Below are 56599 nucleotides of genomic sequence, written 5' to 3'. Positions count from 1 at the left end.
GGCGAGGACCCGCATGGCGCCCTTGAGGTCGTGGAACACCTTGGGGCGGCCGGCGTCGGCCAGCCAGGCCGCGAAGGCGTTCTCGTCGGCCTCGTCCAGCTCGGACGGGTCGAACCAGGCCGCCGCTCCCCCGGCGGCGGCGAGGGCGACCTCCGCGACGGAGCCGGCGCCCAGCGCCCAGGTGTCGACGGTGGCGACGCCCAGGGTGCCGGTGCCGTGCTCGGCGAGCCAGGGGGCCAGCTCGCCGGTGCCGAGGACGGTGCCGTCGATCTCGACGCCGTCGGCGGAGAGCGGGGTGGCCTCGGCCTCCTCGGTGCCGGGGTCGACGGCGAAGAGCCGCTCGCGCAGCGACGGGTTGCGGATCTCCAGGGTGTCCAGGACCATCGCGACGGCCTTGCGGTCGTACGGGGCGCGCTCCAGCTCGGTGACCGCCCTGGGCAGCTCGACCTGACGCTCCAGCTCGGTGAGGACGCGGTTGAGCTTGACCGATTCCAGGTGGTCGCGGAGGTTCTGCCCGGCCTTGCCCTTGACCTCGTCGGCCCGCTCCACCAGCTCCGCGAACGAGCCGAACTGGTTGATCCACTTGGCGGCCGTCTTCTCGCCGACGCCGGGGATGCCGGGGAGGTTGTCGGACGGGTCGCCGCGCAGAGCCGCGAAGTCGGGGTACTGGGCGGGCGTCAGGCCGTACTTCTCCAGGACCTTCTCCGGGGTGAACCGGGTGAGCTCCGACACGCCCTTCGTGGGGTAGAGCACCGTGGTGTGCTCGCTGACCAGCTGGAAGGAGTCGCGGTCGCCGGTGACGATCAGCACGTCGAAGCCCTCGGCCTCGGCCTGGGTGGCGAGGGTGGCGATGACGTCGTCCGCCTCGAACCCCTCGACGGCGAACCGCGGCGCGTGCATCGCGTCGAGCAGCTCGCCGATCAGCTCCACCTGTCCTTTGAACTCGTCCGGGGTCTTGGAGCGGTTCGCCTTGTACTCCGTGAACCGCTCGGAGCGCCAGGTCTTGCGCGACACGTCGAAGGCCACCGCGAAGTGCGTGGGCGCCTCGTCGCGCAGGGTGTTCGCCAGCATCGACGCGAAGCCGTAGATCGCGTTCGTCGGCTGGCCGGTCGCGGTGGTGAAGTTCTCCGCGGGCAGCGCGAAGAACGCGCGGTAGGCCAGCGAGTGCCCGTCCATGAGCATCAGCCGGGGACGCGTGCCGCCGGAGGTCTTGTCGGTCTGCTTCGATGCTGTCTCTGCCACGTCCCCGATCCTGCCACGCCCCACCGACAGTCCGGACCGGGCGCCTCGCCCCGGCACGCGGCCCCGGGGCCGGCGGCGGGCGGGGAGGGCGCGTGGCGCCGCCGCCGTCGGCCCGCCCGGCGGCGCTGTCGGTGGGCCGTGGGAGGATCCTCGGCGTACTTGTCACGCGCAGTCGAAGGGGAGCGTGCGATGGCGACGAAGCCGCCCAAGGGTGATCCGGTTCAGGACGCGCCGCAGGTCGGGGAGCCGAAGCACGCCGCGGCGGGGCTGCCGGCCATCGGGCACACGCTGCGGATCGCCCAGCGGCAGATGGGTGTGCGGCGCACCGCGCTGACCCTGCTGCGGGTGAACCAGAAGGACGGCTTCGACTGTCCGGGCTGCGCCTGGCCGGAGCCGGAGCACCGGCACGCGGCGGAGTTCTGCGAGAACGGCGCCAAGGCGGTGGCCGAGGAGGCCACCCTGCGCCGGGTCACGCCCGAGTTCTTCGCGGCGCACCCGGTCGCGGACCTCGCGGGCCGCAGCGGCTACTGGCTGGGCCAGCAGGGCCGGCTCACCCACCCGATGTACCTGCCGGAGGGCGGCACGCACTACGAGCCGGTCGGCTGGGACCGGGCCTTCGACATCATCGCCGAGGAGATCGCCGCCCTCGGCTCCCCGGACGAGGCCGTCTTCTACACCTCGGGCCGCACCAGCAACGAGGCCGCGTTCCTGTACCAGCTCTTCGCGCGCGAGCTGGGCACGAACAACCTGCCGGACTGCTCGAACATGTGCCACGAGTCGTCGGGGTCCGCGCTGAACGAGACCATCGGCATCGGCAAGGGCAGCGTCCTGCTGGAGGACCTCCACCGGGCGGACCTGATCATCGTCGCGGGCCAGAACCCGGGCACGAACCATCCGCGGATGCTGTCCGCGCTGGAGGAGGCCAAGGCCAACGGGGCGCGGATCATCACCGTCAACCCGCTGCCCGAGGCGGGCCTGGAGCGCTTCCGGAACCCGCAGACCCCGCGGGGGCTGCTCAAGGGCGCCGCGCTCACCGACCTGTTCCTCCAGATCCGCATCGGCGGCGACCAGGCGCTCTTCCGGCTCCTGAACAAGCTGGTCCTGGAGACGGACGGCGCGGTGGACGAGGAGTTCGTGCGGGAACACACGCACGGGTTCGAGGAGTTCGCCGAGGCCGCGCGCGCCGCGGACTGGGACGAGACGCTCGCGGCGACCGGTCTGACGCGCGCGGAGATCGAGCGGGCGCTGGGCATGGTGCTCGCCTCCCGGCGGACCATCGTGTGCTGGGCCATGGGCCTGACCCAGCACAAGCACGCCGTCCCCACCATCCGCGAGGTGGTGAACTTCCTGCTGCTGCGCGGCAACATCGGCCGCCCGGGCGCGGGGGTGTGCCCGGTGCGCGGGCACAGCAACGTCCAGGGCGACCGCACCATGGGCATCTTCGAGCGGCCCGCCCCGGCCTTCCTGGACGCCCTGGAGAAGGAGTTCGGGTTCGCGCCGCCGCGCGAGCACGGTCTGGACGTCGTACGGGCGATCCGCGCGCTGCGCGACGGTGAGGCGAAGGTCTTCTTCGCGATGGGCGGCAACTTCGTCTCCGCCTCCCCGGACACGGAGGTCACCGAGGCCGCGATGCGGCGGGCGCGGCTGACCGTGCACGTGTCCACGAAGCTGAACCGTTCGCACGTGGTCACCGGCGCGCGGGCGCTGATCCTGCCCACCCTGGGCCGCACCGAGCGTGATGTGCGCGAGAGCGGTGAGCAGTTCGTGACCGTCGAGGACTCGATGGGCATGGTGCACGCCTCGCGCGGGCGGCTGCGGCCCGCGAGCCCGCAGCTGCGCTCCGAGCCGGCCATCGTGTGCGGTCTGGCGCGGCGGGTGCTCGGCGCGCGCAGCGTCGTGCCGTGGGAGGAGTTCGAGCGGGACTACGCGGCGATCCGGGACCGGATCGCGCGGGTGGTCCCCGGTTTCGAGGACTTCAACGCGCGCGTGGCGCGCCCCGGCGGCTTCGCGCTGCCGCACGCCCCGCGCGACGAGCGCCGCTTCCCGACCGCCACGGGCAGGGCGAACTTCACGGCGGCGCCGGTGGAGTTCCCCGCGCTGCCCGAGGGCCGGCTGCTGTTGCAGACGCTGCGCTCGCACGACCAGTACAACACCACGATCTACGGGCTGGACGACCGGTACCGCGGCATCAAGGGCGGGCGCCGGGTGGTGCTGGTGCATCCCGAGGACGCGCGGGCGCTCGGGGTCGCCGAGGGGGCGTACGTCGACCTGGTGAGCGAGTGGCGGGACGGGGTGGAGCGGCGGGCGCCCGGGTTCCGGGTGGTGTTCTATCCGACGGCGCGCGGGTGCGCGGCGGCGTACTACCCCGAGACGAACGTGCTGGTGCCGCTGGACGCGACCGCCGACACCAGCAACACCCCGGCCAGCAAGTCCGTCGTGGTACGCCTCGAAGGCCGCGCCGGGGACGCGGGCGGCCGTCTGGAACAATCGACGGCCGACTGAGCGTTTGCTCAGCACGCGACAGGTGGATGACGAACGGAGCCGGCCGATGGGTGAGCAGCAGCGAGTGAAGTTCCCGCAGGAGATCCTCGACGAGTACGCGGCGCTCGGGGTCGACCTGCCGGCCCTGTTCTCGGCCGGTCACCTCGGTACGCGGATGGGCGTGCAGATCCTGGAGGCGTCGGCGGACCGGGTCGTCGGGACGATGCCCGTGGAGGGCAACACCCAGCCCTACGGCCTGCTGCACGGCGGGGCCTCCGCGGTGCTGGCGGAGACCCTGGGCTCGGTCGGCTCGATGCTGCACGGCGGCAGCTCGAAGATCGCGGTCGGGGTGGACCTGAACTGCACGCACCACCGGGGGGTCCGCTCGGGCCTGGTGACGGGTGTGGCCACCCCGGTGCACCGGGGCCGGTCCACGGCGACGTACGAGATCGTGATCAGCGACGAGGAGGACCGGCGGGTCTGCACCGCCCGGCTGACCTGTCTGCTGCGGGACGCGCGGCAGGGCGACGCGGCGCCCGCGCGGGCCGACGGGAGCTGAGGCCCGGCCCCGCCGGGGCGTTGCCCCGCGCCGTCCTTCCCCCTTAGCTTCGGCGCATGGGACGGCGACGCGGCCCCCGGCCGGGGGTGAGGTTCCTGGTGTGCGGGCTGCTGGCGGCGGTGTCGCTGTGCGCGACGGGCTGCGACGGCCCCGCCGGTCCGGCGCGCCCGCACCCGGGCACCGCCACGGGCACCGCGGGTGCCGCGCGATCCGCGGTCTCCGACACCGAGTTGTGCGTCCGGATCGTCGTGTACTGGTCGCGCAGGGTGCTCGACGACGACACCTATGGTGACTACCAGTCGATGGGACTGTCGCACGGGCAGTACCGGATCGTGCGGGACGTCGTGGACGCGGCCCGCACCACCATGCGGCGCCAAGGGGCGGCCGCGGCGCGTGAGTTGATCGACCGTCGAAGCCGCCGGGCGTGCACCCTGCGCCACCGTCACGGTCCCCCGCGCGAAGGACCCTGGGCATAGGCGGCGCCGGTCCGCCGGAGCCCGCCGGGCCCGCGCCGCCGCGGCCGTGCGGCGCGCCCGCCGGCCCGGCGCGACACCACCCCGAACTGCCGTGCCGCGCACGGGTGGTGGACGCGACACACTCGGCCGGGCGGCGCGGGCCCGATGTCCGTGGATCACCGTGCCCATAGGCGTGACGAAATGCGGAGAAGTCCCCTGGAAAACGGGACTCCCTTTCCCGGGCGTAACTCTGCGTAATGCGTGCGTAATGCAGGTATCGAGTCCCGCCCCGGGCGGCCGTTTCGCACAGTACCTCTTCCACGCCAGGAAGTCGCCCGCGGCAACAGAGCCCGGTAATCAGCAAAACGACCGAGACACCTGGGATGATCATGGCGCGTCCTGCGGGTTCTCAGAATGCGGACAGCGCGAATCCACCTGAATTCGTCCGTTCCCCCCGCGTCGCACCGCTCTGCAATACGTCGTGTCATAACAAGAGCGTCACAGCCTTGGCCAGACACTCCTCCACGTTCCCTACACAGCCCTAGAGTCACGGCCAGTCACCGCGCCATCGGAATCTCTCTCCAGCGCGGCGTGCGACTCGGCCGTTTCCATGGGGAAGCGGCTGTGCCTGGGGAAAGGACTGATCGTGCGTCAAGGTTCGCTTATCGCCATCACCGCCGCACTGGCGGCGGGAGCGCTCACCCTCACCGCCTGCGGCTCGCGCGACAGCGGCGACAAGGGCTCGGACTCCGGCAAGGGCGACGGCAGCACTGTCGTCATCGGTGTCGACGCCCCGCTGACCGGCGACCTGTCCGCCATGGGCCTCGGCATCAAGAACTCGGCGGACCTCGCCACCAAGAACGCCAACAAGCAGAACCTCGTCAAGGGCGTCACCTTCAAGATCGAGGCCCTCGACGACCAGGCCCAGCCGTCGGCCGGCCAGCAGAACGCCTCCAAGCTCGTGTCGGAGCAGAACGTCCTCGGTGTCGTCGGCCCGCTGAACTCCTCGGTCGCCGAGTCGATGCAGAAGGTCTTCGACGACGCCAAACTGGCCCAGGTCTCCCCCGCCAACACCGGCCCCGCCCTGAGCCAGGGCCCGGACTGGCAGACCAAGAAGGTCCGCCCGTACAAGGCGTACTTCCGCACCGCGACGACGGACGCCATCCAGGGCCCGTTCGCCGCCCAGTACGTCTACAACACCGCCAAGAAGAAGAAGGTCTTCGTCATCGACGACAAGAAGACCTACGGTTCGGGTCTGGCCGCCACGTTCACCGCGGAGTTCAAGAAGCTCGGCGGCAAGGTGGTCGGCACCGAGCACATCAACCCGGACGCCAAGGACTTCTCCGCGGTCGCCACCAAGGTGAAGAACTCCGGCGCCCAGATCGTCTACTACGGCGGTGAGTACCCGCAGGCCGGCCCGCTGAGCAAGCAGATCAAGGCCGCCGGCGCCAAGATCCCGCTCATCGGCGGCGACGGCATCAAGGACGACACCTTCATGAAGCTGGCGGGCGCCGAGAGCACCGGCGACCTCGCCACCTCCGTCGGCGCCCCGGTCGAGGACCTGCCCTCGGCCAAGCAGTACGTCCAGGACTACAAGTCCGCCGGCTACAAGGAGGAGTACTCGGCGTACGGCGGTTACGCCTACGACTCCGCCTGGGCGGTCATCGAGGCCGTGAAGAAGGTCGTCGACGACAACGGCGGCAAGCTCCCCTCCGACGCCCGCGCGAAGGTCACCGCGGCCATGCAGGGCGTGTCCTTCGACGGGGTGACCGGCAAGGTCGCCTTCGACGAGTTCGGTGACGCCACCAACAAGCAGCTGACCGTCTACGCCGTGAAGAACGGTGCCTGGACGCCGGTCAAGTCCGGTACCTACACGGGCTGACCCCGGCCCGCACCACCCGAAGAGCCGCGCGGGGCGCTGTTCCACTGGCGCCCCGCGCGGACTCGCATCCGGCCACATCCGTCGAACTTTCCGAACGCTCGGAGGACATGCGGTGAACGAACTGCCGCAGCAGCTGGTCAACGGCCTGCTACTAGGATCCATGTACGGGCTGGTCGCCATCGGCTACACAATGGTCTACGGCATTGTCCAGCTCATCAACTTCGCCCACGGCGAGATATTCATGACGGGAGCGTTCGGCGCTCTCACCGTGTGGCTCTGGCTTCCCGGCGGCACCACCATGTGGATCGCGCTGCCGCTCATGATCATCGGTGCCGTCGTCGTCGCCGTCGCCATCGCGGTCGGGGCGGAACGATTCGCCTACCGTCCCCTCCGCAACGCCCCACGGCTCGCCCCCCTCATCACCGCCATCGGCCTCTCCCTCGCGCTCCAGCAGGCGGTGTGGGCCTGGTACCCGGAGGCGAAGTCCGCCCGCACCTTCCCGCAGATCCCGGGCGGTCCCTTCGAGATCGGCAGCGTCACCATCCAGACCGGTGACATCTTCCTGGTCGTCGCGGCCCCCCTCAGCATGGCCGTCCTCGCCTACTTCGTCATGAAGACCCGCACCGGCCGCGGCATGCAGGCCACCGCGCAGGACCCGGACACCGCCAAGCTGATGGGCGTCAACACCGACCGCATCATCGTGATCGCGTTCGCCCTGGGTGCGGCGTTCGCCGCGGTCGGAGCCGTCGCCTACGGCCTGAAGTACGGCGAGATCAACTTCCGCATGGGCTTCATCCTCGGTCTGAAGGCGTTCACCGCGGCCGTCCTCGGCGGCATCGGCAACATCTACGGCGCCATGATCGGCGGCGTGGTCCTCGGCGTCGCCGAGACGCTGGCCACCGCCTACATCGCCGACATCCCGGGCATGGACAAGTTCGGCAGCCAGTCCTGGGCCGACGTCTGGGCCTTCGTACTCCTCATCCTCGTACTGCTGTTCAGGCCACAGGGCCTGCTCGGCGAGCGCGTCGCGGACAGGGCGTGAGACCGATGACCACACAGACCACCGCACCCGACACCCCCGGCACCCCCGGTGCCGCCGCGGCCCCCGCGCCGACCGGTCTGCTGCCCCTGCCGGAGCAGGCCGGCCGCGCCCTCGCCCTCGGCGGCAGCCTGCTGACGGTCGTCTCCACCTTCCTCGCCTGGACGTGGACCTCCGACTTCCCCGGTGACCTGACCGTCTACGGCTACCCGGGCGGCCTCCAGGTCCTCGTCCTCATCGGCGCGCTGCTCGCCACCCTGTTCGCCCTGGCCGCCTACGGGGTCCGGGGCACGGACCGGCTGGCGCCCGCCGGGCCCGGCGCGGCCCTGCGCCTCGCCACCCTGGGCACCTTCGCCACCAGCTGGTACACGGTTCTCGCGATCAGCACCGAACTCGGCGGGCTCGTCAACCTGGAGCCCGGCGGCTTCCTCGTCGCCGTCGGCAGCCTCGTCGCCCTCGCCGGCGCCCTGTCCCTGCCGTTCCAACGGCCCGAGCCGGAACCGGCCGACCCCGACGACAGCGGCTGGGACAAGTACAAGCACGGCCTCGCCCACCAGTGGGAGACGGTCAAGGCGCTGTTCACCGCCGGTCCCGCGCGGTCCGTGGGCACCCTGCCGTCGTACGTCGAGATCCTGATCATCGTCGCGATCCTCGGGCTGGGGCTGACCGTCTTCACCTACGGCATCGGCACCGAGTACGACGAGCTGTTCGTCGGATTCCTGATCACGGCGGGCCTCGGCTTCGCGGCCCTCAACAAGGCGGGGCTGATCTCCCAGGCCTCGCAGATCACCTCCCGGCACCAGAACATCACCACGTGCGGCGCGTTCGTCGCGGCGGCGCTGTTCCCCTTCACCCAGACCAACGACCAGTACGCGACCCTCGGCGTCTACATCCTGATCTTCGCCACCGTCGCCCTCGGCCTGAACATCGTCGTGGGTCTCGCCGGCCTCCTCGACCTCGGTTACGTCGCCTTCCTCGGCGTCGGCGCCTACGCGGCGGCCCTGGTCTCCGGCGCCCCCAGCTCGCCGTTCCACGTGCACTTCCCGTTCTGGGCCGCCGTCCTCGTCGGTGCCGCCGCCTCGCTCGTCTTCGGCGTGCTGATCGGCGCCCCGACGCTGCGGCTGCGCGGCGACTACCTCGCCATCGTCACCCTCGGCTTCGGCGAGATCTTCCGCATCACGGCGAACAACCTCGACGGCACCTCCGGGCCCGACCTCACCAACGGCTCGAACGGCATCTCGTCGATCCCCAACCTGGACGTGCTCGGCTTCGACTTCGGCGCCCAGCACGACATGGGCGGCTACACCATCGGCCGGTTCGCCAACTACTTCTTCCTGATGCTGATCATCACCGCGGTCGTGGTGCTGGTCTTCCGGCGCAGCGGCAACTCCCGCATCGGGCGTGCCTGGGTGGCCATCCGCGAGGACGAGACCGCCGCGCTCGCCATGGGCATCAACGGCTTCCGGGTCAAGCTGACCGCCTTCGCCGTCGGCGCCTCGCTCGCCGGTCTCGCCGGCACCGTCCAGGCCCACGTGACCTACACGGTGACGCCCGAGCAGTATCTGTTCGCCGGTCCCATCCCGCCCAACTCCGCGTTCCTGCTGGCCGCGGTGGTCCTCGGCGGTATGGGCACCATCAGCGGCCCGCTGATCGGCGCGGCCCTGCTGTTCCTGATCCCCAACAAGCTCCAGTTCCTCGGGAACTACCAGCTCTTCGCCTTCGGCCTCGCCCTGGTGCTGCTCATGCGGTTCCGCCCCGAGGGCCTCATCCCCAACCGCCGCCGCCAGCTGGAGTTCCACGAGGACGCGGAAGCACCCACCCTCCTGACGAAGGCGGGGGCCTGACCACCATGACCACCGACACCACCACCAAGGACACGGCCGCCGGCGCCACCCGGCCCGGCGAGACCGTCCTCGACGCCCGCGGCGTGACCATGCGCTTCGGCGGCCTGACCGCCGTGCGCGGCGTCGACCTCACCGTCAACGCCGGCGAGATCGTCGGCCTGATCGGCCCCAACGGCGCCGGCAAGACGACCTTCTTCAACTGCCTGACCGGCCTGTACGTCCCCACCGAGGGCGAGGTCCGCTACAAGGGCGCCGTCCTGCCGCCCAAGTCGTTCAAGGTGACGGCGGCCGGTATCGCGCGCACGTTCCAGAACATCCGGCTGTTCGCCAACATGACGGTCCTGGAGAACGTGCTCGTCGGCCGGCACACCCGCACCAAGGAGGGCTTCTGGTCGGCCGTGCTGCGCGGCCCCGGTTTCCACCGGGCCGAGAAGGCCTCCCGGGAACGGGCCCTGGAACTGCTGCGGTTCGTGGGCCTGGACCACAAGGCCGAGCACCTCGCCCGCAACCTGCCCTACGGCGAGCAGCGCAAGCTGGAGATCGCCCGCGCCCTGGCCAGCGAGCCCGGTCTGCTGCTGCTCGACGAGCCGACGGCGGGCATGAACCCGCAGGAGACCCGGGTTACCGAGGAACTGGTCTTCGCCATCCGGGACATGGGCATCGCCGTCCTCGTCATCGAGCACGACATGCGCTTCATCTTCAACCTGTGCGACCGGGTGGCCGTGCTCGTGCAGGGCGAGAAACTGGTCGAGGGCGACAGCGCGACCGTCCAGGGCGACGAGCGCGTCGTCGCGGCCTACCTGGGCGAGCCCTTCGAGGACGCGCCCGGCGCCGAGGAGGTGGCCGAGGTGGAGGCCGCCGAGGCGCACGCGGGGACCACCACGGACGCCGGGACCACCACGGACGCCGTGCCCGGCGAGCCCGGCAAGCCCGGCAAGGAGGACGAGCGATGACCGCACTGCTGGAAGTCGAGGACCTGCGGGTCGCCTACGGCAAGATCGAGGCCGTCAAGGGCATCTCCTTCAAGGTCGAGGCCGGTCAGGTCGTCACCCTCATCGGCACCAACGGCGCCGGCAAGACCACGACCCTGCGCACGCTGTCCGGCCTGCTGAAGCCGGTCGGCGGACAGATCAGGTTCGACGGCAGGTCGCTGAAGAAGGTCCCGGCCCACCAGGTGGTCTCGCTGGGGCTCGCCCACTCCCCCGAGGGGCGGCACATCTTCCCGCGCATGAGCATCGAGGACAACCTGCGCCTCGGCGCGTTCCTGCGCAACGACCGGCCGGGCATCGAGAAGGACATCCAGCGCGCCTACGACCTGTTCCCCATCCTCGGGGAGCGGCGCAAGCAGGCCGCGGGCACCCTCTCGGGCGGGGAGCAGCAGATGCTGGCGATGGGCAGGGCGCTGATGTCCCGGCCGAAGCTGCTGATGCTGGACGAGCCGTCGATGGGTCTGTCGCCGATCATGATGCAGAAGATCATGGCGACGATCGCCGAGCTGAAGGCGCAGGGCACCACGATCCTGCTGGTCGAGCAGAACGCCCAGGCGGCGCTCTCGCTGGCCGACCAGGGTCATGTCATGGAGGTCGGCACGATCTCCCTGTCGGGGACGGGCCGGGACCTGCTGCACGACGAGTCGGTGCGCAAGGCCTACCTCGGCGAGGACTAGTCCCGCTCCTCGGGCCGCTCGCACGGTGCCCCGCGCCCATCCCGGGCGCGGGGCACCGTCGGTGGCGGGGAGGTAGGGGGCCGGGCGTCAGTCCGTCTTCGCGGACTTCTTCTCCTCGCTGTCGGCGATGACCGCCTCGGCGACCTGCTGCATCGACATGCGGCGGTCCATGGAGGTCTTCTGGATCCAGCGGAAGGCGGCCGGCTCGGTCAGGCCGTACTCCGTCTGGAGCACGGACTTCGCTCGGTCGACCAGCTTGCGGGTCTCCAGCCGCTGGCTGAGGTCGGCGACCTCCTGCTCCAGCTGCTTCAGCTCGGTGAACCGGGAGACGGCCATCTCGATCGCCGGGACGACGTCGCTCTTGCTGAACGGCTTCACCAGGTACGCCATGGCACCCGCGTCCCGGGCGCGCTCGACGAGGTCGCGCTGCGAGAACGCGGTGAGCATCAGCACCGGCGCGATGGACTCCTCGGCGATCTTCTCGGCCGCGGAGATGCCGTCCAGCTTGGGCATCTTCACGTCCAGGATGACCAGGTCCGGCTTGTGCTCACGGGCCAGCTCCACGGCCTGCTCACCGTCCCCGGCCTCACCGACGACGGTGTACCCCTCCTCCTCCAGCATCTCCTTGAGGTCGAGCCGGATCAGGGCCTCGTCCTCGGCGATGACGACGCGGGTCGTCAGCGGAGGCACGTGCGACTTGTCGTCGTCGGGCACGTCTACGGGCTGGGGCGACTCGGCGGTCACGGGGGCTCCTCGTTCGGGGCAGGGGCGCTGCTGACAAGAGCCTACCTAGCTACGGTATGGTGGACGCGCGGAGGGTCGGGGGGAACCTTCGATCCTGCGAGCCCCGGTAGCCCAATTGGCAGCAGGCAACGGATTCAAAACCCGTACAGTGTCGGTTCGAGTCCGACCCGGGGCACTTTTCCTTGTTTTCCAAGGTCAGCATCAAAGAGGGCCCCTCGGGTGAGGGGCCCCTTTTCGCGCTCCGGTCACTTCGGGCTGTCGTCCTCGCCGATGTGGTGGACCCGGACCAGATTGGTCGAGCCGGAGACACCGGGCGGTGAGCCCGCCGTGATCACCACGATGTCGCCCTCGCGGCAGCGGCCGTACTTCAGCAGCAGTTCGTCCACCTGGTCCACCATGGCGTCCGTGGAGTCGACGTGCGGGCCGAGGAAGGTCTCGGCGCCCCAGGTGAGGCTCAGCTGGGACCGGGTGGCCGGTTCGGGGGTGAAGGCGAGCAGCGGGATCGGCGAGCGGTAGCGGGAGAGCCGGCGGGCGGTGTCACCCGACTGAGTGAACGCCACCAGGAATTTCGCGCCGAGGAAGTCACCCATCTCGGCGGCGGCCCGGGCGACCGCCCCGCCCTGGGTGCGCGGCTTGTTCTGCTCGGTGAGCGGCGGCAGGCCCCGGGCCAGCATGTCCTCCTCGGCCGCTTCGACGATCTTCGCCATGGTGCGCACGGTCTCGACCGGGTACTTGCCGACGCTGGTCTCGCCGGAGAGCATGACCGCGTCCGTGCCGTCCAGCACCGCGTTGGCCACGTCGGAGGCCTCGGCGCGGGTCGGCCGCGAGTTGTCGATCATCGAGTCGAGCATCTGGGTGGCGACGATCACCGGCTTGGCGTTGCGCCGGGCCAGCTTGACCGCCCGCTTCTGCACGATCGGCACCTGTTCCAGCGGCATCTCCACGCCCAGGTCGCCCCGCGCGACCATCAGCGCGTCGAAGGCGGCCACGATGCCGTCGAGGTTCTCCACGGCCTGCGGCTTCTCGATCTTGGCGATCAGCGGCAGGCGGCGGCCCTCCTCCGCCATGATCCGGTGGACGTCCTCGGCGTCCCGGCCGCTGCGGACGAAGGAGAGGGCGATCAGGTCGAAGCCGGTGCGCAGCGCCCAGCGCAGGTCGTCCTCGTCCTTCCCGGACAGCGCGGGGACGGAGACGGCGACGCCGGGCAGGTTCAGCCCCTTGTGGTCGGAGACGAAACCGCCCTCGATCACCTTCGTGCGCACCCGGGGGCCGTCGACGGCGGTGACCTCCAGGCAGACCTTGCCGTCGTCGACGAGGACGCGCTCACCGGGGGTGACGTCGGCGGCCAGCCCGGCGTAGGTGGTGCCGCACTGCCGGCGGTCGCCCTCGACGCCCTCCTCCACGGTGACGGTGAAGGTGTCGCCGCGTTCAAGCAGTACCGGTCCTTCGGCGAAACGGCCGAGGCGGATCTTCGGGCCCTGAAGGTCGGCGAGGATCCCCACGCTGCGGCCGGTCTCGTCGGCCGCCTTCCGCACCCGCTGGTACCGCTCCTCGTGCTCGGCGTGGGTACCGTGGCTGAGATTGAACCGGGCGACGTCCATTCCGGCCTCGACCAGTGCCTTGATCTGGTCGTACGAGTCGGTGGCGGGCCCCAGAGTACAGACGATCTTTGCTCGGCGCATACGTCGAGCGTAGGCCTTACCCACGGGTAGAGAATCGGCCCCGGGTGACTACTCAACACACATTCGGCAAAGGGATATTGACAAGTGTTGAATGAGTACCGGTGCGCTCCGATGAGCGATGGTCATCAGATCGCAACCTGCCGGACCTGTTGACACAGGTCATGCTCAGGTCAGAATCTACGCGCGTCGTCGACATGCGCCGAGGAGACCGAGAATGCCGCTGAACCGCCGGAAGTTCCTGAAGAAGTCCGCCGCCACCGGAGCGGGAGTGGCGGTCGCCGGCGCGGCGGCGGCCCCTGCGGCCCGGGCGGCCGGCCGCGAGCAGCTCCCGCACCCCGCCAAGCGGTACTCGCTGACCGTCATGGGCACCACCGACCTGCACGGCCACGTCTTCAACTGGGACTACTTCCAGGACGCGGAGTACGCCGACAAGGCGGGCAACGCCATGGGCCTGGCCCGCATCTCCACCCTGGTGGAGCAGGTGCGCGCGGAGAAGGGCCGGCACAACACCCTGCTGCTGGACGCCGGTGACACCATCCAGGGCACCCCGCTGACCTACTACTACGCCAAGGTGGACCCGATCACCGCCAAGGGCGGCCCGGTGCACCCGATGGCCCGGGCGATGAACGCCATCGGGTACGACGCGGCGGCGCTCGGCAACCACGAGTTCAACTACGGCATCGAGACGCTGCGCAGGTTCGAGTCGCAGCTGCGCTTCCCGCTGCTCGGCGCCAACGCGGTGGACGCCAAGACGCTGCGGCCCGCCTTCGCGCCGTACGTCATGAAGACGTTCCACGTGCCGGGCGCCAAGCCGGTCCGGGTGGCCGTGCTCGGCCTGACCAACCCGGGCATCGCCATCTGGGACAAGGCCTACGTGCAGGGCAAGCTGGCGTTCCCGGGCCTGGTGGAGCAGGCCGCCAAGTGGGTGCCGAAGCTGCGGTCGATGGGCGCGGACGTGGTCGTCGTCTCGGCGCACTCGGGCACCTCGGGCACCTCGTCCTACGGCGACCAGGTGCCGTACGTGGAGAACGCGGCCGCCGACGTGGCCCGGCAGGTGCCCGGCATCGACGCGATCCTGGTGGGCCACGCGCACCTGGAGATCCCGGAGCTGAAGGTCGTCAACGAGAAGACCGGCCGGACCGTCGTGCTGTCCGAGCCGCTGTGCTTCGCCGAGCGGCTCACCCTCTTCGACATCGAGCTGGTCTTCGGCAGGGGCCGCTGGGAGGTCGAGTCGGTCTCCGCCTCGCTGCGCGACTCCCGCTCCGTGGCCGACGACCCGAAGATCACCAGGCTCCTCACCGACCAGCACAAGAAGGTCGTCGCGTACGTCAACCAGGTCGTGGGCCGGGCGACCGAGGCCCTGACCACGGTCGAGGCCCGCTACAAGGACGCCCCCATCATCGACCTGATCACCAAGGTCCAGGAGGACGTGGTCAAGGCGGCGCTCGCGGGTACCCCGTACGCCTCGCTGCCGGTGATCGCCCAGGCCTCGCCGTTCTCCCGGACCTCCGAGATCCCGGCCGGCGACGTCACCATCCGGGGCCTGTCGAGCCTGTACGTCTACGACAACACGCTGGTCGCCAAGGTGCTGACGGGGGCCCAGGTGCGGGCCTACCTGGAGTACTCGGCGCAGTACTACGTCCAGACGGCCCCCGACGCGCCGGTGGACGTCGAGAAGCTGACCAACGCCGGCGGCCGCCCGGACTACAACTACGACTACGTCTCCGGTCTGTCGTACGACATCGACATCGCCCGGCCGGCCGGGTCGCGGATCAGGAACCTGACGTTCCAGGGCGCTCCGCTCGACGACGCCCAGCAGTTCGTGCTCGCGGTGAACAACTACCGTGCCAACGGCGGCGGCGCCTTCCCGCACGTCGCCACCGCCAAGGAGGTGTGGTCGGAGTCCACGGAGATCCGCACCCGCATCGCGGAGTGGGTCACCGCGAAGGGTGTCCTGGACCCGAAGGACTTCGCGTCGCTGGACTGGAAGCTGGTGCGCGAGGGCACGCCGGTCTTCTAGGACCGCGTCACACGCCCTCGACCAGCGGGGTCAGCCGCCCGGCGGGTCTGGTCCGCGGGACCCGGCCCGCGGGGTCGCGCAGTCCGAAACTGGTGAAGGCCGTGCGGGCGGCGAGCGGATACGCCTCCTTGCCGGTCAGCGAGTTGAGAATGGTGGCACTGCGCCAGGCGGCCAGGCCGAGGTCGGGGGCGCCGACGCCGTGCGTGTGCAGCTCGGCGTTCTGGACGTGGACCGAGCCGGTGACCGAGGGGTCGAGGACGAGCCGGAACTCCTCGTCGATACGCGGGCGTCCGCTGCTGTCCCGGCGGATGTACGGGTCGAGCCCGGCCAGGATGCGGCCGAGGGGACGCTCGCGGTAGCCGGTGGCGAGGACGACGGCTTCGGTGGTGAGCCGGGAGCGGCTGCCCTGCTGGAGGTGTTCCAGGTGGAGCTCCACCTGGGTGGTGGCGACCCGGCCGGCGGTGCGGACGCGGACCCCGGGGGTGAGCACCGCGTCGGGCCAGCCGCCGTCCAGGGAGCGGCGGTACAGCTCGTCGTGGATGGCGGCGAGGGTGCCCGCGTCGACGCCCTTGTACAGCTGCCACTGGGCGGCGACGAGCCGGTCGCGCACCGGCTCGGCGAGGGCGTGGAAGTAGCGGGTGTAGTCGGGGGTGAAGTGCTCCAGGCCCAGCTTGGAGTACTCCATCGGCGCGAACGCCTCCGTGCGGCCGATCCAGTGCAGCCCCTCCCGGCCGGCCGGGCGGTGCCGCAGCAGGTCGAGGAAGACCTCGGCGCCCGACTGCCCGGAACCGACGACGGTGACGTGCCCGGCGGCGAGCACGGTGTCGCGGTGGTCGAGGTAGTCGGCGGCATGGAGGACCGGCACGCCGGGCGCCTCCACCAGGGGCCGGAGCGGGTCGGGCACGTAGGGGGCGGTGCCGACGCCGAGGACGATGTTGCGGGTGTGCGTACGGCCGAGGGCCTCGGCCTCGCCGTCGGCGTCGAGCTGGGTGTGGTCGACCTCGAAGACGTCCCGTTCGGGGTTCCAGCGGACGGCGTCGACCTGGTGGCGGAAGTGCAGGCCGGGCAGTTGCTCCGCGACCCAGCGGCAGTAGGCGTCGTACTCGGCGCGCTGGATGTGGAAGTGCTCGGCGAAGTAGAACGGGAAGAGCCGCTCGCGGCTCCTGAGGTAGTTGAGGAAGCTCCACGGGCTGGTGGGGTCGGCGAGGGTCACCAGGTCGGCCAGGAACGGCACCTGGACGGTGGCGCCGTCGATGAGCAGCCCGGGGTGCCAGTGGAAGCCGGGGCGCTGTTCGTAGAAGACCGCGTCGAGTTCGGCGAGCGGCTGGGCGAGGGCGGCCAGGGAGAGGTTGCAGGGGCCGATGCCGATGCCGACCAGGTCGCGCGGGGATGCGGGGTCGCGGCGTGGGGGGTGGGTCATGCGGGGGTGCTTCCTTCGGCGAGTGCGGCGAGTTCGACGAGTGTGAGCAGGCGGGCCAGGTCGTCCGGCCGGGTGTGCGGGTTGAGGAAGGTGGCCTTGAGCCAGAGCCGCCCGTCGAGCCGGGCGCGGCCGAGGACGGCCCGGCCCTCGTGCAGCAGCCTGCGGCGCGCGGTGGCCACGGTGGTGTCGTCGGCCTCGGCCGGGCGGAACAGGACGGTGCTGATCTCGGGCCGGTCGTACAGCGCGAATCCGGGGTGCTCGCGGACGAGCGCGGCGAACCGGCGGGCCAGGGCGCACACCTGGTCGACCAGGGCGCCGAGGCCGGTGCGGCCCAGTGTCCTCAGCGTGACGGCGATCTTCAGGATGTCGGGGCGGCGCGTGGTGCGCAGGGAGCGACCGAGGAGGTCGGGGAAGCCGGCGTCGGTGTCGTCGTCGGCGTTGAGGTAGTCGGCCCGCTGCCGCAGCGGGGCCAGTTCGTGGGGGTGGGCGACGGCGAGCAGGCCGGCGGCGACCGGCTGCCAGCCGAGCTTGTGCAGGTCCAGGGTGACGGTGTGGGCCGCGTCGAGCCCGGCGAGCTTGTGCCGGTGCCGGTCGCTGAAGAGGAGGCCGCCGCCGTAGGCCGCGTCGACGTGCAGCCGGACGCCCTGGGCGGCGCACACGGCGGCGATCTCCGGGAGCGGGTCGATCAGGCCGGCGTCGGTGGTGCCGGCGGTGGCCGCGACCACCAGGGGTCCGGAGAGGGCGCTGAGGGCGCCGTCGAGGGCGGCCGGGTCGAGGGTGCCGTCGGGTGCCGGGATGACGACCGGGTCGGGCAGGCCGAGCAGCCAGGCGGCGCGCGGCAGGGAGTGGTGGGCGCCCGCCCCGCAGACCAGGCGGACGCTGCCGCCGTGGGCCTCGCGGGCGAGCAGCAGGGCGAGCTGGTTGGACTCGGTGCCGCCGGTGGTGACGAGGGCGTCGGCGAGGCCGGCCGTGCGGGCGAGGGTGCGGGCGACCGAGGCTTCCAGGGCGGAGGCGGCCGGGGCCTGGTCCCAGGAGTCCAGGGACGGGTTGAGGGCGCCGGCGGCGAGGTCGGCGGCGGTGGCCACGGCGAGCGGCGGGCAGTGCAGGTGGGCGGCGCACAGCGGGTCGGCGGGGTCGGCGGCGCCCTCGGCGAGGACCTGGACGAGGGTGCGCAGGGCGTCCGGGTCGCCGGTGTCCGGCAGGGCGTCCCCGAGGGCGTCGGCGACGCGCGCGGCGACGGCGTCCGGTCCGCCGGCGGGCAGTGGTCCGCCGCGCCGGGCGGCGCCGGCCGTGAGGGCGTCCAGCACGGTGGCGAGCAGGGGCCGCAGGGCGTCGGCGCCGCCGGGCCCGGAGGCGAGCGGCGGCAGATGCGGGGAGGGTCCTTCGCTCATGGGCTCTCCTCCGGGCACGGGGACGACCGGCGGGCTTCCGGTGTGGGTGGACCTCCAGCTTGTACCGGAAAGGGGCACCGCGTCCCGAAAGCCCGGTGAAGGGAACCCGAAAGTGTGTACTGCCGTCCCGGCGGCCCCGGTCAGGAGGGGCGCGGGCCCCCGCCGGTCACCCTCGGAAGTCCCCGGCGTGGTCGTGGGCCCACCGGTCGAAGGCGCGGGCCGGGGTGCCGGTGAGCCGCTCCACCGTGCCGGTGATCTCCGGGGCCACGCCGACGGTCTCGGCGAAGGTCTTCAGCAGACGTTCGAGCATGTGCGGGGGCACGTGCGGGAACAGCTCCGGGCCGGCCTCGGCGGGGTCGGCCTCCACGAACGCCAGCTTCCTGCCCAGGGCGCTGCCGATGGCCTCGACCTGGCCGGCGTTGCTGACCGCCGCCGGTCCGGTCAGCCGGTGCACGGCGCCCTCGTGCCCGTCGTCGAGCAGGACGCGCTCGGCGACGGCCGCGATGTCGTCCTCGTGGATGGGCGCGGAGAGCGCGTCCGCGTAGACGCCCCGGACGGTGTCGCCGGCGCGGATCTGCGGGGCCCACTGGAGCGCGTTGGTGGCGAAGGCGTTGGGGCGCAGGAAGGTCCAGGCGAGGCCGCTCTCCCGGATGTGGCGCTCCATGGTGGCGTGCATGACGTGGATGGGGTGGGTCTCGTCGGCGCCCTCCTGGACGATGCCGCTGGAGAGCAGCACGACGTGCCGCACCCCGTGGGCGCGGGCCGCCGCCAGCAGCGGGGCGGTGCCGGCCTGCGCGTACAGGAAGAGCTTCGTGGCCCCGGCGAACAGGGGCTCGGGCTCGTCCGGCCGGAACGCCACCACCTCCGCCGCCGCGGGCAGCCCGGCCCGCAGCGGGTCACGGGTCAGTGCGCGGACGGGCTGTCCCGCGGCGAGGAGACGGTCGACGAGGGCACGGCCGACGTTGCCGGTCGCTCCGGTCACTACGATCACGGTGCCGCCTTTCGGGGCTGGGCTGATCCTTCGACCGTCCGAGCCTAGGGAAGGCGGCCGGTCCCGCGCGTCGTCCGCGAGGACCAGCCGGGTCTGCTCCGCCGGGCCTACGCCGGGGTCCGCGCCTCCTGTGCGGCGGCGCCGGCGGCCTGGCCCTCGCGCACCTTGAGGGCGCGGGACAGGTCGTCCAGGCGGTCGGCGAGGGTGCGGCGCAGGGCCGGGGTGAGGTCGGCGTCGCGCAGGCAGGCCTCGCCGAGGCGGAGGTTGCCGGCGTCGACGGCGTGGGCCGGGAAGCACCAGCGGCCGGCGGCGACACCGATGGCCGGGCCCCGGCGGGCGGCGACGGTGACCGCGTCCTGGTAGAAGCGCGGCACGTACTCCCCCACCAGCTCGGCCTGTTCGGGCTGCCAGAAACCCTGGGCGGTGGCCGTGAAGAGGTAGTTGGACAGCGAGTCGCCGGCGAACATCGCCTCCCAGGCGGCGCGCTTGGCCCCGGGGTCGGGCAGCGCGGCACGGCAGCGGGCGGCGCCCTCCTGGCCGGTGGCGCTCGGGTCGCGCTCCAGCTCGGCGGCGATGGCCTCCTCGTCGGTGGCGCCGAGCACGGCGAGCCGGGCCAGGACGCGCCAGCGCAGCTCGGGGTCGAGCTCCGGGCCGCCGGGCACCGTGCCGTCGGCGAGCCAGGCGGCGATGGTCTCCGGGCGGGCGGTCACGCCGATCAGGTGGCGCACGGCGATGAGCCGAAGGCCGGGGTGGTCGCCGTCCTCGGTGCGGCGCAGCAGGTCGCGGCAGAGGGAGGTGAGGGTGGCCAGGGCGGCCGGGCGGTCCCCGGGCGCCAGGTACTGGTCGGCGATCTGGCCGGAGGCGAAGGCGAGGACGCCCTGGGCGACGGCGAGGTCGGTCTCGTGGGGGAGGTGGGCGCGGGCCGTCTCCAGATAGGCGGCGGCCGGCAGCTCGCCGTCCCGGACGGCGTCCCTGAGGGCGTTCCACACGACCGCGCGGGTGAGCGGTTCGGGCAGGCCGGACAGGTGGGTGCGCACCGTCCCGGAGGAGGCGGCGTCGAAGCGGACCTTGGCGTAGGTGAGGTCGCCGTCGTTGAGGAGGACGAGCGCGGGGCGCGGCCCGGCGGTGCGCAGGGTGAGGCCGTCGGTGGCGGGCAGGTCGGCCTCCACGCGCTCGCGCAGGGTCAGTCGGCGCTCGTCGTGCAGGTCGCGGTCGTAGACGCCGAGGGTGACGCGGTGCGGGCGGCCGCCGCTCCCGGCGGGGCCGGAGGAGTCGGACGGGACGCCGGCGGGGCCCAGGTGCCGGACGTCGAGGTGCCAGGTGCCGTTGTCGGCCGTGACGGCGGGGACGAGGGTGTCGACGCCGACGGTGCGCAGCCAACTGTCCGCCCAGGCGTGGACGTCGCGGTCGGTGGCGGAGGCGAGGGAGTCGATGAAGTCGGCGAGGGTGGCGTTGGCGAACTTGTGCCGGTGGAAGTGGGTGTTGATGCCGGCGAGGAAGTCCTTCTCGCCGAGCCAGGCGGCCAGCTGGCGCAGCGCTGAGGCGCCCTTGGCGTAGGAGATGCCGTCGAAGTTGAGCAGCGCGGAGGCCGTGTCGTCGACGTTCTCGGGGGCGACCGGGTGGGTGGTGGGCCGCTGGTCGGCGTCGTAGCCCCAGGACTTGCGGGTGACGGCGAACTCCGTCCAGGGGTCGGTGAACCGGGTGGCCTCGGCGGTGGTCTGGTAGCCCATGTACTCGGCGAAGGACTCGTTCAGCCAGATGTCGTCCCACCACCTGAGGGTGACGAGGTCGCCGAACCACATGTGGGCCATCTCGTGCGCGATGACCATGGCGCGGGTCTGCCGCTCGGTGTCGGTGACGGCGGAGCGGTAGACGAATTCGTCGCGGAAGGTGACGAGGCCCGGGTTCTCCATGGCGCCCGCGTTGAACTCGGGGACGAACGCCTGGTCGTAGGAGTCGAAGGGGTAGGGCTCCTCGAACTTCTCGTGGTAGCGGTCGAAGCAGGCGCGGGTGATGTCGAGGATCTCGTCGGCGTCGGCGTCCAGGTGGGGGGCGAGCGAGCGGCGGCAGTGGATGCCGAAGGGCAGTCCGCGGTGCTCGGTGCGCACCGAGTGCCAGGGGCCGGCGGCGACGGCGGCGAGGTAGGTGGAGATCGGCGGGGTGGGCGCGGCCTGCCACAGACCGTCGCCACGGTGCTCGGTGACGCCGTTGGCGAGGACGCTCCAGCCCTCGGGCGCCCGGACGGAGACCTCGAAGACGGCCTTCAGGTCGGGCTGGTCGAAGGCGGCGAAGACCCGCCGGACGTCGTCCATGAACATCTGCGTGTAGACGTACGTCTCGCCGTCGCTGGGGTCGGTGAAGCGGTGCATGCCCTCGCCGGTGCGGGAGTAGCGCATGACCGCGTCGACGCGCAGCTCGTGCTCGCCGGCGGTGAGGCCGCGCAGCGGCAGCCGCCCCTCGTGCAGCGTCTCGGGGTCGAGGGCGTGTCCGTCCAGGGTGACGCCGCGCAGCTCGGCGGGGTCCAGCTCGACGAACGTGTCCCCGTCGGACCGGGCGGTGAACCGGATCGCGGTACGGGAGCCGAAGGTCTCGTCACCGGTGGTGAGGTCCAGTTCGACCGTGTAGCGGTGGACGTCGAGGAACTGTGCTCGGAGCTGCGCTTCGTCGCGCGTGAGTACGGACATGCAGGCCATGCTGCCTGATGAGGCGGACAGCGCACAGGGGCGGACCGGTACACGGCTTATGTCCCTTGTGCGCCCCCGGCCGGTCCGACGCTCAGACGGCGTCCGCGGTGTCCCCCTGCTGGGTGTCCTCGGCGATCCGCTCGTGGTGCCGGATCACCTCGGCGATGATGAAGTTCAGGAACTTCTCGGCGAAGGCCGGGTCGAGCTTGGCGTTCTCGGCGAGCCGGCGCAGCCGCTCGATCTGCCGGGACTCGCGGGCCGGGTCGGCGGGCGGCAGCTGGTGCACCGCCTTGAGCCTGCCGACCTGCTGGGTGGCCTTGAAACGCTCGGCGAGCATGTGGACGACGGCCGCGTCGATGTTGTCGATGCTGTCGCGCAGCCGCTCCAGTTCGTGGCGGACCTCGGGGTCCACGGCACCCGTGCCGGGGTTGCTGGTCGTCATGGACGCCCACCCTATGTGCTGGACGTCCCCCGGCCCCACGGGTGTCCGGGGACTGGATCGCCGGCCGGTCCCCCGGCGCGGGATCCGCCTACAGTGGTAGGGGGTTCCGGCGTCCGGAGGGGGTGGGGGCGTGGCGAACGGCGGACCGGTGGAGCACGGTTACCCGCACCTGGAGACGGTCCGGGCCGCGGTCACCGCGCTGTACCGGCGGCTGTCCCCCGACTCGGTGCGGACGTTCGCGGTCAGCCTGGCCCCCGCGGACGTCGCCTTCTGCGACACCGACGACCTGCACCTGGGCGCCCAGCGCGTGGCCCGCGAGCTCGTGCGGCACTTCCGGCTGCCGGACGCGCGGCTGATCGTCGGCTTCCGGGAGATGACCCACGCGGCCGACGTCGAACTGACAGCGGGCCCGGAGTACTTCGTCGAGCTCAACGACCGCTTCCGCACCCATCGCCGGGACATCGGGGCGGCGCTCGCCCACGAGGTGGCCCACGTCTACCTGCACCGGCTGGGCCTCGCCTTCCCCACCACCGCCGAGAACGAGATCCTCACCGACACCGTCACGGCCTACCTGGGCGCGGGCTGGCTGCTGCTGGACGCCTACCGGGAGGACGGCGTCTCCTCGCAGAAGCTCGGCTACCTCACCCCGGAGGAGTTCGGTTACGTCCTGGCCAAGCGGGCCCTGCTCTTCCACGAGGACCCCTCGGTGTGGTTCACCAGCCCGCAGGCGCACACCGCCTACACCGAGGGACTGGCCCGGGCGCGTCGCGACGAGCGGCAGCCGCCGCTCGTCGCGGCCGGCTGGGCGGGCCGCCGCCGCTACGCGCACGACCGCCGGCACGGCACCGAGGCACCCCCCGCCGCCCCGTACGCCTTCGCCCCCGGCGCCGGCGGCCGCCTCCAGGTGACGTTTCCCTGCCCGACCTGCCACCAGCGGATCAGGGTGCCGGTCCAGGGGCGGGTACGGGCGCGGTGCGGGCTGTGCCGGACGGTGCTGGAGTGCGACACGTAGGGCCTCTCGTTCGGATCTGCCGGGCCCGCGGCCGGACGTGCGACGGCGCCTGCCCAGTCGTCCGGTCGGGGACAGGCGGGCAGGCGCCGTCAGTGTTCCGTACGCCTTTGTACGGGACGTCTCGGGGGCCGCTCTCAGACCGCCAGGGCGCGGTCGGTCGGGCGGATCGGGGCCGGCAGGTCGCTGGCCCCGGTCAGGTGGCGGTCGACGCCGCGGGCGGCCGAGCGGCCCTCCGCGATCGCCCACACGATCAGGGACTGGCCGCGGCCGGCGTCACCGGCGACGAACACACCGGGCACGTTGGTCTGGAACTCGGCGTCGCGGGCGATGTTACCGCGTGCGTCCAGCTCCAGGCCGAACTGGTCGACCAGGCCGTTCTCCCGGTCGGTGCCGGTGAAGCCCATGGCGAGCGTGACCAGCTGGGCCGGGATCTTGCGCTCGGTGCCCGGCTTCTGGGTCAGCTTGCCCTCGACGAACTCCACCTCGGCGAGGTGCAGCCACTGCACATTGCCGTCCTCGTCGCCCTCGAAGTGGGTGGTGGAGGCGGAGTAGATCCGCTCGCCGCCCTCCTCGTGCGCCGAGGTGACCTTGTACAGCAGCGGGAAGGTCGGCCAGGGCTGGTTCGCCGGGTGCCGCTCGTCGTTCGGGCGGGGCATGATCTCCAGCTGGGTGACGGAGGCCGCGCCCTGGCGGTGGGCGGTGCCCACGCAGTCGGCGCCGGTGTCGCCGCCGCCGATGACGACGACGTGCTTGCCCTCGGCCGAGATCGGGGGGGAGACGTAGTCGCCCTCCTGGACCTTGTTGGCCAGGGGCAGGTACTCCATCGCCTGGTAGATGCCCTTGAGCTCGCGGCCCGGCGCCGGCAGGTCGCGCGCGGTGGTGGCACCGGCGGCGATCACGATCGCGTCGTACCGCTTCTTCAGGTCGCGGGCGTTGATGTCGCGGCCGATCTCGACGCCGGTGCGGAAGCGGGTGCCCTCCGCGCGCATCTGCTCGATGCGGCGGTTGATGTGCCGCTTCTCCATCTTGAACTCGGGGATGCCGTAGCGCAGGAGCCCGCCGACGCGGTCGGCGCGCTCGTAGACGGCGACCGTGTGGCCGGCCCGGGTCAGCTGCTGCGCGGCGGCGAGACCCGCCGGCCCGGAGCCGATGACCGCGACCGTCTTGCCGGACAGGCGCTCGGGGATCTGCGGGGCGACGTCCCCGGTCTCCCACGCCTTGTCGATGATCGAGACCTCGACGTTCTTGATGGTGACCGGCGGCTGGTTGATGCCGAGCACGCACGCCGACTCGCAGGGGGCCGGGCAGAGGCGGCCGGTGAACTCCGGGAAGTTGTTGGTCGCGTGCAGGCGCTCCTGGGCGGCGGCCCAGTCCTCACGGTAGGCGTAGTCGTTCCACTCGGGGATCAGGTTCCCCAGCGGACAGCCGTTGTGGCAGAACGGGATGCCGCAGTCCATGCACCGGCCGGCCTGCTTGCTGATGATCGGCAGGAGGGAGCCGGGGACGTAGACCTCGTTCCAGTCCTTGACGCGCTCACCGACGGGACGGGTCTTGGCGACCTCGCGACCGTGGTTCAGGAAGCCCTTCGGGTCAGCCATTGATCGCCGCCTCCATCATCTTCTCGGTGATCTCGGTCTCGGTGAGACCGGCTCGCTCGGCGGCGTCCTTGGCGGCGAGCACTGCCTTGTACGTGCTGGGGATGATCTTGCTGAACCGCGCCACGGCCGTGTCCCAGTCGGCGAGCAGCTTCGCCGCGACCGTGGAAGCGGTCTCCTCGGCGTGGCGACGCACCACGTCGTGCAGCCACTGCCTGTCCGTGTCGTCCAGGGCCTCGACGGCGCCGGCGTTGCCGACGTTGACGTTGTCGCGGTCGAGGTCGATGACGTACGCGATGCCGCCGGACATGCCCGCCGCGAAGTTGCGGCCGGTCGGGCCGAGGACGACCGCGTGACCGCCGGTCATGTACTCGCAACCGTGGTCGCCCACACCCTCGGAGACCACCGTCGCGCCGGAGTTGCGGACGCAGAACCGCTCACCGGTGCGGCCGCGCAGGAACAGTTCGCCGCCGGTGGCGCCGTAGGCGATGGTGTTGCCCGCGATGGTCGAGTACTCGGCGAGGTGGTCGGCCGCACGGTCCGGGCGGACGACGATCCGGCCGCCGGACAGGCCCTTGCCGACGTAGTCGTTGGCGTCGCCCTCCAGGCGCAGCGTGACGCCGCGGGGCAGGAACGCGCCGAAGGACTGGCCGGCGGAGCCGGTGAAGGTGATGTCGATGGTGTCGTCGGGCAGGCCGGCGCCGCCGAACTTCTTCGTCACCTCGTGGCCGAGCATGGTGCCGACCGTGCGGTTGATGTTGCGGATGGCGACCTGGGCGCGCACCGGCTGCGCCTCGGTGGCGTCGTCGGCCGCGAGGGCGTCGGCGGCGAGCTTGATCAGCTCGTTGTCCAGGGCCTTCTCCAGGCCATGGTCCTGGGAGATCAGCCGGTGGCGGACGGCGCCCGCGGGCAGGTCGGGCACGTGGAACAGCGGGTCCAGGTTCAGGCCCTGGGCCTTCCAGTGGTCGACGGCGCGCTCGACGTCCAGCACCTCGGCGTGGCCGACGGCCTCCTCGATGGAGCGGAAGCCCAGCTCGGCGAGGAGTTCACGGACCTCCTCGGCGATGAACCGGAAGAAGTTGACCACGTGCTCGGCCTTGCCGGCGAAGCGCTCGCGCAGGACCGGGTTCTGGGTGGCGATGCCGACCGGGCAGGTGTCCAGGTGGCAGACGCGCATCATCACGCAGCCGGAGACGACGAGCGGCGCGGTGGCGAACCCGAACTCCTCGGCGCCGAGGAGCGCGGCGACGACCACGTCACGGCCGGTCTTCAGCTGGCCGTCCGTCTGGACCACGATCCGGTCGCGCAGGCCGTTGAGCAGCAGGGTCTGCTGGGTCTCGGCGAGACCCAGCTCCCAGGGGCCGCCCGCGTGCTTGAGCGAGGTCAGCGGGGAGGCGCCCGTGCCGCCGTCATGGCCGGAGATCAGGACCACGTCCGCGTGCGCCTTGGACACGCCCGCGGCGACCGTGCCGACGCCGACCTCGGAGACCAGCTTCACGTGGATCCGCGCCCGCGGGTTCGCGTTCTTCAGGTCGTGGATGAGCTGGGCGAGGTCCTCGATGGAGTAGATGTCGTGGTGCGGCGGCGGGGAGATCAGGCCGACGCCCGGCGTCGAGTGACGCGTCCTGGCGACCCACGGGTAGACCTTGTGGCCGGGCAGCTGGCCGCCCTCGCCGGGCTTGGCGCCCTGCGCCATCTTGATCTGGATGTCGTCCGCGTTGACCAGGTACTCGCTGGTGACGCCGAAGCGGCCGGAGGCGACCTGCTTGATGGCGGACCGGCGGGCCGGGTCGTACAGGCGCTCGGAGTCCTCGCCGCCCTCACCGGTGTTGGACTTGCCGCCCAGCTGGTTCATGGCGATGGCGAGGGTCTCGTGCGCCTCCTGGGAGATGGAGCCGTACGACATCGCGCCGGTGGAGAACCGCTTGACGATCTCGGAGACCGGCTCGACCTCCTCGACGGGGATCGGGCCGCGGTCCGACTTGAAGCCGAAGAGGCCGCGCAGCGTCATCAGCCGCTCGGACTGCTCGTTCACCCGGTCGGTGTACTTCTTGAAGATGTCGAAGCGGCCGGTGCGCGTGGAGTGCTGGAGGCGGAAGACCGTCTCCGGGTCGAACAGGTGCGGCTCACCCTCGCGGCGCCACTGGTACTCGCCGCCGATCTCCAGCGCGCGGTGCGCGGGAGCGATGCCGGAGGCCGGGTAGGCCTTGGCGTGGCGGGCGGCGACCTCCCGGGCGATGACGTCGATGCCGACGCCGCCGATCTTGGTGGCGGTGCCGTTGAAGTACTTCGCCACGAAGGTCTCGTCCAGGCCGACGGCCTCGAAGACCTGGGCGCCGCGGTAGGAGGCGACGGTGGAGATGCCCATCTTGGACATGACCTTCAGCACGCCCTTGCCCAGGGCGTAGATCAGGTTCTTGATCGCCTTCTCGGGCTCCAGGCCGTTCAGGAAGGTGCCGGCGCGCAGCAGGTCCTCGACGGACTCCATCGCCAGGTACGGGTTGACGGCGGCGGCGCCGTAGCCGATGAGCAGGGCGATGTGGTGGACCTCGCGGACGTCACCGGCCTCGACCAGCAGACCCACCTGGGTGCGCTGCTTGGTGCGGATGAGGTGGTGGTGGACGGCCGAGGTGAGCAGCAGCGACGGGATCGGCGCGTGCTCGGCGTCGGAGTGCCGGTCCGACAGGACGATCAGGCGGGCGCCGTTGCCGATGGCCGCGTCGGCCTCGGCGCAGATCTCCTCGATGCGCGCGGCGAGCGTCTCGCCGCCGCCGGAGACCCGGTACAGGCCGGAGAGGGTGGCGGCCTTGAAGCCCGGCATGTCGCCGTCGGCGTTGATGTGGATGAGCTTGGCCAGCTCGTCGTTGTCGATCACCGGGAAGGGCAGGGTGACCGTGCGGCAGGAGGCGGCCGTCGGCTCCAGGAGGTTGCCCTCCGGGCCCAGCGACGAACGCAGGGAGGTGACCAGCTCCTCGCGGATCGCGTCCAGCGGCGGGTTGGTGACCTGCGCGAAGAGCTGGGTGAAGTAGTCGAAGAGCAGCCGGGGGCGCTCGGACAGGGCGGCGATCGGCGAGTCCGTGCCCATGGAGCCGATCGGCTCGGTGGCGGTGCGGGCCATCGGCGCGAGGATGACGCGCAGCTCCTCCTCGGTGTACCCGAAGGTCTGCTGGCGGCGGGTGACCGAGGCGTGGGTGTGGATGATGTGCTCGCGCTCGGGCAGGTCGCCCAGCTCGATCTCGCCGGCCTCCAGCCACTCGGCGTACGGGTTCTCGGCGGCGAGGGCGGCCTTGATCTCGTCGTCCTCGATGATGCGGTGCTCGGCGGTGTCCACGAGGAACATGCGGCCGGGCTGGAGACGGCCCTTGCGGACGACCCTGGCCGGGTCGATGTCGAGGACGCCGACCTCGGAGCCGAGGACGACCAGGCCGTCGTCGGTGACCCAGTAGCGGCCTGGGCGCAGGCCGTTGCGGTCGAGGACGGCGCCGACCTGGGTGCCGTCGGTGAAGGTGACGCAGGCCGGGCCGTCCCAGGGCTCCATCATCGTGGCGTGGAACTGGTAGAAGGCGCGCCGGGCCGGGTCCATGGAGACGTGGTTCTCCCACGCCTCCGGGATCATCATCAGCACGGAGTGCGGCAGCGAGCGGCCGCCCAGGTGCAGCAGCTCCAGGACCTCGTCGAAGGAGGCGGAGTCGGAGGCGTCGGGGGTGCAGACCGGGAAGATCCGCTCGATGGCCTTCTCGTCCGGGCCGAACAGGTCGGAGACGAGCTGCGACTCGCGGGCCTGCATCCAGTTGCGGTTGCCCTTGACGGTGTTGATCTCACCGTTGTGGGCGACGAAGCGGTACGGGTGCGCCAGCGGCCACGACGGGAAGGTGTTCGTGGAGAACCGGGAGTGCACGAGAGCGATCGCGGAGGCGAAGCGGCGGTCGGACAGGTCCGGGAAGAAGGGCTCGAGCTGGCCGGTGGTCAGCATGCCCTTGTAGACGATCGTGCGGGCCGACAGGGACGGGAAGTAGACCCCGGCCTCGCGCTCGGCGCGCTTGCGCAGCACGAACGCCCTGCGGTCCAGCGCGATGCCCTCGGCGGCGTGGTCGGTCACGAAGATCTGGCGGAAGACCGGCATGGTGGAGCGGGCGGTGGCGCCGAGCAGTTCCGGGGCGACCGGGACCGCGCGCCAGCCGAGGACGGTCAGTCCTTCGTCGGCGGCGATCGCCTCGATGGCCGAGACCGCGGCGTCGGCGCCGTCCTCCGGCAGGAAGGCGATGCCCACGGCGTAGGAACCGGCCGTCGGGAGGTCGAATCCGGCCACCTCGCGGAGGAAGGCGTCGGGGACCTGGGAGAGGATGCCGGCGCCGTCGCCCGAGTCGGGCTCGGAGCCGGTGGCACCGCGGTGCTCCAGGTTGCGCAGGACGGTGAGCGCCTGCTCGACCAGCGTGTGGGACGCCTCGCCGGTAAGGGTGGCGACGAAACCGACGCCGCAGGCGTCGTGTTCGTTGCGGGGGTCGTACATACCCTGCGCAGCAGGGCGAGCATCCATGAACGACCAGTTCTGGCCGTTCTCGGAGTGCTGGGACGGCTGGCGCGGCGTACGCATCGGCTCTCCCGTCGTCGTCATATGGCATGTGGCAGGTGCCGAGGGACGACGTTGGCCCTCTGCTTCAGATCAAAATTTCGTGCAGGTTACATGATGGAGCGGTTCTCGGGAACCGGATACTCCGTTCCAGCATGCGGACGCCTCGGTGGCGGCGGAGGTGCCGCGCGAACGCGGCGCGTGCCGGGGGTGCGGCGGCTGCCGTACGGGACGGCGGGGGTTGCCGCGCGGTCGCGGCGGGTGCCGCGTGGTGGCGGCGAGCGGTGCGGGGAGGCCGGCGCGGACAGGATCGGTCGGATCCGGGTCCGGCGGCCCTCGGGGGGCCGGGGGGAGCGTCATCGCCCACCCCGCAGGGGTGCGGCGGGCGTCATTGCCCACAGCGCTTACGGCTCATGCCCGGTGGTCATGCGCGCGAAACCAGCGAGTAACGGCTACTTATGCGGCCCATCGCATAGGTAGCGGTCGCGCTATCCTACGGCCGTTCCGAACAACGTGCCCAGGGCGTACGTCACACCGGCCGCCGCGCCACCGAGGGCGAGCTGCCGCAGACCGCTGAACCACCAGCTGCGCGCGGTCACCCGGGCCACCACCGCGCCGCAGCCGAAGAGCCCGGCGAGGGCCAGCAGCACGGCGGGCCAGAGCACGGTGGCACCCAGCAGGTACGGCAGCAGGGGCAGCAGGGCGCCGAGGGCGAAGGAGCCGAAGGAGGAGACGGCGGCCACCAGCGGCGAGGGCAGGTCGCCGGGGTCGATGCCCAGTTCCTCGCGGGCGTGGATCTCCAGGGCCTGCTCGGGGTCCTGGGAGAGCTGGCGGGCGACCTGCCGGGCCAGCGCGGGCTCGACCCCGCGCGACACGTACAGCGCGGCCAGCTCGTCCTCCTCGTCCTGCGGGTGCCTGCGCAGCTCACGGCGCTCGACATCGAGCTCGGCCTCGACGAGCTCCCGCTGGGAGGCGACCGAGGTGTACTCACCGGCCGCCATGGAGAAGGCACCGGCGGCGAGCCCCGCGAGTCCGGTGATGACTATGGTGTGCTGGCCCACGGACCCGCCGGCCACGCCCGTCATCAGGGCGAGGTTGGAGACCAGGCCGTCCATCGCACCGAAGACGGCGGGGCGCAGCCAGCCGCCGTTGACGTCGCGGTGGGTGTGGTTGTCGCGGTGCGCCTCGTGGAGCGCGGCCTCGGTTTCGATGATCGACATGCGGGTCCCCCAGGGAAGCTAAGCCAAAGCTAAGTTTGGACGAGGTCTAGTCTTCGACAATACCGAATCTACCTCGCCCCGCCCGCGCCCGCCACCAAGGAAAGGCTCGGCTAACCTGCGGTTTTCCCTCGTGTCCACGCGGGCCGGCCGGCCCTCCCGAGGGGATGATTCGGGGCATGGCGCGCGAAAGAACAGAACACCTCGAAAAGCGCAGAACGCCGGAAAGCGGTCCCTCCGACGTGGTGCCCGCCCATACCGTCACCAGCGTCTACGCGGCGATGTCCACGGCCACCGCCATCGCCGCCGGCTTCCACCACGGGATCGGCTTCGACGCCCTGGCCCACCTCTCCCGCCCGGAGGCGATCCGCCCATGACCCACATCGCGGTCCTCGGCAGTACGAACATGGACCTGGTCACCTATGTCGCCAGGGCCCCCGAGCGCGGGGAGACCGTCACCGGACGCGAGTTCCGTACCGTCCCGGGCGGCAAGGGCGCCAACCAGGCGATCGCCGCCGCCCGCGCCGGTGCCACCGTCTCCATGATCGGCGCGGTCGGCAACGACGCCTTCGGCCACCGCCTGCGCGCCAACCTCGAACACTCCGGGGTGGACACCGACTCCCTGCGCACGGTCGAGGGCCCCTCCGGCACCGCGCACATCGTGGTGGACGACGAGGGCGGGAACTCCATCGTCGTCATCCCGGGCGCCAACGGCACCGTCGACCACCTCTCCCCCGGCGACGAGGGGGTCATCGCCTCCGCCGACGCCCTGCTGCTCCAGCTGGAGATCCCGGCGGCGGCGGTCGTCGCGGGCGCGCGGGCGGCACACCGGCACGGGGTGCGCACGGTGCTCACCCCGTCCCCCGTCCGTCCGCTGCCACCGGAACTGCTCGCCGCCACCGACCTGCTGGTGCCCAACGAGTACGAGGCGGTCACCCTCACCGGGCGCACCGACCCGCGCGAGGCGGCGGCCGCCCTGCTGGACCTCGTGCCCCGGGTCGTCGTCACCCTGGGCGCGACGGGCTGTCTGTACCGGGCCCGGGGCACCGAGCCGCTGGTGGTGCCCGCGCCCCGGGTCGACGCCGTCGACTCCACCGGCGCGGGCGACACCTTCGCCGGCGCGCTCGCCGTGGCCCTCGCCGAGGAGAGGCCGGTGCGCGAGGCGCTGTCCTGGGCGGCCGCCGCGGCGGCGATCTCCGTCCAGCGGGCCGGGGCCTCGGTGTCCATGCCGTACCGGCAGGAGATCGAGGCGCGGTACGGGGCGTGAGGAGCGGGTCACCGGCCGCCCGGAAGGGCCGAGGGCGCCCGGGGAACCCCGGACGCCCTCGGTGCCGTACGGCCAGCGGTCAGCTCTTCTCGGCCGACTCCGCCTCGCCCTTGCGCGGCTCCACGACGTCCTCGGCGGCACCCTCGGACTCGGTGGCGCTGTCGCTGCCGTCCTCGGTGCCCCTGTCGGTTCCGGTGCCGTCCTCGGTGCCGCTGCCGGTACCGGTGCCGTCCTCGGTCGCGCTGTCGGCCGGGGCGCCGGGCGCACCCGGCTCCACGACGGCCTCCCGTCCCGGCCGCTTCCTGGACGACACGACGATGTACGTGACCGCGAGCAGGAAGACGACCAGCGCCGTCCAGTCGTTCAGGCGCAGGCCGAGGATGTGGTGCGCGTCGTCCACGCGCATGTACTCGATCCAGCCGCGGCCCACGCAGTACGCCGCGACGTACAGGGCGAACGCGCGGCCGTGGCCGAGCCGGAAGCGACGGTCGGCCCAGATGACCAGGAGCGCGACGCCCACGCACCACAGGGACTCGTAGAGGAAGGTCGGGTGGTAGTACCCCGGCACCCGGCCGCCCTCGGCGGAGGTGATGTGCAGGGCCCAGGGAAGATGCGTCTCGCGGCCGTACAGCTCCTGGTTGAACCAGTTGCCCCAGCGGCCGATGGCCTGCGCCAACGCGATGCCGGGGGCGACGGCGTCGGCGTACGCCGGCATCGGGACACCCCGGCGGCGGGCGCCGATCCACGCGCCGAGCGCGCCGAGGGCGATCGCGCCCCAGATGCCCAGGCCGCCCTCCCACACCTTGAAGGCGTCGACCCAGTCACGGCCCTTGCTGAAGTACAGCTCGTAGTCCGTGATCACGTGGTAGAGCCGGCCGCCGACGAGGCCGAACGGGACGGCCCAGACGGCGATGTCGGCGACCGTGCCGGACTGCCCGCCGCGGGCGATCCAGCGCTTGTTGCCGAGCCAGACGGCAACGAAGACGCCGATGATGATGCAGAAGGCGTAGCCGCGCAGCGGGATGGGGCCGAGGTACAGCACCCCGCGCGACGGGCTGGGAATGTAGGCAAGTTCCATGGCAGGTCCGACGCTACCGTGCCGGGCCGTGGGCACGGCGGGCAGCCCGGCTACGGGTCCATAACGGGGCCCCGCGGAAGAGGGCGCTCATCCCTGCCCGGCCGTCTCCACCAGCTGCTTGAGCCTGGCCGGGGTCATCGTCCGGTCCTCGACGATGTTCTTGCCGCCGAGCAGGACGGTCGGCGTGCTGTTGTACCCGGCGGCGCCCATGGCCTGGTGGGACTTGTTCACCCAGGTGGTGTGGGTGCCGTTCTTGACGCAGGCGCGGAAGGCGGGGGTGTCCAGGCCTTTCACCTTGCCGGCCAGCCGGATCAGCGTGCCGTTGTCGCCGAAGGTGTCGACGTTCTCCTGGGGCTGGTTGTCATACAGCACGTCGTGGTACTCGCGGAACTTCCCGGCGTCCTGGGCGCAGGCGGCGGCATTGGCCGCGCGCAGGGAGCCGCCGCCGCCCAGGTTGCCGTCGATCAGCCGGACCAGGTGGTAGTCGATCCTGAGCTTCCCGGCGTCGGTCAGCTGGTGGAGGGTCGGCCGGTACACCGTCTCGAAGGCCCGGCAGGCCGGACAGCGGAAGTCCTCCCAGACGGTGAGCGTCGGCCGGGCCCCGTCCTTGCCGACCGGGATCGCCAGGCTGTCCTTGCCCTGCGCGCCCGAGGGCGCCACGACCGGGCCGGCGCTGCTGCCCTTGTCCTTGCCGGCATGGGCGGCGATCACGCCGATCACCGCCGCGAGGCCGAGGACACAGACCACGCTCGCGCCCACGATCAGCGTGCGCCGCCGCTTGTCCACGGCCTTCTGCTTCTCGCGCTCGACCGCCAGCCGCTCCCGGGCGGTGCGCTTTCCGTCACGGTTCTTCTCGCTCACACCCCCAGAACGAACCGGGGAGGCGCAGCGCGCCTCCCCGGCCCGAGGTCCACCCGTTCGAGTGACCGCCCCCTGGGAAGGGGACCCCAAGCGCGGTCACGCCCGGCGGCGGACGCCCTTCGCCAGGTCGCCGGCCAGCTCGCGGACCGCCGCGAGGCCGGAGGCGTGGTCGGGGGCGTCCAGCATCCGCTTCACGAACGCCGAACCGACGATGACGCCGTCGGCGAACCCGGCGACCTCGGCCGCCTGGGCCGCGTCGGAGACGCCGAGGCCGACGCAGACGGGCAGGTCGGTGCCGGTGGCGCGGGTGCGCCCGACCAGTTCCTGGGCCTGCGCCCCGACGGAGGCGCGGGTGCCGGTGACGCCCATGAGGGAGGCGGCGTAGACGAAGCCGCTGCCCGCCGCGGTGATCCGGGCGAGCCGCTCGTCCTTGCTGCTCGGCGCCACGACGAAGACCGTCGCCAGGCCGTGCTTCTCGGCGTGCTCGCGCCACAGCGCCGACTCCTGCACGGGCAGGTCGGGCAGGATGCAGCCCGCGCCACCCGCCTCGGCCAGCTCGGCCGTGAAGCGCTCCACGCCGTACCGGTCGATCGGGTTCCAGTACGTCATGACCAGCACGGGCTTGCCGGTGGCCGCGTGGGCCTCGCGGACCGTGCGCATGACGTCCGCGATCCGCACCCCGCCGCGCAGGGCGATGTCGTCGGCGGTCTGGATGACCGGGCCGTCCAGGACCGGGTCGCTGTGCGGCAGACCGACCTCGACGATGTCGGCGCCGCCGTCGAGGACGGCCCGGACCGCCTCGATGCCGCCGTCCACGGTGGGGAAGCCCGCCGGGAGGTAGGCGATGAGCGCGGCGCGGCCCTCGGCCTTCGCGGCGGCGAGGGTGTCGGACAGCAGCTGGATGGTGCCGCTCACTTGGCGTCCCCCTCGATCTCGGCGGTGTCGGCCGCGTCGGCGGCCACCTCGGCGTCGGTGTCGTACAGGCCGAAGTAGCGGGCGGCGGTGTCCATGTCCTTGTCGCCGCGGCCGGAGAGGTTGACGAGGACGAGGCCGTCGGGGCCCAGCTCCCTGCCGACCTCCAGGGCGCCGGCGAGGGCGTGGGCGCTCTCGATGGCCGGGATGATGCCCTCGGTGCGCGACAGCAGGCGCAGGGCCTGCATGGCGTCGTCGTCGGTGATCGCGCGGTACTCGCCGCGGCCGGAGCTCTTCAGGTAGGAGTGCTCCGGGCCGACGCCCGGGTAGTCCAGGCCGGCCGAGATCGAGTACGGCTCGGTGATCTGGCCCTCCTCGTCCTGGAGGACGTAGGAGCGGGAACCGTGCAGGATGCCGGGCTCGCCGGCGGTGAGGGTGGCCGCGTGCTCGCCGCTGTCGATGCCGTGGCCCGCGGGCTCGCAGCCGATCAGCCGGACGCCCTCGTCGGGGATGAAGGCGTGGAACAGGCCGATGGCGTTGGAGCCGCCGCCCACGCAGGCGACGGCGGCGTCCGGGAGGCGTCCGGCGCGCTCCAGCAGTTGCCGGCGGGCCTCCACCCCGATCACCCGGTGGAAGTCGCGCACCATGGCCGGGAAGGGGTGCGGGCCGGCGACGGTGCCGAACAGGTAGTGGGTGCGGTCCACGTTGGCGACCCAGTCCCGGAACGCCTCGTTGATGGCGTCCTTGAGGGTGCGGCTGCCGGACTTCACGGCGACGACCTCGGCGCCGAGCATGCGCATCCGGGCCACGTTGAGGGCCTGGCGCTCGGTGTCGATCTCGCCCATGTAGATCGTGCAGTCGAGGCCGAACAGCGCGCAGGCGGTGGCGGTCGCGACGCCGTGCTGGCCGGCGCCGGTCTCGGCGATGACCCGGGTCTTGCCCATGCGCCGGGTCAGCAGGGCCTGGCCGAGCACGTTGTTGATCTTGTGGGAGCCGGTGTGGTTGAGGTCCTCGCGCTTGAGGAACACCCGGGCGCCGCCGGCGTGCTCGGCGAACCGGGGGACCTCGGTCAGGGCGCTGGGGCGACCCGTGTAGTGGGCGAGCAGCTCGTCGAGCTCACGGGCGAACTCGGGGTCCGCCTTCGCCTTGTCGTACTCGACGGCCACCTCGTCGACGGCGGCGACGAGCGCCTCCGGGATGAACGTGCCGCCGAACGCGCCGAAGTAGCCCTCCGCGCTGGGGACCCGGCCCTCCGGGTCGGGGATGAAGAACTGGCTGAGCATGCGGAAACCTCACGGTGAAGGGTGGGATGACACTGATCGCCGTGGGGGCGGGGGTTCGTCGTACGGCCTCAGGCCGTGTGCGGTCGCTCGCGCAGTTCCCCGCGCCCCTGGGGGGCGCGGTGCCATCGGCGTCCGTTGACCTGCCCGGGTTCGTCACCGATGACGTACCGCACGCGACGGCCGTGCACCCGGCGGGCGGGCGCGCGGCAGCCCCGCGGGCGGCAGCCGCGCGCCAGGCGCGCGTACCGGTCCACGGTCGTCACGGTGGTCGTCGTCCTCATCGGGCCCAGCCTAGCGGGAGGTCAGCCGCGTCCGTGCCGCAATGCCGGGTGCTCGCCCGCCGCCACCAGGTCGGCGACCGCGGCCTTGGGGTCGCGGCCGGTCACCAGGGACTCGCCGACCAGCACCGCGTCGGCGCCGGCGTTGGCGTAGGCGATCAGGTCGTGCGGTCCGCGCACACCGGACTCGGCCACCTTCACGACGCTGTCCGGGATCTCCGGGGCGATCCGCTCGAAGGTGCCGCGGTCGACCTCCAGCGTCTTCAGGTCGCGCGCGTTGACGCCGATGACGCGGGCGCCGGCGTCCACCGCCCGCTCGACCTCGTCCTCGTCGTGCACCTCGACCAGCGGCGTCAGCCCGATGGACACCGCCCGCTCGATCAGCGACTCCAGGGCCGGCTGGTCCAGGGCGGCCACGATCAGCAGCACGAGGTCGGCGCCGTACGCCCGGGCCTCCCACAGCTGGTACGAGGTGACGATGAAGTCCTTGCGCAGCACCGGGATGTCCACGCGCGCGCGGACGGTCTCCAGGTCGGCGAGGGAGCCGCCGAAGCGGCGCTGCTCGGTGAGGACGGAGATCACGGCGGCGCCGCCCGCCTCGTAGTCCGCCGCGAGGGCGGCCGGGTCGGCGATCGCGGCCAGCGCGCCCTTGGACGGGCTGGACCGCTTGACCTCGCAGATCACCTTGACGCCGTCGCCCTTGAGCGCGGCCACCCCGTCCTTGGCGGCCGGGGCCTTGGCCGCACGCTCCTTGAGCTCGTCGAGGCTGACGCGTGCCTGGCGCTCCGCGAGGTCGGCACGGACCCCGTCGATGATCTCGTCGAGCACACTCACGCGAGCGGCCCCCTTCCAGGACGGTGGTTCCTTCAGGTCTGAGAACCCGTGGTCACTGCGATGGTATCCGCAGGAGCGTCGAGGCCTCGCATCCAGTCTCAGGCGGTCCCACTACCTGGACGTTCACGGTTCGATCAAGGGTGTAGCCAGCCACCGAACGGCAGGTTCCGGACGACGGTGAAGACCAGCAGCAGCGCGCCGAGCGCCCACAGCAGGGGCCGGCCCGGGGCGACGTGGAACGGCCGGCCGCGCGCCGTGCGGACCACCCAGACGGCCCAGAGCACGGCGAGGCCCAGGCAGGCGGCCACTCCCGGCGCGTTGTCGCGCAGGGCGGTGAGGAGGTCGCCGTGGACGAGGGCGTGCACACCGCGCAGCCCGCCGCAGCCGGGGCAGTACAGGCCGGTGAGCCGGTACAGCGGGCAGACCGGGTAGTGGCCGGGCCGGCCGGGGTCCACGGCGCCGACGTAGGCCAGGGCCCCGGCGCCGGCCGCGAACAGTCCCGCCGCCACGGCGAGCCGCCGCCGCGCCGGCACGGGCGGAGCGGGACGGGGAAGGCTGAGCGGGGCCCAGGGCCGGGCCGGACGGCTGTCGGCGTTCACCCGGGCAGTCTCCCGCGCACCTTGGCCCCGCGCGCGCGGGGCGCGTCCGGCCGGGGGACGCGGCGGCGTCCGCACGGCGAAGGGGGCGGCCCGGTGGTCCGGACCGCCCCCTTCGGGAGTACGCGTGGCTCAGCTCTCGGCGCCGGCCGGCTCGCGGGTCGCGGCGGGGGCGGTCCGCGGGGCGGGGCGCGCGGCCTTGGGCTGGCCGAGGCCCATCGCGCGCATGACGACGCCGACGACGCCACCGAGCACCACGACCACCATGCCGGCCCAGAAGCCGACCGGCTGGGCCATCACCATGAAGGCGCCGGCGACGCAGAAACCGATGAAGGCGATGATGACACCGGTCCAGGCGGCCGGGGTGTGACCGTGGCTGCTGCCCGCCATGACTTGCTCCTCGTTGCTGTGTACGTGTGCGTGTCGTAGTACGCGTCGTACGTCGGTCCGTACGGTCGCGAGCCCGCCCGTCACTGTCCGAGCCGGACGCTCACCGTCCATTGTCCCGTACGCGTGCGGCCGCCGGACGCGGGGGTGGCGTCTGTTGCGCCACACCGGGCCGCACCGGGCCGTACCGGGCGGCGCCGGCCGGTGACAGGCGGTGGAGCGGCTCAGGCGCCGGTCGGGTCCTCGCCCCGGTCCAGGGCCTTCCAGATCTCCTCCGGCCGCTCCGGGTCCACCGGCCGGGCCGTGCGCCGCGGGCGGGGGGTGCCCCGCTCGTAGCGGCCGGACATCGCGGGCCACAGCCGGCCGTAGCGCAGGGCGAGCAGCCCGGCGAGCAGGATCAGCAGCCCGCCGGCGGCCGCGACGTACGGCCAGGCGGTGTGGCTGAGCGCGGAGACCGTGGCGGAGGTGTCGCCGCTGGCCCGGGCGGCCTGCTCGTCCAGGGCGGAGCCGTCGGAGGCGGCCACGACGGCGGCCGTGGCGATCCCGGCGCCGGACAGCGCGAGCAGCGCCGAGACGGCGAGACGGCCCGCCCGGCGGACGGCGAAGACGGCGACGAGCGCGGCGAGGCCCACTATGGCGAGGGCCGCGGGCACGCCCGTGACGTCGCTGCCACGGGCGGTCAGCGGGAACGCGCCGCCGGCCACCGTGGCGGTGCCCTCCGCCCAGCGCTGCCGGGTCGCGAGCAGCGTCACGGCCGCGCCGAGGGCACCGCACAGGAGGGCCACGGCGAGGCTGCGCCGGCCGGACCGGGCGGGTGCGGCGGCTTCGGAACGGGGGTGAGGAACGGCAGTCACGTACTCCACTATCGCCTGAACCCCGGGCGAACCGTCACCCGGGGCTCCCGCGACGCGTGTCTACCGGCCGAGCCGGTTCGCCGTGTGCACCGCCCGCAGCACCGCGGCGGCCTTGTTGCGGCACTCCTGGTCCTCGGCGACGGGGTCGGAGTCGGCGACGATGCCGGCACCGGCCTGGACGTACGCGGTGCCGTCGCGGAGCAGGGCCGTGCGGATGGCGATCGCGGTGTCGGAGTCGCCGGCGAAGTCCAGGTAGCCGACGCAGCCGCCGTACAGTCCGCGCCGGGACGGTTCGACCTCGTCGATGATCTGCATGGCCCTGGGCTTGGGCGCGCCGGAGAGGGTGCCCGCCGGGAAGCACGCGGTGAGCACGTCGAAGGCGGTGCGGCCCGGGGCCACCCTGCCGGTGACGGTCGACACGATGTGCATCACGTGCGAGTAGCGCTCGACCGACATGAAGTCGACCACCTCCACCGAGCCCGGCTCGCAGACCCGGCCCAGGTCGTTGCGGCCGAGGTCGACCAGCATCAGGTGCTCGGCGCGCTCCTTGGGGTCGGCGAGCAGTTCCTCGGCGAGGGCCTGGTCCTCCTGCGGGGTGGCCCCGCGGTGCCGGGTCCCGGCGATGGGGTGGACCATCGCCCGGCCGTCCTCCACCTTCACCAGGGCCTCGGGGGACGAGCCGACCACGTCGAACCCGTCGAGGCGGAAGAGGTACATGTACGGCGAGGGGTTGGTGGCCCGCAGCACCCGGTAGACGTCCAGGGCGCTCGCCGTGCACGGCGTCTCGAAGCGCTGGGAGGGCACGACCTGGAAGGCCTCGCCCGCGCGGATGCGCTCCTTGATGTCCTCGACGGCCCGCCGGAAGTCGGGACCGCCCCACAGGGCGGTGTGGTCGGGCAGTTCGGAGGGCGGCAGGACGGCCGGCGGCTGGGCGACCGCCCGGGTGAGGTCGGCCTCCATGGCGTCGAGACGGGCGACGGCGTCCGCGTACGCCTCGTCCACGCCGGTGTCGAGGTCGTTGTGGTTGATCGCGTTGGCGATCAGCAGGACCGAGCCCTCCCAGTGGTCCATCACGGCGAGGTCGCTGGTGAGCAGCATGGTCAGCTCGGGCAGCCGCAGGTCGTCGCGCTCGCCGGGACCGATCTTCTCCAGGCGGCGGACGATGTCGTAGCCCAGGTAGCCGACCATGCCGCCGGTGAAGGGCGGCAGCCCCTCCTGGTGCGGGGTGTGCAGGGTCTGGAGGGTGGCGCGCAGGGCCACGAGGGGGTCGCCGTCCACGGGGACGCCGACCGGCGGGGTGCCGAGCCAGTGGGCCCGGCCGTCGCGTGCGGTGAGCGTGGCGGCGCTGCGGACCCCGACGAAGGAGTACCGGGACCAGGACCGCCCGTTCTCCGCCGACTCCAGCAGGAAGGTGCCGGGGCGTTCGGCGGCGAGCTTGCGGTACAGCGCGACCGGGGTGTCGCCGTCGGCGAGGAGCTTGCGCGTGACCGGGATGACACGCCGGTCGGCGGCCAGCTTGCGGAAGGTCTCGAGGTCCATGACGGCTGACCTTACTGAGCCGGGGCGGTCGGGCCGGAATCGGCGGCCTCGAGGAGGACGTCCTCGTCGAAGCAGGTGCGGGCGCCGGTGTGGCAGGCGGCGCCCACCTGGTCGACCTTGACGAGCAGCGTGTCGGCGTCGCAGTCGAGCGCCACGGACCTCACCCGCTGGACATGGCCGGAGGTGTCGCCCTTGACCCAGTACTCCTGACGGCTGCGGGACCAGTAGGTGCAGCGGCCGGTGGTGAGCGTGCGGTGCAGTGCCTCGTCGTCCATCCAGCCGAGCATGAGCACCTCGCCGGTGTCGTACTGCTGGGCGATGGCGGGGACGAGCCCGTCGGTGCTGCGCTTCAGCCGCGCGGCGATCTCCGGGTCGAGGCTGCTGGGCCGGGGCGTACCGGTCGTACTGGTCATGGGTGCCATTGTGCCGCGCGGCGCCGGCCCGGCGGCCGGGGCGTCCGGGGAGTGGTCACGGCACCCGGCCGGGGCCGGCGGGGACGGCGGTGGCGGGGTGACGGGTGGGAGGAGCGGCGGCGGGGCCGTAGGCTGGCTGCATGTCGACCTTCGCCAAGCGTGAACGGCTTCTGCTCGCCGACCTCTTGGAAACCGTCGGTCCGGACGCGGAGACACTCTGCGAGGGCTGGCGGACCCGGGACCTGGCCGCGCACGTGGTGGTGCGCGAGCGCCGCCCCGACGCGGCGGGGGGCACGCTGGTCAAGCAGCTCGCGCCGCGCCTGGAGAAGGTGATGGCCGAGTACGCGGCCAAGCCGTACGAGGAGCTGATCCGGCTGATCCGCACCGGCCCGCCGCGCTTCTCCCCCTTCCAGCTCAAGCAGGTCGACGAGGCCGCCAACATCATCGAGTTCTACGTCCACACCGAGGACGTGCGCCGCGCCCAGCCGGGCTGGAGCCCGCGCGAGCTGGACACGGTGTTCCAGGACGCGCTGTGGTCCCGGCTGGAGCGGACCGCGCGGCTGATGGGGCGGGGCGTGCCGACGGGACTGGTGCTGCGCCGCCCGGACGGGCAGACGGTGGTGGCGCACCGGGGCGCGCCGGTGGTGACGGTGACCGGTGAGCCGTCGGAGCTGCTGATGTTCGCGTTCGGCCGGCAGAGCGCGGCCCGGGTGGACCTGGAGGGTGACGCCGACGCGATCACCACGCTGCACGAGTCCCGGCAGCTGGGCATCTGAGAGGGGCGCCCCCGTGATCAAGGTGGCGATGACCGGCGTGTACGTCGACGACGTGGCACGGGCGCACACCTTCTACACGGACGTCCTCGGGTTCGAGACCCGGCTGCACATGGACCTCGGGGACGGCACGCTGTTCGTCACCGTCGGCGCGCCCCAGGGGGCCCAGCCGGACCTCCAGTTGCTGCTGGAGCCCGGCGAGGGGCCGGTCGCGGAGCCGTACCGCAGGGCGCTGTACGGGGCGGGGCTGCCGTGCATCGTCTTCTCGGTGGACGACATCCGGGCCGAGTACGAGCGGCTGCGCGGGCTCGGTGTCCGGTTCACGCACCCCCCGCGGGAGCAGGGGCCGGTGCTGGCCGCCGTGTTCGACGACACCGTCGGCAACCTGGTGCAGCTGGTGCAGCCGAAGGAGTGAGACCCGGTCAGCCGGGGATCTCCGCGCGGCGCAGGTCCGGCGCGAGGAGGGCGACGGCCCCGCCGAGGCCGCAGACGGCGGCGCTGACCACGAAGACCGGCCCGAGGCCCCAGACGCCGATCGCGGCGGCCGCGAACGGCATGCTCAGCGGGGCCAGGCCGAGACCGACCAGGCCGGCCACGGAGGTGACCCGGCCGAGGTGCGCGGGGTCGGCGTGGGTCTGGAGCAGGGCCCCGCACAGGGCGCCGCTGAGCCCGGCGAGCAGGCCGACGAGGAGGGCCACCCCGACGGCGGCGGCGAGCGCGGGCACGAAGGCGAGGGCGCCGATGGCGACGGAGCCCGCGACGCACGCGCACCCGGTGACCAGCCCCGCGTGGGGCACCCGGCCGCGCACGGCCAGCAGCAGCGAGGCGGCACCGGCGCCGACGCCGAATCCGGCGAGCACCCAGCCCATCCCGGAGGCGCCCCAGCCCCGCCGGTCGGCGAGCAGGGTCAGGCCGACGTTCAGCGGGCCGACGAAGCCGAGGTCGCCGAGGGCGATGGTCAGCATCAGCGGGGCGAGGACGCGGTGGCGGCGGACATGGCGCAGGCCGTCCCCGAGGTCGGCCAGGGCGGTGCCACGTGGGGCGTCCGCCCGGTCGGCGGGCAGGTCCCGGACCCGGACGGAGATCAGCAGCGGCACGGAGACGGCGATCAGGGCGCCCGCCAGGGTGAACGCGGCGGGCGCCCCGCCGAGCGCCACGGCGAGGCCGCCGAGCGGGGCCCCGGCGACGTTCGCGAACCGGATGGCGATCCCCCGCATGCCCTGCACCCGGGCCAGCTGCCCCTTGCCGGTGATCCGGGCCGGGAGGGCGCCCACGGCGGGCATGAAGACGGCGTCGACGGTGCCGAAGACCAGCGCGAGCAGGACGAGGGGCCACAGGCCGGGACGGGTGAGGAAGAGCAGGGCGGCGACCGCGAGGACGGCGGCGCAGCGCACGGAGTCGCTGGCGATGACGACCCGCCGGGGGCCCAGCCGGTCGGCGATCACTCCCCCGCCCAGCAGCAGCACCGCCCGGGGCAGCGCGCTGGCCGACATCACCAGCCCGGCCCGCGCCGGGCTCCCGCCCTGGACGGCGGCCCAGGACAGGGCGAGGTAGTAGACGCTGTCGCCGAGCATCGAGGTGGTGTAGGCGCCGAGCCAGCGCAGCACGTCGGGGTCCCGGTGGGCGGGGCGCCCGGCCGTGGTGGGGGCGGCGGCCGGGGGTATGCCGGTGACGGTCACGGAAGGGGTCCTCTCAGGCACGGAACGGCCACGCACGGACACGGACGGACACGGAATCGCACGGGGTCGCACCGGTGCCGGGCACGGGCGGACTCGGGCCGGAGTCGCGTGGACGCGGGCGCGTCGGCGGGGTCAGACGCGGAAGGGGAAGCCGTACGCGAACAGCGCGACGTGTTCGCGGCCCTCGGTGTCGCCCGCGGCCTCGGCGGCGCGGGCCCGCTCGTCGTGCCGGCGCAGCAGCGCCTCCAGTTCCTGCTTGAGCGCGGCGAGTTCCGCCGGGGTGAGCCGCATCCAGGACTCGTTGTCGACGGAGGCGGTGTTCCACTCGGGGGCCCAGGTGGGCCGTTCGTCCAGGTACCGGCGGTAGAGGTCGGCGCGCTGTTCGTGGAAGAGGCGCGTGGCCGCCAGGTGCGCCGCGGCCCTGCCCGGCTCGCCGCGGAAGTCCTCGCCCCGGATGCTCACGCCGGTCGAGGCGGGCTGCCACCAGCGCTCCCGCCCGTCCCCGGTCTGCGGCTCGGCCTCCTCGATCAGTCCGTGCCCGGCGAGCGTGCGCAGGTGGTAGCTGACCAGGGAGACGGCCTCGTCCACGTGCTCGGCGAGCCGGGAGGCGGTGGCGACCCGCTCGACGCACAGCAGCCGGTACAGGTTCGCGCGCAGCGGGTGCGCGAGCGCCTTCAGCGTGCCCACGTCGGTGATGCGGCGGTTCTCTTGGCTCGGCATGCCCCCGACCGTAGATACAAAAGAGAAGTTGCGCAATCTTCCTTGCGCAACTTCTCTTTCGCACTCACGGTTCGGGAACCGTCACCGCACCGGGTGGCCGGCCTCCCGGAGGGTCTGCTTGACCTCGCCGATCCGCAGGTCGCCGAAGTGGAACACCGACGCCGCCAGCACCGCGTCCGCGCCCGCCGCGACGGCCGGCGGGAAGTGGGCCAGGGCGCCGGCGCCGCCGGACGCGATCACCGGGACGGTCACGTGCTTGCGGACCGCCGCGATCATCTCCAGGTCGTAGCCGTCCTTGGTGCCGTCCGCGTCCATGGAGTTCAGCAGGATCTCCCCCGCGCCCAGCTCCGCGGCCCGGTGCGCCCACTCCACGGCGTCGATGCCGGTGCCGCGCCGGCCGCCGTGGGTGGTCACCTCGAAGGTGCCCCCGGCGGTGCGCCGCGCGTCCACCGAGAGGACCAGCACCTGGCGCCCGAAGCGCTCGGCGATCTCCCGGATCAGCTCGGGGCGCGCGATCGCCGCGGTGTTGACGCCCACCTTGTCGGCGCCCGCCCGCAGCAGCTTGTCCACGTCCTGGGCCGTACGGACGCCGCCGCCGACCGTCAGCGGGATGAACACCTGCTCGGCGGTGCGGCGCACCACGTCGTAGGTCGTCTCCCGGTCGCCGGAGGAGGCGGTGATGTCCAGGAACGTCAGCTCGTCGGCGCCCTCGGTGTCGTACACCTTGGCCATCTCGACCGGGTCGCCCGCGTCGCGCAGGTTCTGGAAGTTGACGCCCTTGACGACCCGGCCGCCGTCCACGTCCAGGCAGGGGATGACGCGTACCGCCAGGGTCATGCGGACACCCCGGGTTCCCCGCCGGAGCGGAACGCCTCCACCTCGACCTCGACGACCAGACTGGGGTCGACGAAGCCCGAGACGATGATCATCGAGGCGGCCGGCCGGACGTCGTCGAACAGCTCCTTGTGGGCCCGGCCGACCTCGTCCACGTCCCGGGCGTGGGTGAGGTACATGCGGGTGCGCACCACGTCGTCCCGGCCGAGCCCCACCTCCTCCAGCGCCGCCAGCGCCACCTTGAAGGCGTTGACCGCCTGCTCGTAGGGGCCGCCCCCGGCGATCTGACCGTCCACGATGGAGGTGCAGCCCGAGACCAGGACCAGGCCGTTGGGCAGCGCCACCGCGCGGGAGTAGCCGAACTGCTCCTCCCAGGGGGCGCCCGTCGTCACACGCCGTACGTCACTCACCGGGCCACCGCCTCCAGGGCCTCTTCCAGGGTGAAGGCCTTCGCGTACAGCGCCTTGCCGACGATGGCGCCCTCGACGCCGAGGGGCACCAGTCCCGCGATGGCGCGCAGGTCGTCCAGGGACGACACGCCGCCGGAGGCGACGACCGGGCGGTCGGTGGCGGCGCACACGTTCTCCAGCAGCTCCAGGTTGGGGCCCTGGAGGGTGCCGTCCTTGGCGATGTCGGTGACGACGTACCGGGCGCAGCCCTCCTTGTCGAGGCGCTCCAGCGTCTCGTAGAGGTCGCCGCCGTCGCGGGTCCAGCCGCGGCCCCGCAGGGTCGTGCCGCGCACGTCCAGGCCGACGGCGATCCGGTCGCCGTGCTCGGCGATGACCCGGGCTACCCACTCGGGGCTCTCCAGCGCGGCCGTGCCGAGGTTCACCCGGGTGCAGCCGGTGGCGAGGGCGGCCGCCAGGGTGTCGTCGTCGCGGATGCCGCCGGACAGCTCCACCTTGATGTCCATCGCGCCGGTGACCTCGGCGACCAGGGCGCGGTTGTCGCCGGTGCCGAACGCGGCGTCCAGATCGACCAGGTGCAGCCACTCGGCGCCGGCGCGCTGCCAGGCGAGGGCGGCCTCCAGCGGGGAGCCGTAGGACGTCTCGGTCCCGGACTCGCCGTGGACGAGGCGTACGGCCTGGCCGTCGCGGACGTCGACGGCGGGGAGGAGTTCGAGCTCAGCCATGGTCTAGAGGGTTCCGATCCAGTTGGTGAGGAGCTGGGCACCGGCGTCGCCGGACTTCTCGGGGTGGAACTGGGTCGCGCGCAGGGCGCCGTTCTCCACGGCGGCCACGAACGGCTTGCCGTGCGTCGACCAGGTGACCCTGGGCGCCTCGATCACCGGGTTGTGGCTCTCCAGGGTCCACTCGTGGACGGCGTAGGAGTGCACGAAGTAGAAGCGGGCGCCGGCGTCCAGACCGGCGAACAGCTCGGAGCCGGCGGGCGCGTCGACGGTGTTCCAGCCCATGTGGGGCACCACGTCGGCCTGGAGGGGCTCGACGGTGCCGGGCCACTCGTCCAGGCCCTCGGCCCGGACGCCGTTCTCGATGCCGCGGGCGAAGAGGATCTGCATGCCGACGCAGATGCCCAGGACCGGGCGTCCGCCGGACAGCCGGCGGTCCACGATCCAGTCGCCGCGCGCGGCGCGCAGTCCCTCCATGCAGGCGGCGAACGCGCCGACGCCCGGCACCAGCAGCCCGTCGGCGTTCATGGCCCGGTCGAAGTCACGGGTGATCTCGACGTCCGCGCCCACGCGCGCGAGGGCCCGCTCGGCGGAGCGGACGTTGCCGAAGCCGTAGTCGAGGACGACGACCTTCTTGGCGCTCAATTCCACACCTCCAGGCGCACCACGCCCGCGACGAGACACAGGGCCGCCCCGATGGAGAGCAGCACGATGAGGCTCGCGGGCATCTTCTGCTTGACGAAGGAGATGATCCCGCCGGCCAGGAAGAGGCCGACGACGATCAGGAGGGTCGACAGACCGGTCATGGGTTACAGCGCGCCCTTCGTGGAGGGGAGGATGCCGGCCGCGCGCGGGTCGCGCTCACTGGCGTAGCGGAGCGCCCGGGCGAGCGCCTTGAACTGGCACTCCACGATGTGGTGCGCGTTGCGTCCGTAGGGCACGTGCACGTGCAGGGCGACCTGTGCCTGGGCGACGAAGGACTCCAGGATGTGCCGGGTCATCGTCGTGTCGTACGCGCCGATCATGGGCGCCATGTTCTCGGGCTCGGTGTGCACGAGGTAGGGGCGGCCGGACAGGTCGACGGTGACCTGGGCGAGGGACTCGTCCAGCGGGACCGTGCAGTTGCCGAAGCGGTAGATGCCCACCTTGTCGCCGAGCGCCTGCCGGAAGGCGGCGCCCAGCGCGAGGGCGGTGTCCTCGATGGTGTGGTGGGTGTCGATGTGCAGGTCGCCGTCGGTCTTCACGGTCAGGTCGAACAGGCCGTGCCGGCCGAGCTGGTCGAGCATGTGGTCGTAGAAGCCGACGCCGGTGGCGATGTCGGTCCGTCCCGTGCCGTCGAGGTCGATCTCGACCAGGACCGCGGTCTCCTTGGTGGTGCGCTCCACGCGTCCTATGCGGCTCATGCCTCAAGCTCCTTCTTCAGGTCCCGTACCGCGTCGAGGAACGCGTCGTTCTCCGGCGGGGTGCCGGCGGACACCCGCAGCCGTCCCGGTACGCCGTTGTCCCGGACCAGCACGCCCCGGTCGAGGATCCGCCGCCAGGCGTCGTGGGCGTCGGCGAACCGGCCGAACTGCACGAAGTTCGCGTCGGACTCGGTGACCTCGTAGCCCATCGCGCGCAGTTCGGTGACCAGCCGGTCCCGTTCGGACTTCAGCTGCTCGACGTAGCCCAGCAGCGTGTCGGTGTGCTCCAGGGCGGCCAGGGCGGTCGCCTGGGTGATGGCCGACAGGTGGTAGGGCAGGCGCACGAGCTGGACGGCGTCCACGACCGCGGGGTGCGCGGCGAGGTAGCCCAGGCGCAGCCCGGCGGCGCCGAACGCCTTCGACATGGTGCGGGAGACGACCAGGTGGGGGCGGTCGGCCAGCAGCGGCAGCAGCGAGTCGCCGTGGCTGAACTCGACGTAGGCCTCGTCCACGACGACCATCGAGGGCTTCGCGCGCTGGGCCGCCTCGTACAGGGCGACGACGGTCGCGGCCGGCACCGCGTTGCCGGTGGGGTTGTTGGGGGTGGTGATGAAGACGACGTCCGGACGGTGCGTGGCGATCGCCCGCTCCGCGGCGGCGGCGTCGAGGGTGAAGTCCTCGTTGCGCGGGCCGGCGACCCAGCCGGTGTTGGTGCCGCGCGCGATGAGGGCGTGCATCGAGTACGACGGCTCGAAGCCGATGGCCGTGCGCCCCGGCCCGCCGAAGGCCTGGAGCAGCTGCTGGATGACCTCGTTGGAGCCGTTGGCGGCCCAGACGTTCTCCACGCCGAGCGGGTGGCCGCCGGTCCTGGTCAGGTAGTGGGCCAGGGCGGTGCGCAGTTCGACCGCGTCCCGGTCGGGGTAGCGGTTCAGGTCCCGGGCGGCCTCGCGCACCCGCTCGGTGATCCGCTCGACCAGCGCGTCGGGCAGCGGGTAGGGGTTCTCGTTGGTGTTCAGCCGTACCGGCACGTCCAGCTGTGGCGCGCCGTAGGGGGACTTGCCGCGCAGCTCGTCCCGTACGGGGAGGTCGTCGATGCCGAAGTTCACTTCTCCGCCGGAACCTTCCATCCGAACCGCGCCTTGACCGCCGCGCCGTGCGCGGGCAGGTCCTCGGCCTCCGCCAGCGTCACCACGTGGTGGGCGACGTCGGCGAGCGCGTCCCTGCTGTAGTCCACGATGTGGATGCCGCGCAGGAAGGACTGGACGGACAGGCCCGAGGAGTGGCAGGCGCAGCCGCCGGTGGGCAGGACGTGGTTGGACCCGGCGGCGTAGTCGCCGAGCGAGACGGGGGCCCAGGGGCCGACGAAGACCGCGCCGGCGTTGCGCACCCGGTCGGCCACCTCGGCGGCCCGGGCGGTCTGGATCTCCAGGTGCTCGGCACCGTACGCGTCGACGACCCGCAGGCCCTCCTCGATGCCGTCGACGAGGACGATCGCGGACTGCCGGCCCTTCAGCGCGGGCACGATCCGGTCGTCGACGTGCTTGGTGGCGGCGACCTGCGGCTCCAGCTCCTTCTCCACCGCGTCCGCCAGCTCGGCGGAGTCGGTGACGAGGACGGCCGCCGCGAGCGGGTCGTGCTCGGCCTGGCTGATCAGGTCGGAGGCGACGTGCACCGGGTCGGCGGTGGAGTCCGCGAGGATCGCGATCTCCGTCGGGCCGGCCTCGGTGTCGATGCCGATCCGGCCGGTGAAGTAGCGCTTGGCGGCGGCGACCCAGATGTTGCCGGGGCCGGTGACCATGTCGGCGGGCGGGCAGGACTCGGTGCCGTGGGCGAACATCGCGACGGCGGTGGCGCCGCCCGCGGCGTACACCTCGTCCACGCCGAGCAGGGCGCAGGCGGCGAGGATCGTGGGGTGCGGGAGGCCGCCGAACTCCGCCTGCGGCGGGGAGGCGAGCGCGATGGACTCCACGCCGGCCTCCTGGGCCGGTACGGCGTTCATGATCACGGAGGAGGGGTAGACCGACCGGCCGCCGGGCGCGTACAGCCCGACGCGTCCGACCGGCACCCACTTCTCGGTGACCGAGCCGCCGGGCACCACCTGGGTGGTGTGCGTGGTCCGGCGCTGGGCGCGGTGGACCAGGCGGGCGCGGCGGACGGACTCCTCCAGGGCGGCGCGCACCGCCGGGTCGAGGGCGTCGAGCGCGTCGGTGAGCGCCCGGGCCGGGACACGGACGGATTCCAGCCGTACTCCGTCGAACTTCTCGGCGAAGTCGATCAGCGCCGCGTCACCACGATGATGCACGGCCTCGCAGATCGGACGCACCTTCTCCAGGGCGGCCGAGACGTCGAAGTCGGCTCGGGGCAGCAGGTCGCGCAGGGCGGGTCCCTCGGGGAGGGCGTCGCCGCGCAGATCGATTCGGGAGATCACAGTCCCAATTCTCTCAGACCGGCGTCGGGAGTCGTCCGCGCGTATCAATGGCTGATACAGAACGCGGGCCAATCACTGGTACATAGGCTGGCCGGAACCCGGAAGATCCCCTTCACCTGCTGTGTTCCGGAGGTCACTCACCGGGCATGAACGGCTGTACGAACCACTGGACCGGGACCGGACCGGGAGAGGACAACGGTGACCGAGGGGACCGGCATCCGCGCCGGGGACCTGCCGGACGACCTGACCGCGGCCGAGGCAGGCATGTGGCAGGCCTTCCGCAACGGCAGCGTGTACGACCTGAGCAGCGGAGACGCCATCGTGGACGATCCGCACGGCGGTCATCCGTGGGGACCCGAGCGCACCGTGCGGGCGCGCATCGTGTGCTGGCTGCTGCTGGACGGCCCGCCGGCCCTCGCGGGCCGGGTGTCCGCGCTGAAGCTCACCGGGGTGCGGATCAGCGGCACGCTGGACCTGGCGGGCGGGCACGTCACGCCGTACCTGGAGCTGAGCGGCTGCCGGTTCGACGAGGAGGTCCGGCTGCCCGAGGCCCGGTTCACGACCGTGCGCCTGGTGGACTGCTCGGTGCCGCGGCTGGAGGCGGCCCGCGTGCACACCGAGGGCGATCTTCACCTGCCGCGCTGCCGCTTCCAGAACGGGGTCCGGCTGACCGACGCCCACATCGGCACCGACCTGCTGCTCAACCAGGCGGTCGTGTACCGGGACCGCAGCGGGCGGTCGATCGCGGCGGACGGCATGACCGTCGGCCAGGACCTCCAGGCGGAGCTGCTGGAGTCGCACGGCGAGCTGAGCCTGCGCGGCGCCAAGGTCGGCGTGTCGCTCAGTCTGCGCGGGGCGAAACTGGCCAATCCATACGCGCGCCTGGCCCTGAACGCCCCGCAGCTGACGGTCGAGCGGACGCTGTACCTGACCCCGGCCGGCGTCGGCAGTGCCCTGCTGAGCGGGACGACACCGGCCCACGGGACGCGCATCCAGCGGTTCGAGTGCCGGGGCGGGGTGCGGCTGGACGACGGGCGGTTCGGGGACGCGGTCGACCTGGAGCGGGCCCGGTTCGTGTTCACCGAGGACCAGGGCCTGTCGCTGCGCCGGGTGCAGACGCCGGAGCTGCGCTTCCTCGGGGACCGGCCCGAGCGCGGCAAGGTGGTGCTCTCGGGCGCGCGGATCGTGAACCTGGTGGACCGCGCGAGCAGCTGGCCCGACGAGGGGAACCTGCACATGGGCGGGTTCACCTACGAGAACCTGGTGCCGCAGGGCCCGTTCCCGCTGACCCGGCGCCTGGACTGGGTGTCGGCGGCCACCGCCGAGTACGCCCCGGAGCCGTACGAACGGCTGGCGGCGGTGCTGCGCGCGGCCGGGGAGGACGAGGACGCGCGCGAGGTGCTGCTCGCCAAGCAGCGCCGGCGGCGCGAGACGCTGCCGGTCGCGGGCAAGCTGTGGGGGCACGTCCAGGACTGGACGGTCGCCTACGGCTACCGGCCCGGCCGGGCGGCGGTGTGGATGACGGTGTTGTGGGCGGCGGGCACGCTGGCGTTCGCGCACGCGGCCCATCCGCCGGTGAACCCCGGCGGGCACCCGGCCTGGAGTCCGGCGCTGTTCACGCTGGACCTGCTGCTGCCGGTGATCGACCTCGGGCAGGCCGGCCAGTGGCAGCTGAGCGGCGGCTGGCAGTGGCTGGCGACGGTGATGATCCTGCTCGGCTGGATCCTGGCGACGACGGTGGCGGCCGGCGCGTCCCGCCTGCTGCGGCGCGGCTGAGCCGCCACGCGCCACGCCGCGGGGAGCGCGCATCGGCACCCGTCCTTCACCTCCGGGCACACGCGCACACAATTTGAACATTCATCTTTTACGTCTCCTTGACCCTGTGACGTACAACTTTCGCCGACTTGCCCGGACCCACTGGCGCCGCCGAGACCTGCGGACTTTCAATGGTCGGCACCATGGCTCTGCTGCCCTCGTTCATCCGCCCCACCCGGCTGGCCAAACGCCCCGCGCGTCCGTCCGGTCGGCCACCGGCCCCGGACGAGACGGTGCTCGACGCGCCCGACGACCGCCTCTCGCCCGCGCTGGTCGGCGCCGGCCGCGGCGAGTACGCCGCCGCGGCCGACCTGCTGGCCGCCACCCGGGCCGCCGCCGAGTGGGAGAACCGGGACCGCTACACCCGCCGTCTCGCCGCCTTCGCCCGCTCACGCCCCGAGTGGTACGAGGAGTGGCGCGCCGACGCCCCCGACGATCCCGGCGCGCTCCTGGTCGGGGCCCAGCTGGCGGTGGACCGCGCCTGGCCCTCCCCGGCCCGCGCCGAGCTGCTGCGCGAGGTGAGCCCGCACATCACCGCCGCCGCCCGTGCCGACGACCGCGACCCGGTGCCCTGGCGGATCGCCCTGGACCACGCGCGCGGCTCCCGGGCCGGCCACCGCTACTTCGAGGAGCTGTGGGAGGCCGCGGTCCGCCGCGCCCCGCACCACTACGGCTGCCACGTGGCCGCCCTGCGCTACCTCGCCTCCTCCTGGCACGGCTCGCACCGCGAGTGCTTCGACTTCGCCGAGCGGGCCGCGCAGGACGCCCCCGCCGACTCGCTCGTCCAGGCGCTGCCCGCCCGCGCGGCCTTCGGCTACCTGACCGACGGCTGCGGCCCCGAGGTGCCGCGCGCCCGGCTGGACGCGGCGGCCGACCGGGCGATCACGCTCTCCGGGCACTTCCCCGCCGCCGACCCCTGGCCCGCCGAGGTCCGCAACAAGCTGCTGTACGTCCTGCTGTGCCTGGACCGCCACGAGGACGCCCGCACCCAGCTCCGGCTGATCGGCCCGTACGCCACGTCCTTCCCCTGGGAACGCCTCTCCGACGACCCGCTCGGCCACTTCCTGCGCCTGCGCGAGCACCTGCTGGCGGCCGGGTCCCCTCCCCTCCCGGCCGGGCTGATCACGGCACCCGGGAACCCCCTCGGCGAGCACGGCGGACACGACCGCGCCGGCGACCACTAGGCTGGGGCGCCGTGACCACCGTCCGTCTCCCGCTCTTTCCGCTGAACTCGGTGCTGTTCCCCGGGCTCGTGCTGCCGCTGAACGTCTTCGAGGAGCGGTATCGCGCCATGATGCGCGAACTGCTGAAGACCCCCGAGGACGAGCCGCGCCGGTTCGCCGTCGTGGCCGTCCGCGACGGCCACGAGGTCGCGCCCAGCGCCCCGGGCATGCCGGATCCCACGGCCGAACCCGAACGCGGCCCGTCCGCCGGCTTCGGCCCCGACCTGCTGCGGGCCTTCCACTCGGTGGGCTGTGTGGCGGACGCGGCGACCGTCCGCGAGCGGGCCGACGGCACCTTCGAGGTGCTGGCGACCGGCACGACCCGCGTCCGCCTGGTGTCCGTGGACGCCTCGGGCCCGTTCCTGACCGCGGAGCTCCAGGAGCTGCCGGAGGAGCCCGGTGACGAGGCCGGCGCGCTGGCGGAGGGCGTCCTGCGGTCCTTCCGCCAGTACCAGAAGCGGCTCGCGGGCGCCCGCGAGCGCTCCCTGTCCACGGGGGCGGAGCTGCCGGACGACCCGAGCGTGGTGTCGTACCTGGTGGCGGCGGCGATGGTGCACGACACGCCGACCAAGCAGCGCCTGCTCCAGGCGCCGGACACCGCGTCCCGGCTCCGGGACGAGCTGAAACTCCTTCGCGCGGAGACGGCCATCATCCGTAGCCTGCCGTCGTTGCCGGCGTTCGAGCTGACGCGGACGCCGACCAGTCTGAACTGAGGGAGGACCGGCACCCGCGATGGCGAAGAAGCAGAAGCAGCAGTCCGGGGGCACGCCCGCGACGGTGGCCCTGACGGCGGCGGGCGTGGACTTCACCGTCCACGCCTACCAGCACGACCCGTCCCACCCGTCCTACGGCGAGGAGGCGGCCCAGGCGATGGGCGTCTCCCCCGACCGGGTCTTCAAGACCCTGGTGGCCGACGTGGACGGCTCCCTGGTGGTGGGCGTGGTCCCGGTGGCGGGCTCCCTGGACCTCAAGGCCCTCGCGGCGGCGGTCGGCGGCAAACGCGCCACGATGGCCGACCCGGCGCTCGCCGAGCGCACCACGGGCTACGTCCGCGGCGGGATCTCCCCCCTCGGGCAGCGCAAGAGGCTGCCGACGGTTATCGACGAGTCGGCCGGGGCGCACGCCACGATCTGTGTCTCGGCGGGCCGCCGCGGCCTGGAGGTGGAGCTGGCTCCCGGGGACCTGGCCGGCCTGACGGACGCGGTCCTGGCCCCCATCGGCAGGGGCTGAGGGGCGGTCCCGGGCCGCCGGCCGGGGCCCGGGAGAACGGTCAGTGTTGCGGGTACGGCGGCTCGGTCCCCTGCGGGCCGGGCGGCGCCGGCTCGGGGTCGCGCGGCCCGAAGAGCGCCGTGAGCCCCAGGTGCACCAGCGCGGCGCCGAGCGGCCAGGCCAGCAGCGCGCCCTTCGCCCCCAGCTTCAGCGGCGCCGGGAACGTCACACCTTTGCCGACGGCCCGCGCGTGCGCCAGCACGTCGGAGCCGGGGCCCAGCCACACGCCCAGCCGCCAGGCCAGCAGCGAGCCGAGCAGCCCGCCGACGCCCAGCGCCGCCACGAGCGGTACGCCGCCGCGCCGCCGCAGCAGGAAGACGATGACCGCGCCGACCAGCCCGAAGGCGAGGCCCAGCAGCGTGAACGTGCCGTCCACGCCGATCGCCTGCTCGCCCTCGGTGTCCTTGAGGTAGACGACCCAGTTCTTGTCGATCACGTCACCGACCAGCGGCACGTGCGGCGCCAGCCACCACCACAGCAGCCCCATCAGCACCCCGGCGAGCGTCAACGCCACCGTGAGGAGGGCGGCCTCCCGTACTTCCGTCTTCATCCCGGGGCCGTCCTGTTCGTACGGACCCGCGCCCGGCGCCCCGGCGGACGGCGGGGCCTGCCGTACCTGGTGCGGGGAGTCGTCGTGCGGGGGCGGAGGCGGAGTCAGCGGTGCGGTCACCCTGACATCGTGCCAGGTCGCGCCGCGCGGCGCGTCACCGGACGGCGGCCCTGCGGTAGGCCCGGGCCGCCACGGCCAGCGAGACCACCCCGACACCCGCGCACACTCCCAGGTCAACGAGGACGGCCGCCCAGTCCGGGTGCGCCCCGAACGTCCGCGCGTACGCCTCCACACCGTAGGTCGAGGGCAGCAGATCGCGGGCCAGCCGCACGATCCCCGGCATCCGGTCCGCCGGCAGCACGCCCAGCAGCAGCGCCGCCGACATGCCCAGCTGCCCGAGCAGCGTGGCCAGCTCCGGCCGGGGCGCGAGCAGCCCGCAGGCGGCGCCGAGCCCGGACAGCGCCGCCCCGGCGAGCGGGATGACGGCCAGCAGGATCCACAGGTTGGACAGCGGCAGCCCGAACAGCACGCAGCCGAAGACGGCGGTCACCAGCGTGCCCGGCACCGTGAAGGAGGCGTACGCCGCCGCCGCGCCCAGCACCACGGCGGCCGGCGGCACCGGCAGCGTGGCGTAGTGGTCGAGTCCGCCGCTGGCCCGCAGCTGCCCGAAGTACTGCGACAGCAGGTTCAGCGCGACGAACGCGACGACCAGCACCGACGCCCCGGCCACCACGGACCGGGCCTCGCCGCCGTTGTCGACGACCCCCCGCATCATCACGGTGATGCCGACGGACTGGAAGGTGGCGACGAACAGCAGGGGGATCCGCGCCACCCGGGCCCGGGACAGCTGCGCCCGGTAGACGGCCACCAGCGACGGCCACAGCCGCGCGGGCGGGCCCAGCTCGGCCGGTCCGGGCTTCGTCCCGGACACGGCCCGGGCGCCGCCCGGCACCACCTCGACGGGTACGACACTCACGGTGAGCTGCTCCCCTTCCCCACGGCGGTCCCACGGTCCCCCGCGCACGGTGCGGCCGGCGCGCTCATGCCCGCACCAGTCCCTGCCGGGCCGCGCCGCCCAGCGTCAGGTAGACGTCCTCCAGGCTGGGGGTGGCGAGCCTGAAGTCGTCCAGGGCCGCGAAGGCGGCACCGCCGGTCACGGTGGCGACGACGGCACGGGCCTCCTCGGGCGCGACCCGCAGCGTCCAGCGCCGGCCGGACTCCACGGCCCGCTCGCGCAGAACGGCGACCTCCGGCACCTCCAGCGGCGCCCGCTCCCGCCACACCAGCTCGACCCGGACCTCGCCGGCGACCCGCGCCTTGAGTCCGGCGGGGCTGTCGCAGGCGATGACCCGGCCCCGGTCGAGCACGGCGACCCGGTCGAGCACGGTCTCGGCCTCGATGACGTTGTGGGTGACCAGCAGCACGGTCGTACCGCGCTCGGCCCGGCGCCGGTCCACGGCCGCCCACACCGCGCGCCTGGCCACCGGGTCCATGCCGGTGGTCGGCTCGTCGAGCACGAGCAGCGGGCGTTCCCCGAC

Annotated in this window: 53 protein-coding genes and 1 tRNA gene (2 of these 54 only partly in view); 19 read left to right on the top strand and 35 right to left on the bottom strand. The window is 72.8% G+C overall.

Translation table 11 applies throughout. The features are described from left to right. Window positions 1-1242, bottom strand: the 5' end (the start) of a protein-coding gene (gene polA, locus ACIQVT_RS08645) for a DNA polymerase I (RefSeq protein WP_403749499.1). 1485 nt of this gene lie to the left of the window's left edge; only the first 1242 of its 2727 coding nucleotides appear in the window; its start codon is at window positions 1240-1242; the stop codon falls past the left edge of the window. 189 nt (window positions 1243-1431) lie between these two features. On the opposite strand from polA, the gene ACIQVT_RS08640 reads away from it, so the two are divergent. From ACIQVT_RS08640 to ACIQVT_RS08605, 8 genes are all read left to right on the top strand, one after another. Further along, window positions 1432-3744: an FdhF/YdeP family oxidoreductase gene (locus ACIQVT_RS08640; protein WP_403749495.1), complete on the top strand. Its 2313-nt coding sequence runs from the start codon at window positions 1432-1434 to the stop codon at window positions 3742-3744. 46 nt (window positions 3745-3790) lie between these two features. Then, window positions 3791-4282 carry a PaaI family thioesterase gene (locus tag ACIQVT_RS08635; protein ID WP_403749493.1) on the top strand — a complete coding sequence of 164 codons (492 nt, stop codon included), beginning with the start codon at window positions 3791-3793 and terminating at the stop codon, window positions 4280-4282. A 56-nt stretch (window positions 4283-4338) separates the two neighbouring features. Beyond that, the gene (locus ACIQVT_RS08630) at window positions 4339-4758 is read left to right on the top strand and encodes a hypothetical protein (RefSeq protein WP_403749491.1); all 420 of its coding nucleotides are present in this window, start codon (window positions 4339-4341) and stop codon (window positions 4756-4758) included. A 625-nt stretch (window positions 4759-5383) separates the two neighbouring features. After that, a complete protein-coding gene (locus tag ACIQVT_RS08625) occupies window positions 5384-6619 on the top strand; it encodes a branched-chain amino acid ABC transporter substrate-binding protein (protein WP_403749488.1) in 1236 nt (411 codons plus the stop codon). A gap of 112 nt (window positions 6620-6731) precedes the next feature. Further along, window positions 6732-7661, top strand: coding sequence for a branched-chain amino acid ABC transporter permease (locus ACIQVT_RS08620; protein WP_403749486.1), 930 nt, complete (start codon window positions 6732-6734; stop codon window positions 7659-7661). 5 nt (window positions 7662-7666) lie between these two features. Next, window positions 7667-9502 carry a branched-chain amino acid ABC transporter permease gene (locus ACIQVT_RS08615; RefSeq protein WP_403749484.1) on the top strand — a complete coding sequence of 612 codons (1836 nt, stop codon included), beginning with the start codon at window positions 7667-7669 and terminating at the stop codon, window positions 9500-9502. A 5-nt stretch (window positions 9503-9507) separates the two neighbouring features. After that, complete coding sequence (locus tag ACIQVT_RS08610; RefSeq protein WP_403749482.1) at window positions 9508-10455, top strand: ABC transporter ATP-binding protein; 948 nt, start codon at window positions 9508-9510, stop codon at window positions 10453-10455. Further along, the gene (locus ACIQVT_RS08605; RefSeq protein WP_403749480.1) at window positions 10452-11168 is read left to right on the top strand and encodes an ABC transporter ATP-binding protein; all 717 of its coding nucleotides are present in this window, start codon (window positions 10452-10454) and stop codon (window positions 11166-11168) included. Before ACIQVT_RS08610 ends, ACIQVT_RS08605 begins: the two co-directional genes overlap by 4 nt. A gap of 87 nt (window positions 11169-11255) precedes the next feature. On the opposite strand, the gene ACIQVT_RS08600 is transcribed toward ACIQVT_RS08605, so the two are convergent. Next, entirely contained in the window at window positions 11256-11912 is a 657-nt protein-coding gene (locus ACIQVT_RS08600; RefSeq protein ID WP_403749479.1) for an ANTAR domain-containing response regulator, read from the bottom strand. A 100-nt stretch (window positions 11913-12012) separates the two neighbouring features. On the opposite strand from ACIQVT_RS08600, the gene ACIQVT_RS08595 reads away from it, so the two are divergent. Then, window positions 12013-12087, top strand: a tRNA-Leu gene (locus tag ACIQVT_RS08595). Window positions 12088-12157: 70 nt separating this feature from the next. Here ACIQVT_RS08595 and pyk read toward each other — a convergent pair. Continuing rightward, window positions 12158-13594, bottom strand: a complete 1437-nt coding sequence (gene pyk, locus ACIQVT_RS08590) for a pyruvate kinase (protein WP_403749477.1) — start codon at window positions 13592-13594, stop codon at window positions 12158-12160. A gap of 214 nt (window positions 13595-13808) precedes the next feature. Here pyk and ACIQVT_RS08585 point away from each other — a divergent pair, with 214 nt between their 5' ends. Continuing rightward, window positions 13809-15614 carry a bifunctional metallophosphatase/5'-nucleotidase gene (locus ACIQVT_RS08585; RefSeq protein ID WP_403749475.1) on the top strand — a complete coding sequence of 602 codons (1806 nt, stop codon included), beginning with the start codon at window positions 13809-13811 and terminating at the stop codon, window positions 15612-15614. Window positions 15615-15621: 7 nt separating this feature from the next. Here the strand turns inward: ACIQVT_RS08585 and ACIQVT_RS08580 are convergent, their stop codons facing one another. The 5 genes from ACIQVT_RS08580 to ACIQVT_RS08560 all read right to left on the bottom strand — a co-directional run bounded on the left by ACIQVT_RS08580 (window position 15622) and on the right by ACIQVT_RS08560 (window position 22542). After that, a complete protein-coding gene (locus tag ACIQVT_RS08580) occupies window positions 15622-17034 on the bottom strand; it encodes a lysine N(6)-hydroxylase/L-ornithine N(5)-oxygenase family protein (RefSeq protein ID WP_403749473.1) in 1413 nt (470 codons plus the stop codon). Next, a complete protein-coding gene (locus ACIQVT_RS08575; RefSeq protein WP_403749470.1) occupies window positions 17031-18425 on the bottom strand; it encodes a pyridoxal phosphate-dependent decarboxylase family protein in 1395 nt (464 codons plus the stop codon). Before ACIQVT_RS08575 ends, ACIQVT_RS08580 begins: the two co-directional genes overlap by 4 nt. Before the next feature lie 166 nt (window positions 18426-18591). Beyond that, entirely contained in the window at window positions 18592-19416 is an 825-nt protein-coding gene (locus tag ACIQVT_RS08570) for an NAD(P)H-binding protein (protein WP_403749468.1), read from the bottom strand. A 107-nt stretch (window positions 19417-19523) separates the two neighbouring features. Further along, on the bottom strand, window positions 19524-22100 hold the full coding sequence (gene pepN, locus ACIQVT_RS08565; RefSeq protein ID WP_403749465.1) for an aminopeptidase N: 2577 nt from the start codon (window positions 22098-22100) through the stop codon (window positions 19524-19526). A gap of 91 nt (window positions 22101-22191) precedes the next feature. Then, entirely contained in the window at window positions 22192-22542 is a 351-nt protein-coding gene (locus ACIQVT_RS08560) for a chorismate mutase (protein WP_403749461.1), read from the bottom strand. A 130-nt stretch (window positions 22543-22672) separates the two neighbouring features. On the opposite strand from ACIQVT_RS08560, the gene ACIQVT_RS08555 reads away from it, so the two are divergent. Further along, complete coding sequence (locus ACIQVT_RS08555) at window positions 22673-23554, top strand: hypothetical protein (protein ID WP_403749458.1); 882 nt, start codon at window positions 22673-22675, stop codon at window positions 23552-23554. A gap of 134 nt (window positions 23555-23688) precedes the next feature. Here the strand turns inward: ACIQVT_RS08555 and ACIQVT_RS08550 are convergent, their stop codons facing one another. The 3 genes from ACIQVT_RS08550 to ACIQVT_RS08540 form a co-directional block, all read right to left on the bottom strand. Beyond that, the gene (locus ACIQVT_RS08550) at window positions 23689-25152 is read right to left on the bottom strand and encodes a glutamate synthase subunit beta (RefSeq protein ID WP_403749456.1); all 1464 of its coding nucleotides are present in this window, start codon (window positions 25150-25152) and stop codon (window positions 23689-23691) included. After that, window positions 25145-29743 carry a glutamate synthase large subunit gene (gltB, locus tag ACIQVT_RS08545; RefSeq protein ID WP_403749452.1) on the bottom strand — a complete coding sequence of 1533 codons (4599 nt, stop codon included), beginning with the start codon at window positions 29741-29743 and terminating at the stop codon, window positions 25145-25147. The genes ACIQVT_RS08550 and gltB overlap by 8 nt, the downstream gene beginning before the upstream one ends. Before the next feature lie 464 nt (window positions 29744-30207). Next, window positions 30208-30939: a VIT1/CCC1 transporter family protein gene (locus tag ACIQVT_RS08540; RefSeq protein ID WP_403749449.1), complete on the bottom strand. Its 732-nt coding sequence runs from the start codon at window positions 30937-30939 to the stop codon at window positions 30208-30210. A 176-nt stretch (window positions 30940-31115) separates the two neighbouring features. Here ACIQVT_RS08540 and ACIQVT_RS08535 point away from each other — a divergent pair, with 176 nt between their 5' ends. Together ACIQVT_RS08535 and rbsK are read left to right on the top strand one after the other, a co-directional pair. Next, the gene (locus tag ACIQVT_RS08535) at window positions 31116-31313 is read left to right on the top strand and encodes a hypothetical protein (RefSeq protein WP_403749447.1); all 198 of its coding nucleotides are present in this window, start codon (window positions 31116-31118) and stop codon (window positions 31311-31313) included. Further along, complete coding sequence (rbsK, locus tag ACIQVT_RS08530) at window positions 31310-32203, top strand: ribokinase (RefSeq protein WP_403749444.1); 894 nt, start codon at window positions 31310-31312, stop codon at window positions 32201-32203. The genes ACIQVT_RS08535 and rbsK overlap by 4 nt, the downstream gene beginning before the upstream one ends. Before the next feature lie 79 nt (window positions 32204-32282). Here rbsK and lgt read toward each other — a convergent pair whose 3' ends face one another. The 11 genes from lgt to hisI form a co-directional block, all read right to left on the bottom strand. After that, complete coding sequence (gene lgt, locus ACIQVT_RS08525; RefSeq protein ID WP_403749440.1) at window positions 32283-33281, bottom strand: prolipoprotein diacylglyceryl transferase; 999 nt, start codon at window positions 33279-33281, stop codon at window positions 32283-32285. An 87-nt stretch (window positions 33282-33368) separates the two neighbouring features. Beyond that, a complete protein-coding gene (locus ACIQVT_RS08520) occupies window positions 33369-34142 on the bottom strand; it encodes a DsbA family protein (RefSeq protein ID WP_403749437.1) in 774 nt (257 codons plus the stop codon). Window positions 34143-34238: 96 nt separating this feature from the next. Then, window positions 34239-35057: a tryptophan synthase subunit alpha gene (gene trpA, locus ACIQVT_RS08515; RefSeq protein ID WP_403749434.1), complete on the bottom strand. Its 819-nt coding sequence runs from the start codon at window positions 35055-35057 to the stop codon at window positions 34239-34241. Continuing rightward, window positions 35054-36337 (bottom strand): tryptophan synthase subunit beta, encoded by a 1284-nt coding sequence (gene trpB, locus ACIQVT_RS08510; RefSeq protein ID WP_403749432.1) that lies wholly within the window; start codon window positions 36335-36337, stop codon window positions 35054-35056. Before trpB ends, trpA begins: the two co-directional genes overlap by 4 nt. A gap of 68 nt (window positions 36338-36405) precedes the next feature. Next, entirely contained in the window at window positions 36406-36618 is a 213-nt protein-coding gene (trpM, locus tag ACIQVT_RS08505) for a tryptophan biosynthesis modulator TrpM (RefSeq protein WP_403749429.1), read from the bottom strand. A gap of 21 nt (window positions 36619-36639) precedes the next feature. Then, a complete protein-coding gene (trpC, locus tag ACIQVT_RS08500; protein WP_403749427.1) occupies window positions 36640-37449 on the bottom strand; it encodes an indole-3-glycerol phosphate synthase TrpC in 810 nt (269 codons plus the stop codon). Between the two features lie 134 nt (window positions 37450-37583). After that, window positions 37584-38048 (bottom strand): DUF2752 domain-containing protein, encoded by a 465-nt coding sequence (locus ACIQVT_RS08495; RefSeq protein WP_403749425.1) that lies wholly within the window; start codon window positions 38046-38048, stop codon window positions 37584-37586. 129 nt (window positions 38049-38177) lie between these two features. Next, window positions 38178-38435 carry an HGxxPAAW family protein gene (locus ACIQVT_RS08490; protein ID WP_403749423.1) on the bottom strand — a complete coding sequence of 86 codons (258 nt, stop codon included), beginning with the start codon at window positions 38433-38435 and terminating at the stop codon, window positions 38178-38180. Between the two features lie 221 nt (window positions 38436-38656). Continuing rightward, window positions 38657-39295, bottom strand: coding sequence for a TIGR02234 family membrane protein (locus ACIQVT_RS08485; RefSeq protein WP_403749420.1), 639 nt, complete (start codon window positions 39293-39295; stop codon window positions 38657-38659). A gap of 51 nt (window positions 39296-39346) precedes the next feature. Beyond that, window positions 39347-40825, bottom strand: a complete 1479-nt coding sequence (locus ACIQVT_RS08480; RefSeq protein ID WP_403749417.1) for an anthranilate synthase component I — start codon at window positions 40823-40825, stop codon at window positions 39347-39349. Between the two features lie 11 nt (window positions 40826-40836). Next, window positions 40837-41238, bottom strand: a complete 402-nt coding sequence (hisI, locus tag ACIQVT_RS08475; RefSeq protein ID WP_403749414.1) for a phosphoribosyl-AMP cyclohydrolase — start codon at window positions 41236-41238, stop codon at window positions 40837-40839. A 140-nt stretch (window positions 41239-41378) separates the two neighbouring features. Here hisI and ACIQVT_RS08470 point away from each other — a divergent pair, with 140 nt between their 5' ends. Continuing rightward, window positions 41379-42014 carry a TIGR03085 family metal-binding protein gene (locus ACIQVT_RS08470; protein WP_403749411.1) on the top strand — a complete coding sequence of 212 codons (636 nt, stop codon included), beginning with the start codon at window positions 41379-41381 and terminating at the stop codon, window positions 42012-42014. A 13-nt stretch (window positions 42015-42027) separates the two neighbouring features. Beyond that, complete coding sequence (locus ACIQVT_RS08465) at window positions 42028-42426, top strand: VOC family protein (RefSeq protein ID WP_403749408.1); 399 nt, start codon at window positions 42028-42030, stop codon at window positions 42424-42426. Window positions 42427-42433: 7 nt separating this feature from the next. Here ACIQVT_RS08465 and ACIQVT_RS08460 read toward each other — a convergent pair whose 3' ends face one another. The 10 genes from ACIQVT_RS08460 to hisD form a co-directional block, all read right to left on the bottom strand. Beyond that, window positions 42434-43690 carry an MFS transporter gene (locus ACIQVT_RS08460; RefSeq protein ID WP_403749405.1) on the bottom strand — a complete coding sequence of 419 codons (1257 nt, stop codon included), beginning with the start codon at window positions 43688-43690 and terminating at the stop codon, window positions 42434-42436. Between the two features lie 132 nt (window positions 43691-43822). Then, window positions 43823-44410 (bottom strand): helix-turn-helix domain-containing protein, encoded by a 588-nt coding sequence (locus ACIQVT_RS08455; protein ID WP_403749401.1) that lies wholly within the window; start codon window positions 44408-44410, stop codon window positions 43823-43825. 81 nt (window positions 44411-44491) lie between these two features. After that, entirely contained in the window at window positions 44492-45247 is a 756-nt protein-coding gene (hisF, locus tag ACIQVT_RS08450) for an imidazole glycerol phosphate synthase subunit HisF (protein WP_403749399.1), read from the bottom strand. Beyond that, the gene (locus ACIQVT_RS08445; RefSeq protein WP_403749396.1) at window positions 45244-45654 is read right to left on the bottom strand and encodes a RidA family protein; all 411 of its coding nucleotides are present in this window, start codon (window positions 45652-45654) and stop codon (window positions 45244-45246) included. Before ACIQVT_RS08445 ends, hisF begins: the two co-directional genes overlap by 4 nt. Further along, window positions 45651-46376 (bottom strand): bifunctional 1-(5-phosphoribosyl)-5-((5-phosphoribosylamino)methylideneamino)imidazole-4-carboxamide isomerase/phosphoribosylanthranilate isomerase PriA, encoded by a 726-nt coding sequence (gene priA / locus ACIQVT_RS08440; protein ID WP_403749394.1) that lies wholly within the window; start codon window positions 46374-46376, stop codon window positions 45651-45653. Before priA ends, ACIQVT_RS08445 begins: the two co-directional genes overlap by 4 nt. A 3-nt stretch (window positions 46377-46379) precedes the next feature. Further along, window positions 46380-47024 (bottom strand): imidazole glycerol phosphate synthase subunit HisH, encoded by a 645-nt coding sequence (gene hisH, locus ACIQVT_RS08435; protein WP_403749392.1) that lies wholly within the window; start codon window positions 47022-47024, stop codon window positions 46380-46382. After that, entirely contained in the window at window positions 47015-47179 is a 165-nt protein-coding gene (locus tag ACIQVT_RS08430; RefSeq protein ID WP_163010796.1) for a hypothetical protein, read from the bottom strand. Before ACIQVT_RS08430 ends, hisH begins: the two co-directional genes overlap by 10 nt. A gap of 3 nt (window positions 47180-47182) precedes the next feature. Continuing rightward, window positions 47183-47776, bottom strand: a complete 594-nt coding sequence (hisB, locus tag ACIQVT_RS08425) for an imidazoleglycerol-phosphate dehydratase HisB (protein ID WP_403749389.1) — start codon at window positions 47774-47776, stop codon at window positions 47183-47185. Then, window positions 47773-48882, bottom strand: a complete 1110-nt coding sequence (locus tag ACIQVT_RS08420) for a histidinol-phosphate transaminase (RefSeq protein WP_403749750.1) — start codon at window positions 48880-48882, stop codon at window positions 47773-47775. Before ACIQVT_RS08420 ends, hisB begins: the two co-directional genes overlap by 4 nt. Continuing rightward, window positions 48879-50204, bottom strand: a complete 1326-nt coding sequence (gene hisD, locus ACIQVT_RS08415) for a histidinol dehydrogenase (RefSeq protein WP_403749387.1) — start codon at window positions 50202-50204, stop codon at window positions 48879-48881. The genes ACIQVT_RS08420 and hisD overlap by 4 nt, the downstream gene beginning before the upstream one ends. Window positions 50205-50402: 198 nt before the next feature. On the opposite strand from hisD, the gene ACIQVT_RS08410 reads away from it, so the two are divergent. The 4 genes from ACIQVT_RS08410 to ybaK all read left to right on the top strand — a co-directional run bounded on the left by ACIQVT_RS08410 (window position 50403) and on the right by ybaK (window position 54472). Further along, the gene (locus ACIQVT_RS08410; protein WP_403749385.1) at window positions 50403-51980 is read left to right on the top strand and encodes an oxidoreductase; all 1578 of its coding nucleotides are present in this window, start codon (window positions 50403-50405) and stop codon (window positions 51978-51980) included. A gap of 170 nt (window positions 51981-52150) precedes the next feature. Then, entirely contained in the window at window positions 52151-53203 is a 1053-nt protein-coding gene (locus ACIQVT_RS08405; RefSeq protein ID WP_403749746.1) for a hypothetical protein, read from the top strand. An 11-nt stretch (window positions 53204-53214) separates the two neighbouring features. After that, window positions 53215-53955 carry an LON peptidase substrate-binding domain-containing protein gene (locus ACIQVT_RS08400; protein ID WP_403749383.1) on the top strand — a complete coding sequence of 247 codons (741 nt, stop codon included), beginning with the start codon at window positions 53215-53217 and terminating at the stop codon, window positions 53953-53955. Window positions 53956-53974: 19 nt separating this feature from the next. Next, on the top strand, window positions 53975-54472 hold the full coding sequence (ybaK, locus tag ACIQVT_RS08395; protein ID WP_403749381.1) for a Cys-tRNA(Pro) deacylase: 498 nt from the start codon (window positions 53975-53977) through the stop codon (window positions 54470-54472). A 40-nt stretch (window positions 54473-54512) separates the two neighbouring features. Here ybaK and ACIQVT_RS08390 read toward each other — a convergent pair whose 3' ends face one another. The 3 genes from ACIQVT_RS08390 to ACIQVT_RS08380 all read right to left on the bottom strand — a co-directional run. Next, complete coding sequence (locus ACIQVT_RS08390; RefSeq protein WP_403749379.1) at window positions 54513-55181, bottom strand: AAA family ATPase; 669 nt, start codon at window positions 55179-55181, stop codon at window positions 54513-54515. Window positions 55182-55215: 34 nt separating this feature from the next. Beyond that, window positions 55216-56037, bottom strand: a complete 822-nt coding sequence (locus ACIQVT_RS08385) for an ABC transporter permease (protein ID WP_403749376.1) — start codon at window positions 56035-56037, stop codon at window positions 55216-55218. Window positions 56038-56101: 64 nt separating this feature from the next. Then, window positions 56102-56599 carry the final stretch of an ABC transporter ATP-binding protein gene (locus tag ACIQVT_RS08380; RefSeq protein ID WP_403749373.1) on the bottom strand. 516 nt of this gene lie beyond the right edge of the window, so only the last 498 of its 1014 coding nucleotides appear in the window; the start codon falls outside the window, past its right edge; its stop codon occupies window positions 56102-56104.

This window comes from Streptomyces sp. NPDC100445 (assembly GCF_044759735.1).
Lineage (GTDB): Bacteria > Actinomycetota > Actinomycetes > Streptomycetales > Streptomycetaceae > Streptomyces.
This window is presented reverse-complemented; position numbering and strand designations above follow the sequence as displayed.

What these genes read in the sequence shown, in the direction of transcription:
- ACIQVT_RS08640 (WP_403749495.1), top strand. Translation starts at nt 1,432, where the DNA reads ATGGCGACGAAGCCGCCCAAGGGTGATCCGGTTCAGGACGCGCCGCAG.
- ACIQVT_RS08635 (WP_403749493.1), top strand. Translation starts at nt 3,791, where the DNA reads ATGGGTGAGCAGCAGCGAGTGAAGTTCCCGCAGGAGATCCTCGACGAG.
- ACIQVT_RS08630 (WP_403749491.1), top strand. Translation starts at nt 4,339, where the DNA reads ATGGGACGGCGACGCGGCCCCCGGCCGGGGGTGAGGTTCCTGGTGTGC.
- ACIQVT_RS08615 (WP_403749484.1), top strand. Translation starts at nt 7,667, where the DNA reads ATGACCACACAGACCACCGCACCCGACACCCCCGGCACCCCCGGTGCC.
- ACIQVT_RS08610 (WP_403749482.1), top strand. Translation starts at nt 9,508, where the DNA reads ATGACCACCGACACCACCACCAAGGACACGGCCGCCGGCGCCACCCGG.
- ACIQVT_RS08605 (WP_403749480.1), top strand. Translation starts at nt 10,452, where the DNA reads ATGACCGCACTGCTGGAAGTCGAGGACCTGCGGGTCGCCTACGGCAAG.
- pyk (WP_403749477.1), bottom strand. Translation starts at nt 13,594, where the DNA reads ATGCGCCGAGCAAAGATCGTCTGTACTCTGGGGCCCGCCACCGACTCG.
- ACIQVT_RS08585 (WP_403749475.1), top strand. Translation starts at nt 13,809, where the DNA reads ATGCCGCTGAACCGCCGGAAGTTCCTGAAGAAGTCCGCCGCCACCGGA.
- ACIQVT_RS08580 (WP_403749473.1), bottom strand. Translation starts at nt 17,034, where the DNA reads ATGACCCACCCCCCACGCCGCGACCCCGCATCCCCGCGCGACCTGGTC.
- ACIQVT_RS08575 (WP_403749470.1), bottom strand. Translation starts at nt 18,425, where the DNA reads ATGAGCGAAGGACCCTCCCCGCATCTGCCGCCGCTCGCCTCCGGGCCC.
- pepN (WP_403749465.1), bottom strand. Translation starts at nt 22,100, where the DNA reads ATGTCCGTACTCACGCGCGACGAAGCGCAGCTCCGAGCACAGTTCCTC.
- ACIQVT_RS08560 (WP_403749461.1), bottom strand. Translation starts at nt 22,542, where the DNA reads ATGACGACCAGCAACCCCGGCACGGGTGCCGTGGACCCCGAGGTCCGC.
- ACIQVT_RS08550 (WP_403749456.1), bottom strand. Translation starts at nt 25,152, where the DNA reads ATGGCTGACCCGAAGGGCTTCCTGAACCACGGTCGCGAGGTCGCCAAG.
- gltB (WP_403749452.1), bottom strand. Translation starts at nt 29,743, where the DNA reads ATGCGTACGCCGCGCCAGCCGTCCCAGCACTCCGAGAACGGCCAGAAC.
- ACIQVT_RS08540 (WP_403749449.1), bottom strand. Translation starts at nt 30,939, where the DNA reads ATGTCGATCATCGAAACCGAGGCCGCGCTCCACGAGGCGCACCGCGAC.
- ACIQVT_RS08535 (WP_403749447.1), top strand. Translation starts at nt 31,116, where the DNA reads ATGGCGCGCGAAAGAACAGAACACCTCGAAAAGCGCAGAACGCCGGAA.
- rbsK (WP_403749444.1), top strand. Translation starts at nt 31,310, where the DNA reads ATGACCCACATCGCGGTCCTCGGCAGTACGAACATGGACCTGGTCACC.
- lgt (WP_403749440.1), bottom strand. Translation starts at nt 33,281, where the DNA reads ATGGAACTTGCCTACATTCCCAGCCCGTCGCGCGGGGTGCTGTACCTC.
- trpB (WP_403749432.1), bottom strand. Translation starts at nt 36,337, where the DNA reads ATGCTCAGCCAGTTCTTCATCCCCGACCCGGAGGGCCGGGTCCCCAGC.
- trpM (WP_403749429.1), bottom strand. Translation starts at nt 36,618, where the DNA reads ATGAGGACGACGACCACCGTGACGACCGTGGACCGGTACGCGCGCCTG.
- ACIQVT_RS08490 (WP_403749423.1), bottom strand. Translation starts at nt 38,435, where the DNA reads ATGGCGGGCAGCAGCCACGGTCACACCCCGGCCGCCTGGACCGGTGTC.
- ACIQVT_RS08480 (WP_403749417.1), bottom strand. Translation starts at nt 40,825, where the DNA reads ATGGACCTCGAGACCTTCCGCAAGCTGGCCGCCGACCGGCGTGTCATC.
- hisI (WP_403749414.1), bottom strand. Translation starts at nt 41,238, where the DNA reads ATGACCAGTACGACCGGTACGCCCCGGCCCAGCAGCCTCGACCCGGAG.
- ACIQVT_RS08470 (WP_403749411.1), top strand. Translation starts at nt 41,379, where the DNA reads ATGTCGACCTTCGCCAAGCGTGAACGGCTTCTGCTCGCCGACCTCTTG.
- ACIQVT_RS08455 (WP_403749401.1), bottom strand. Translation starts at nt 44,410, where the DNA reads ATGCCGAGCCAAGAGAACCGCCGCATCACCGACGTGGGCACGCTGAAG.
- hisF (WP_403749399.1), bottom strand. Translation starts at nt 45,247, where the DNA reads ATGACCCTGGCGGTACGCGTCATCCCCTGCCTGGACGTGGACGGCGGC.
- priA (WP_403749394.1), bottom strand. Translation starts at nt 46,376, where the DNA reads ATGGCTGAGCTCGAACTCCTCCCCGCCGTCGACGTCCGCGACGGCCAG.
- ACIQVT_RS08430 (WP_163010796.1), bottom strand. Translation starts at nt 47,179, where the DNA reads ATGACCGGTCTGTCGACCCTCCTGATCGTCGTCGGCCTCTTCCTGGCC.
- hisB (WP_403749389.1), bottom strand. Translation starts at nt 47,776, where the DNA reads ATGAGCCGCATAGGACGCGTGGAGCGCACCACCAAGGAGACCGCGGTC.
- ACIQVT_RS08405 (WP_403749746.1), top strand. Translation starts at nt 52,151, where the DNA reads ATGGTCGGCACCATGGCTCTGCTGCCCTCGTTCATCCGCCCCACCCGG.
- ybaK (WP_403749381.1), top strand. Translation starts at nt 53,975, where the DNA reads ATGGCGAAGAAGCAGAAGCAGCAGTCCGGGGGCACGCCCGCGACGGTG.